41 protein-coding genes, 1 tRNA gene, 1 other RNA gene and 1 pseudogene (1 of these 44 running past the window's edge) are annotated in these 57,671 nt (G+C 72.7%); 35 read left to right on the top strand and 9 right to left on the bottom strand.

Annotated elements, in window-relative coordinates:
• The 3 genes from ACFY2L_RS06915 to ACFY2L_RS06905 form a co-directional block, all read right to left on the bottom strand.
• Positions 1–1,114, bottom strand: the 5' portion of a protein-coding gene (locus tag ACFY2L_RS06915; protein WP_390821666.1) for a carbohydrate ABC transporter permease. It extends 230 nt beyond the left edge of the window; only the first 1,114 of its 1,344 coding nucleotides appear in the window; its start codon is at positions 1,112–1,114; its stop codon lies beyond the left edge, outside the window.
• Between the two features lie 7 nt (positions 1,115–1,121).
• Entirely contained in the window at positions 1,122–2,504 is a 1,383-nt protein-coding gene (locus tag ACFY2L_RS06910) for an ABC transporter substrate-binding protein (protein WP_390821665.1), read from the bottom strand.
• Positions 2,505–2,715: 211 nt separating this feature from the next.
• Positions 2,716–6,366 carry an FHA domain-containing protein gene (locus ACFY2L_RS06905; RefSeq protein WP_390821713.1) on the bottom strand — a complete coding sequence of 1,217 codons (3,651 nt, stop codon included), beginning with the start codon at positions 6,364–6,366 and terminating at the stop codon, positions 2,716–2,718.
• A gap of 399 nt (positions 6,367–6,765) precedes the next feature.
• On the opposite strand from ACFY2L_RS06905, the gene ACFY2L_RS06900 reads away from it, so the two are divergent.
• The 4 genes from ACFY2L_RS06900 (at position 6,766) to ACFY2L_RS06885 (ending at position 12,224) form a co-directional block, all read left to right on the top strand.
• Positions 6,766–8,454 (top strand): serine/threonine-protein kinase, encoded by a 1,689-nt coding sequence (locus tag ACFY2L_RS06900; RefSeq protein ID WP_390821664.1) that lies wholly within the window; start codon positions 6,766–6,768, stop codon positions 8,452–8,454.
• Between the two features lie 128 nt (positions 8,455–8,582).
• Positions 8,583–9,839 (top strand): serine/threonine-protein kinase, encoded by a 1,257-nt coding sequence (locus ACFY2L_RS06895; protein ID WP_390660236.1) that lies wholly within the window; start codon positions 8,583–8,585, stop codon positions 9,837–9,839.
• Between the two features lie 86 nt (positions 9,840–9,925).
• On the top strand, positions 9,926–11,032 hold the full coding sequence (gene prfB / locus ACFY2L_RS06890; protein ID WP_390660235.1) for a peptide chain release factor 2: 1,107 nt from the start codon (positions 9,926–9,928) through the stop codon (positions 11,030–11,032).
• A 304-nt stretch (positions 11,033–11,336) separates the two neighbouring features.
• A complete protein-coding gene (locus ACFY2L_RS06885; RefSeq protein WP_390821663.1) occupies positions 11,337–12,224 on the top strand; it encodes a hypothetical protein in 888 nt (295 codons plus the stop codon).
• 96 nt (positions 12,225–12,320) lie between these two features.
• Here ACFY2L_RS06885 and ACFY2L_RS06880 read toward each other — a convergent pair whose 3' ends face one another.
• Entirely contained in the window at positions 12,321–12,512 is a 192-nt protein-coding gene (locus ACFY2L_RS06880; RefSeq protein WP_055639109.1) for a hypothetical protein, read from the bottom strand.
• A 246-nt stretch (positions 12,513–12,758) separates the two neighbouring features.
• On the opposite strand from ACFY2L_RS06880, the gene ftsE reads away from it, so the two are divergent.
• From ftsE to ACFY2L_RS06845, 7 genes are all read left to right on the top strand, one after another.
• Positions 12,759–13,448 (top strand): cell division ATP-binding protein FtsE, encoded by a 690-nt coding sequence (ftsE, locus tag ACFY2L_RS06875; protein ID WP_030943440.1) that lies wholly within the window; start codon positions 12,759–12,761, stop codon positions 13,446–13,448.
• A gap of 40 nt (positions 13,449–13,488) precedes the next feature.
• On the top strand, positions 13,489–14,406 hold the full coding sequence (ftsX, locus tag ACFY2L_RS06870) for a permease-like cell division protein FtsX (protein ID WP_390660233.1): 918 nt from the start codon (positions 13,489–13,491) through the stop codon (positions 14,404–14,406).
• Between the two features lie 68 nt (positions 14,407–14,474).
• The gene (locus ACFY2L_RS06865; protein WP_390821662.1) at positions 14,475–15,641 is read left to right on the top strand and encodes a S41 family peptidase; all 1,167 of its coding nucleotides are present in this window, start codon (positions 14,475–14,477) and stop codon (positions 15,639–15,641) included.
• A 79-nt stretch (positions 15,642–15,720) separates the two neighbouring features.
• Entirely contained in the window at positions 15,721–16,263 is a 543-nt protein-coding gene (gene smpB, locus ACFY2L_RS06860) for an SsrA-binding protein SmpB (protein ID WP_390660287.1), read from the top strand.
• Between the two features lie 135 nt (positions 16,264–16,398).
• Positions 16,399–16,793, top strand: a transfer-messenger RNA (tmRNA) gene (gene ssrA / locus ACFY2L_RS06855).
• Positions 16,794–17,060: 267 nt separating this feature from the next.
• Complete coding sequence (locus tag ACFY2L_RS06850) at positions 17,061–22,055, top strand: ricin-type beta-trefoil lectin domain protein (RefSeq protein WP_390821661.1); 4,995 nt, start codon at positions 17,061–17,063, stop codon at positions 22,053–22,055.
• 21 nt (positions 22,056–22,076) lie between these two features.
• Positions 22,077–22,679, top strand: coding sequence for a hypothetical protein (locus ACFY2L_RS06845; RefSeq protein ID WP_390821660.1), 603 nt, complete (start codon positions 22,077–22,079; stop codon positions 22,677–22,679).
• A 155-nt stretch (positions 22,680–22,834) separates the two neighbouring features.
• Here ACFY2L_RS06845 and ACFY2L_RS06840 read toward each other — a convergent pair whose 3' ends face one another.
• Complete coding sequence (locus tag ACFY2L_RS06840) at positions 22,835–24,088, bottom strand: MFS transporter (RefSeq protein ID WP_390821659.1); 1,254 nt, start codon at positions 24,086–24,088, stop codon at positions 22,835–22,837.
• A gap of 83 nt (positions 24,089–24,171) precedes the next feature.
• Here ACFY2L_RS06840 and ACFY2L_RS06835 point away from each other — a divergent pair, with 83 nt between their 5' ends.
• From ACFY2L_RS06835 to ACFY2L_RS06795, 9 genes are all read left to right on the top strand, one after another.
• On the top strand, positions 24,172–25,143 hold the full coding sequence (locus tag ACFY2L_RS06835) for a LysR family transcriptional regulator (RefSeq protein WP_390821658.1): 972 nt from the start codon (positions 24,172–24,174) through the stop codon (positions 25,141–25,143).
• A gap of 573 nt (positions 25,144–25,716) precedes the next feature.
• On the top strand, positions 25,717–27,111 hold the full coding sequence (locus ACFY2L_RS06830) for a nitrate/nitrite transporter (protein WP_390660226.1): 1,395 nt from the start codon (positions 25,717–25,719) through the stop codon (positions 27,109–27,111).
• 100 nt (positions 27,112–27,211) lie between these two features.
• Complete coding sequence (locus ACFY2L_RS06825) at positions 27,212–28,387, top strand: uroporphyrinogen-III synthase (RefSeq protein ID WP_390821657.1); 1,176 nt, start codon at positions 27,212–27,214, stop codon at positions 28,385–28,387.
• A 123-nt stretch (positions 28,388–28,510) separates the two neighbouring features.
• Positions 28,511–29,131 (top strand): CGNR zinc finger domain-containing protein, encoded by a 621-nt coding sequence (locus ACFY2L_RS06820; RefSeq protein ID WP_390660224.1) that lies wholly within the window; start codon positions 28,511–28,513, stop codon positions 29,129–29,131.
• Positions 29,132–29,457: 326 nt separating this feature from the next.
• Positions 29,458–29,979 carry a sigma-70 family RNA polymerase sigma factor gene (locus ACFY2L_RS06815; protein WP_010039908.1) on the top strand — a complete coding sequence of 174 codons (522 nt, stop codon included), beginning with the start codon at positions 29,458–29,460 and terminating at the stop codon, positions 29,977–29,979.
• Positions 29,980–30,029: 50 nt separating this feature from the next.
• Complete coding sequence (locus ACFY2L_RS06810; protein WP_390821656.1) at positions 30,030–30,806, top strand: anti-sigma factor family protein; 777 nt, start codon at positions 30,030–30,032, stop codon at positions 30,804–30,806.
• Positions 30,807–30,922: 116 nt separating this feature from the next.
• Positions 30,923–33,352, top strand: coding sequence for a HelD family protein (locus tag ACFY2L_RS06805; RefSeq protein WP_390660222.1), 2,430 nt, complete (start codon positions 30,923–30,925; stop codon positions 33,350–33,352).
• A 311-nt stretch (positions 33,353–33,663) separates the two neighbouring features.
• On the top strand, positions 33,664–35,082 hold the full coding sequence (locus tag ACFY2L_RS06800) for an NAD-dependent malic enzyme (RefSeq protein WP_390660221.1): 1,419 nt from the start codon (positions 33,664–33,666) through the stop codon (positions 35,080–35,082).
• Positions 35,083–35,374: 292 nt separating this feature from the next.
• Positions 35,375–35,656: an HU family DNA-binding protein gene (locus ACFY2L_RS06795; RefSeq protein ID WP_004000874.1), complete on the top strand. Its 282-nt coding sequence runs from the start codon at positions 35,375–35,377 to the stop codon at positions 35,654–35,656.
• Between the two features lie 160 nt (positions 35,657–35,816).
• Here ACFY2L_RS06795 and murA read toward each other — a convergent pair whose 3' ends face one another.
• Complete coding sequence (murA, locus tag ACFY2L_RS06790; protein ID WP_390660220.1) at positions 35,817–37,163, bottom strand: UDP-N-acetylglucosamine 1-carboxyvinyltransferase; 1,347 nt, start codon at positions 37,161–37,163, stop codon at positions 35,817–35,819.
• Positions 37,164–37,450: 287 nt separating this feature from the next.
• Between murA and ACFY2L_RS06785 the strand changes: the two genes are divergently transcribed.
• The 9 genes and pseudogenes from ACFY2L_RS06785 (at position 37,451) to ACFY2L_RS06745 (ending at position 47,712) form a co-directional block, all read left to right on the top strand.
• On the top strand, positions 37,451–38,023 hold the full coding sequence (locus tag ACFY2L_RS06785; RefSeq protein WP_133914983.1) for a YqgE/AlgH family protein: 573 nt from the start codon (positions 37,451–37,453) through the stop codon (positions 38,021–38,023).
• Positions 38,024–38,052: 29 nt separating this feature from the next.
• Positions 38,053–38,340, top strand: a complete 288-nt coding sequence (locus ACFY2L_RS06780) for a DUF3039 domain-containing protein (protein ID WP_390821655.1) — start codon at positions 38,053–38,055, stop codon at positions 38,338–38,340.
• Between the two features lie 219 nt (positions 38,341–38,559).
• Positions 38,560–39,037, top strand: a pseudogene (locus ACFY2L_RS06775) (carbohydrate ABC transporter permease); the annotation flags it as partial.
• Between the two features lie 7 nt (positions 39,038–39,044).
• Positions 39,045–40,676, top strand: coding sequence for a beta-N-acetylhexosaminidase (locus tag ACFY2L_RS06770; protein WP_390821654.1), 1,632 nt, complete (start codon positions 39,045–39,047; stop codon positions 40,674–40,676).
• A gap of 289 nt (positions 40,677–40,965) precedes the next feature.
• Positions 40,966–41,859: an FAD binding domain-containing protein gene (locus ACFY2L_RS06765; RefSeq protein WP_390660217.1), complete on the top strand. Its 894-nt coding sequence runs from the start codon at positions 40,966–40,968 to the stop codon at positions 41,857–41,859.
• Positions 41,856–43,808, top strand: a complete 1,953-nt coding sequence (locus tag ACFY2L_RS06760) for a 2Fe-2S iron-sulfur cluster-binding protein (RefSeq protein ID WP_390821653.1) — start codon at positions 41,856–41,858, stop codon at positions 43,806–43,808. The genes ACFY2L_RS06765 and ACFY2L_RS06760 overlap by 4 nt, the downstream gene beginning before the upstream one ends.
• Entirely contained in the window at positions 43,805–46,114 is a 2,310-nt protein-coding gene (locus ACFY2L_RS06755; protein WP_390660215.1) for a xanthine dehydrogenase family protein molybdopterin-binding subunit, read from the top strand. Before ACFY2L_RS06760 ends, ACFY2L_RS06755 begins: the two co-directional genes overlap by 4 nt.
• Before the next feature lie 34 nt (positions 46,115–46,148).
• A complete protein-coding gene (locus ACFY2L_RS06750) occupies positions 46,149–46,334 on the top strand; it encodes a hypothetical protein (protein ID WP_390821652.1) in 186 nt (61 codons plus the stop codon).
• A gap of 148 nt (positions 46,335–46,482) precedes the next feature.
• On the top strand, positions 46,483–47,712 hold the full coding sequence (locus ACFY2L_RS06745; protein ID WP_390821651.1) for an SUKH-4 family immunity protein: 1,230 nt from the start codon (positions 46,483–46,485) through the stop codon (positions 47,710–47,712).
• Positions 47,713–47,797: 85 nt separating this feature from the next.
• Here the strand turns inward: ACFY2L_RS06745 and ACFY2L_RS06740 are convergent, their stop codons facing one another.
• Entirely contained in the window at positions 47,798–50,179 is a 2,382-nt protein-coding gene (locus ACFY2L_RS06740; RefSeq protein ID WP_390821712.1) for an endonuclease/exonuclease/phosphatase family protein, read from the bottom strand.
• 281 nt (positions 50,180–50,460) lie between these two features.
• A tRNA-OTHER gene (locus tag ACFY2L_RS06735) sits at positions 50,461–50,561 on the bottom strand.
• Between the two features lie 229 nt (positions 50,562–50,790).
• Here ACFY2L_RS06735 and ACFY2L_RS06730 point away from each other — a divergent pair.
• From ACFY2L_RS06730 to ACFY2L_RS06705, 6 genes are all read left to right on the top strand, one after another.
• Positions 50,791–52,266, top strand: coding sequence for an MFS transporter (locus tag ACFY2L_RS06730; RefSeq protein ID WP_390660212.1), 1,476 nt, complete (start codon positions 50,791–50,793; stop codon positions 52,264–52,266).
• 40 nt (positions 52,267–52,306) lie between these two features.
• Positions 52,307–52,507: a CopG family transcriptional regulator gene (locus ACFY2L_RS06725; RefSeq protein ID WP_390660211.1), complete on the top strand. Its 201-nt coding sequence runs from the start codon at positions 52,307–52,309 to the stop codon at positions 52,505–52,507.
• A complete protein-coding gene (locus ACFY2L_RS06720; protein WP_390821650.1) occupies positions 52,504–52,893 on the top strand; it encodes a type II toxin-antitoxin system death-on-curing family toxin in 390 nt (129 codons plus the stop codon). Before ACFY2L_RS06725 ends, ACFY2L_RS06720 begins: the two co-directional genes overlap by 4 nt.
• A 122-nt stretch (positions 52,894–53,015) precedes the next feature.
• Positions 53,016–54,821 (top strand): DEAD/DEAH box helicase, encoded by a 1,806-nt coding sequence (locus ACFY2L_RS06715; RefSeq protein ID WP_390660209.1) that lies wholly within the window; start codon positions 53,016–53,018, stop codon positions 54,819–54,821.
• Positions 54,822–55,118: 297 nt separating this feature from the next.
• Complete coding sequence (locus ACFY2L_RS06710; protein ID WP_390660208.1) at positions 55,119–55,760, top strand: IclR family transcriptional regulator; 642 nt, start codon at positions 55,119–55,121, stop codon at positions 55,758–55,760.
• Positions 55,761–55,858: 98 nt separating this feature from the next.
• Complete coding sequence (locus ACFY2L_RS06705; protein WP_390821649.1) at positions 55,859–56,650, top strand: S16 family serine protease; 792 nt, start codon at positions 55,859–55,861, stop codon at positions 56,648–56,650.
• A gap of 157 nt (positions 56,651–56,807) precedes the next feature.
• Here the strand turns inward: ACFY2L_RS06705 and ACFY2L_RS06700 are convergent, their stop codons facing one another.
• Positions 56,808–57,629 carry an ABC transporter permease subunit gene (locus ACFY2L_RS06700; protein WP_390660206.1) on the bottom strand — a complete coding sequence of 274 codons (822 nt, stop codon included), beginning with the start codon at positions 57,627–57,629 and terminating at the stop codon, positions 56,808–56,810.
• Positions 57,630–57,671 lie beyond the last annotated feature (42 nt).

The following is a 57,671-nucleotide window of genomic DNA, read 5'->3' as shown; positions in this document are numbered from 1 at the left end:
CGACCGCGAGGACCGGTGCGAGCAGCGGGACGGTGACCCTGCGGAACACCTGCCACTCGTTCGCCCCGTCGACCCGGGCGGCCTCCAGGAGTTCCCGGGGGACCCCCGCCAGGCCGGCCGCGATCAGCACCATCGCGAAGCCCGCCCACATCCAGATGTACGACCCGATGATCGCCGGGGTGACCAGGGACGGGCCCAGCCAGTCCAGGCCGTTGTACGGCTCCTTGAAGTTGCTCGCGGGCAGCCGGAGCCGGGCGCCGTCGGCCTCGGCGGGAAGGGTGAAGGTGCCGTCGTCGGCGGCCTTCGTGGACGCCACCACCGTGCCGTCCTTCACCGCCTCGATCCTCATGCCGGCGTAGCCCGGTTCGGTGGGGTCCGGGGCGCCGAGGGTGCCGACGCCCTTGCCCCGGGTGAAGTCCTGCCAGGTGGTCCCGGTGATCTTCCCCGGCTCGGCCTTCGGTGCCACGGCCTTCTTCGCGCCGTCGGGCATCCGGTCGGGGGCCACGCCCACCAGGGGCAGGGTGACGGTGCCGCCGGTGTGGACGGTGGCCTTGGTGACGAAGCCGCCGCCCTGGGCCACGAGCGGCGACTCCCGGCCCGGGTGGGCCTTCGGGAACGCGGACGCCTGGGCGAACGTGTCGTGCACGCCCACCCAGACCGCGTTCGCGACGCCCTTGTCCGGGTCCTGGTCGTAGACCAGCCGGAAGATGATGCCGGCGGCGAGCATCGAGATCGCCATCGGCATGAAGACGACCAGCTTGAACGCCGTGCCCCAGCGCACCCGTTCGGTCAGCACCGCGAAGATCAGTCCGAGCGCGGTCGCGACCGTCGGCGCGAACACCACCCAGATCACGTTGTTCTTCAGGGCCGCGCGGATGCCGTCGTCCGTGAAGAGGGCCTTGTAGTTGTCGACGCCGGCGAACCCGTCGCCGGACTGGTCGTAGAAACTGCGCACGACCGAGTACCCGATGGGGTAGACCACGAGCGCCCCGAGCAGCAGCAGGGCGGGCAGCAGGAACAGTGCCGCCACGGTTGCGCGGGTGCCGGTGACGCTCTTGCGCGGGCGAGGAGGGGCGGGGGCTCCGGGAGCCCCCGCCACCGCTGCCGACTTCATCGCCGGGTCAGTTCCCGTACGCCGCCGCCGCGTCCGACTCCAGCTTCTTCTGGATGCCGGCCACGTCCGACGGGTTCTTCAGGAAGTCCTGCAGGTCCTTCCACTCGCCCTTGCCGGGCGTGCCGCCGAAGGCCTGCGGGGCCTGGTCGGACATGTCGAAGCGGAAGTCGTCGCCCGCCGCGATCAGCGCCTTGGCGATCCTCTGCTGGACCTCGTTCGGGTACGCGGAGATGTCCACGTTCTTGTTCGGCGAGAGGTAGCCGCCGAGCTCGGCCTGGATCTCCGCCGCGTCCGGCGAGGCCAGGAAGGTCGCCAGCGCCTGCGCGCCCTCGGAGTCCTTCAGGATGACGGCCGCGTCACCGCCGGAGACCACCGGCGCGGTGTCGCCGGCCTTCGGGAACGGGAACACCTTGGCGTCCGTGCCGACCTTCGCCTTGGTGTCCGCGATGTTGACCTGGACGAAGTCGCCCTCGTAGACCATGCCCGCCTTCGGCTGGTCGCCGCCGGTGAAGGTCTGTGTGACCGATGCCGGGAACTCCGTCTGCAGGGCGCCGTTCGCGCCCCCCGCGATCCAGTCCGTCTTGCCCCAGATCCGGGCGAGCGTGGTCAGCGCCTCCTTGACCGAGGGGTCCGTCCACTTGATCTTGTGCTGGGCGAGCTGGTCGTACTTCTCCGGCCCCGCCTGGGACAGATAGACGTTCTCGAACCAGTCGGTGAGCGTCCAGCCGTCGGCGCCGCCGATCGAGAACGGCGTGACGCCGGAGTCGGACACCGTCTGCGCGGTGTCCAGCAGTTCGTCCCACGTCGTGGGCTCACTCGCGCCCGCGTTCTCGAAGACCTGCGCGTTGTACCAGATCAGCGACTTGTTGGCGGCCTTGTAGTAGACGCCGTACTGCTTGCCGTCCACCTTGCCGATGTCCTGCCAGCCCTGCGCGTAGTTCTTCCGGAGCTCGTCGGTGGCGTCCGCGCCCAGCGGCTTCGCCCAGCCCTTGTCCACGGCCTGCTTGATCGCGCCGGGCTGGGGGAGCATCGCCACGTCCGGCGGTGCGCCGCCCGCGATCTTCGAGCCCAGGAAGTTGATGATGGGGTCCTGCGCGGGCACGAACGTGATCTTCGCACCGGTGCGCTTCTCGAACTCCGCCAGGACCTTCTTGAAGTTGGCCTGCTCGGTGCCGGTCCACACGGCGGCGACCTCGAGTGTGGTGCCGTTCAGCTTGGGGAGGGTGACGGTGCTTCGGGAGTCCTCTGTTCCGGTCGCGCTCCCGTTGCCGCTGCTCTTGTCGTCGTCGCCGCCGCACGCGGTGAGCGAGAGCGCCAGGGCTCCCGCCAGCAGCGTGGCGGCGGCTTTCACGGTCCTGCGTGTACGGATGGTGCTGCTCGTCCTGCGCATCACTGCCCCGTTCTTCGTTCCTCGTCGAACGTTCGAGCGCTGTCCCGTGGCACTGGTCTACGCCGGGTGCCAGAGGTCGGCAAGAGCGCGAAGCGTGTCAAGTGGGGGATCGTGACCGCGTCGTGACTGCGGGGGTGCGGGTTTCCCCGCGCGGGCGCGGTCCGGGGACTGCCGCCCCCGGACCCCTTCGGGCCGGAACGAGCGCCGCTCCTCAGGCGCCGGACGGGCTGGGCTGCCCCGACCGGGGCCTGCCGGTGGCCGCCGCGCGTTCCAACGCGCTGGCCAGCAGGGCCAAGTCGGTGGGGCCGTTGCCCAGTTCGCGGACCGGCCTGCGCGTGGGCGGGTCGCCCATGCGCTGCCACTCCAGGGGTACCACCGTGGGGCGCAGGGTCGCCGTCCGGGGGATACGGCCCGTCACGCGGCCGCCCTGGAACGGGGTGAGGCGGCCGTCCGCGCCCTTGAGGCGTCCCCGGCCGGGCGCTGGTTCGTCGGCGCCCGAACCCGGCGCGTCGAGACCGATCCGAACGGTCGAACGGCGGGCCGGTTCCGACTCCGCCGTACGGTCGCAGGGCCCGGTGGCCGCCACCAGGTGCACACCGAGCCGGTCACCCTCCCGGGCCACCGCCTCCAGCGCGCGCATGACGGACCCCGCGGCGGGCCGGCCGGGGGAGCCGAGGGCGGGGGAGACGAGCGCGTCGAGGTCGTCGACGACCACCACGAGACGGGGCAGCGGAGACGGCACCTCGGTCTCCCGGCGGGCGGCGGCCGAGGGCCGCAGCCGGAGGGTGGAGCTGGGCGGGGTGTCGAGGTCGGCGGCGCCGGCCCCCGGGGACGGCGGGACCTTCGGGGTCCGCTGCGGGACGATCCGGCCGGAGACCGCGCGGTGCGTGTGCCACTCGGCGAAGTCGGAGAGGCCCAGCAGTTCGGCCCGCCGCTTCAGCTCGGCGCTCAGCGACTGGGCGAACTCCCGCATACGGACCGGGTCGTTGGCGGTCAGATGGCCGGTGACATGCGGGACGTCCGTACAGACGCGCAGACCGTCGCCGTGGCCGCCGGTGCCCTTGCCGACGGTGTCGCGGCCGTCCAGCAGGAGCACGCTCAGCCGGTCCGGCCGCTCGGCGGCGGCCAGCGAGGCGACGACCGCCCGCAGCAGCTCCGTACGGCCGCTGCCGGGCGGGCCCTCGATCAGCAGATGGGGGCCCTCGGCGGCGAGGTCCACGGCGACCGGGCCGCGCGGTCCGGCGCCCAGCACGGCCCACGCCCGGCCGCCGAGCGCCTCGGGGTCGTCGGCCGCGTCCGCCCAGCGGGCCATCAGGGACGCGGGCGTGGCACGGGCGAGGCCCAGCTCGTCGAGGAGACGGGCCGACGGGGGCAGCGGCGCCGACACCCGCGTGTGCCGCTCGCCGCCGCCGTCGGGGCGCAGCGGCGCCAGGGCGCGCGCGAAGCGCTCGGCCCAGGCGAGCGAGACCGCGTCCACGGCGGCGAGCGTGCCCGGTCCCACCGGACCGGACCTGCCGTCGCCCTCCGGCGCGACCCGGAACAGCCGCAGCGCCGTCGCCACGTCCCCGCTGAGCAGCGCGACCGCCCCGCACGCGCGGAACGCGGGCGCCGAGGCGCAGGCCGCCTCGTACGTGTCGGTCACCGGCGAGGCCGGGGACGCGGCGGGCGTCTCGGCCAGGCACAGCACATGGATGCCGGCCCGCGGCCCCGCCACCGCCAGCCGGGTGACCGCCTCCCGCAGATCGGCGCCGCCCGGATCGCCGTCCACGACGACCACCGTGAAGGGACCCGGGAAGCCGTCACCCGCGTCGTCGGCCCGGGCCCAGGACGGGCGGTGGGCCGTGCGGGGCGCCGGGCCGCCGGCCGGCGGGTGGTCCTCCAGGCGGCGCAGCAGCTCGTCGGTGCGGGCGGCGGCCTGGTCGTGGTCGTAGGCGAGCAGCAGGCGGCAGTCCTGGCCGTGGCCCGGGCGCAGATGGGGCAGCCAGCCGAGCCAGGACCACTCGGCGGCCCGCTCCTGCTCCCCGCGCGCGCGGTCCGTGCTGATCAGGACGATCTCCAGGGCCTCCGGGGAGTGCAGCGCGGCCAGCTGGGCCAGCACGGCGCGGGCCAGCCCGGACAGGCGCGGGCGCGGACCGGCCAGGCCCAGCGCCCCCGCCTCGCGCAGGCCCGCGGTCACCGGTACGGCGGGCAGCAGGCCCGAGCCGTCCGGCGCGGCCCGGTCCGCCGTGCCGAGCCGGACCGTGAGCGCCTCCGGGTGACCCGGGCCGCGCTCCCAGAGCCGGGGGCCGGGTGCCAGGGCCGTCAGCAGCAGTGCCGCGGGGTCCGGCCAGGTCTCCGGCGCGGGCGCAGGCAGCGCCGAGGGCTGCGTCTGCGCTCCGGGCAGGTCGTCGTCGTAGGCCTCGCCGCCGGGGTCGTCCTGCGCGCTGCCACGCCCGCCGGCCAGCCGCCGCGCCCACGCGGAGAGACCGCCGCGCCGGCGCACCCCGGGCGGGACGTCGGTGCCGCGCAGCGGGGTGCCCTTGCGGCGGGAGGCGGCGGGGGACACCGCGTCGGGGCCGGCGGCCGGGGTGTGCGGGCCCCGGACGTCGTCGTACGGCCCGTCGGCGTACGGCGGCGCGAAGGGACCCAGGGCGGCGTGGGTGTCGTGCGGGTCGTGGGAGGGGCCGGTGCCCGGTGCGGAGGTGCCGGCCGAGGGGACCGGCGGCGGGGTGCGGCGGTCCGCCGGGGCACGCGTCCCGCCGGTGTCCCGGTGGCTCTCGATGCGCGGTGCGCCCGCCTGGCCGGGGACCAGGGGGCCCTCGCCGGAGGTGTGGGCGCGCTCGGACCGGGCGGCCGTGGAGCCGCTCCAGTCCGCGGTGCCGTAGGCGTGGCCGGTCGGGCCGTGGGGCGGGGCGGGATCGCCGGTGCCGCTCCCGTCGCCGCTCCCCCGCGCGTCGGCGGCGCGGGCGCCCGGCACGCGGGCGGGGCCCCGGCCGCGCGCGCCGTCGGCGCCCGTGTCCGGGCCGGTGCCGGTCACGCGCGGGTGGACGGCGTCCCGCGTGTCCGTCCCGCCGGTGTTCGTGCCCGGCCGCGCGTCCGCCTGGTGCGCGGCGGACGCGCCCGCCGTGCCCGTCCCCCTGAGGCCGGGACCCGCTCCGCGCGTGTGCCGGCCGCCCGCGGCGCCGGGGCCCGGATGCACCGCGCCCTCCGTCGCCGTACCGCCGCACGGCACCCGTACGTGCCCCTCGCCGTCCGGGGTCGTCGCCACCCGCGCCCCCGGGCCGCCGGGGGGAGCGAGCCGCAGGGCCGACTCGCCGATCCGCAGCAGCGCGCCCGGGACGAGGCGGACGGGGCGGGTCTGGACGCGGACGCCGTCCAGGGTGGTGCCGTTGGTGGAGCCGAGATCGGTGACCGTGGCGCGGCCGTCGGGCGAGAGCGTCACCGCGCAGTGGAGGCGGGAGACGTCAGGGTCGTCGAGCGGGACCTCGGCGTCGGCGGAGCGGCCCACGCGGACCTGGCCGCCGTGCAGCAGATGGACCCCGCCCGCGTCCGGGCCCGCGACCACGTGCAGCCGGGCCGGGGCGTCGTCGACCTCGGGATGCGGCTCGGGATCGGCCGGGGCGCCCACGGACAGCAGGGCGCCGTCGATCAGCGGGGGCTCACCCAGCGTGCAGCGCTGGGTGTCGAGCCGCTCCGCGCCCGCGTACAGGGCGACGGACGCGCCGCCGGCGCCCTCGCCGGAGACCGCCGCGGCCAGGGCGGACGCCACCGCGGCCAGGGCCGTGCCGGCGGGCGCCGTGACCAGTACGTCGCAGCTCGCGGCGCGGCCGCGTGCGTCGGCATGCGGGCCCAGCGGGTCTACGACGGTCAGCCGGATCTGCATCGCCGTCAGCGGTCCCTTCTGCGCGGGTGCGGACAACCCCCCACCCCACACGAGCACATCGGCCAGTACTGCAGGCATCCTCGCACCTGTCACTGACAATCCGCCCACCACCCGAGGACAAGTGATCTTGATTGGTCGGCTCTGCCCGCAAAAGTGCCTGACCATGGCACCGTCGCCGATCATCCGACGATCAGTTGAGATCGGTCACGCCCGGCTTCCGCAACCCGCGGACCGGGGTGCGCGTCTTTCCTTCGAACAGGCGGGGGAGAGGGCACGTGACCGTACGCAAGGCCCATAGGAAGAGGACAGCCCGGTACGGGGAGCACGGCACTACAGTGGGTCGGAACACAGCCAGAACAGGCAAGCAAGCAGCCAAGCAAGCAGCAGGGAGCGCGTGACGTGCGGCCAGTCGGCAGCAAGTACCTGCTCGAGGAGCCGCTCGGACGCGGCGCCACGGGCACCGTCTGGCGAGCCCGCCAGCGCGAGACAGCGGGCGCCGAGGCAGCCGTGCCCGGCCAGCCCGGGGAGACCGTCGCGATCAAGGTCCTCAAGGAGGAGCTCGCGAGCGACCCCGACGTCGTGATGCGGTTCCTGCGCGAGCGGTCCGTGCTGCTGCGCCTGACCCACCCCAACATCGTCCGGGTCCGCGACCTGGTCGTCGAGGGCGATCTGCTGGCCCTCGTGATGGACCTCGTCGACGGCCCCGACCTGCACCGCTACCTGCGCGAGAACGGGCCCCTGACGCCCGTCGCCGCCGCCCTGCTCACCGCCCAGGTCGCCGACGCGCTCGCCGCGAGCCACGCCGACGGCGTGGTGCACCGCGACCTCAAGCCGGCCAACGTCCTGCTCAAGCAGGAGGGCGGCCAGATGCACCCGATGCTCACCGACTTCGGCATCGCCCGACTGGCCGACTCCCCGGGTCTGACCCGGACCAGCGAGTTCGTCGGCACGCCCGCGTACGTGGCGCCGGAGTCCGCCGAGGGCCGCCCGCAGACCTCCGCCGTCGACATCTATGGCGCCGGCATCCTGCTGTACGAGCTGGTCACCGGCCGTCCGCCGTTCTCCGGCGGCTCCGCCCTGGAAGTGCTCCACCAGCACCTCAGCGCCGAGCCGCGCCGCCCCTCCACCGTCCCCGACCCGCTGTGGACGGTCATCGAGCGCTGCCTGAGCAAGAACCCCGAGCACCGGCCCGGCGCCGAGAACCTCGCGCGCGGTCTGCGGATCGTCGCCGAGGGCATCGGCGTGCACGCCAACTCGATGCAGATCGCCGCCGCCGAGGGCGTCGTCCACCTGCTCGCCCCGGACCCGGCGCCCGCGCAGGTGCCGGGCGCCGGATCGGGGGCGCCCGCGGGGGCGTACGACCCGAACGCGGCGACCAGCGTGCTTCCGCACACCGGCGCACCCGCGGGCGCGGCCGACCCCACCGCGGTCCTGCCGCACACCGGTGGCCCGGCGGGCGCGGCCGACCCGACGGCCGTGATGCCGCCCGTGCCGCCGCACCAGCCCGGGCAGCAGCAGCCCGAGCAGCCGCATCCCTGGCAGACCCAGCTGCGGGCGGCCCGCGACCGCAACGAGCAGACGCAGGTCCAGCAGTACCTCGACCCCGGGGAGGACCCGCTGCGCCGCCGCCCCCAGCGGCAGGTCGCCCGGCCGCAGCAGCCGCAGCAGCGCCCGCAGCAGGGCGGATACGGCTATCAGCAGCAGCCCCAGCAGCAGTACGCGCCCCCGCAGCAGCAGCCCCAGCAGTACGCCCCGCCGCAGCCCCAGCGGCAGCAGCCCCAGCGCCACCAGCCCCAGCCGCAGCGGCCCGCGCCGGAGCCGCGGCAGCCCCGGGAGCCGCGCGAGCCGAGGCAGCGCAGCGCCAACCCGATGAAGATCCCCGGGCTCGGCTGCCTCAAGGGCTGTCTGTTCACGATCGTCATCTTCTTCGTGGCCGGCTGGCTGATCTGGGAGTTCAGCCCGCTGCAGAGCTGGATCGGCACGGGTCGCAGCTGGTGGGGCGAGCTCAGCCACTGGTTCCGCGAGTTCACGAGCTGGGTGGACGACCTGGCCAGTGCCGTGGACGGATCGGGCGGCAGCGGCTCCTGACCGCCGCCGGTCCCCGGCCGTGAGTCTGTGGACTTGTCGACTTCTGGCGGGTGATTTCCGTCTCCGCGGTGAAGGTTGGCTCTTCGGACGCGTACTTTTGTCGGCAACACGCGTCGGTAGGAGCAGTCTTGGCACGGAAGATCGGCAGCCGGTACACCGCCCACCAGATCCTGGGACGGGGCAGCGCCGGCACGGTGTGGCTGGGCGAGGGACCGGACGGGCCGGTCGCCATCAAGCTGCTGCGCGAGGACCTCGCCTCCGACGAGGAGCTCGTGGGCCGCTTCGTGCAGGAGCGCACCGCCCTGCTCGGGCTGGAACACCCCCACGTGGTCTCGGTACGGGACCTGGTGGTCGACGGCAACGACCTGGCACTGGTCATGGACCTGGTCAGGGGCACCGACCTGCGCACCCGGCTCGACCGGGACCGCAGGCTCGCGCCCGAGGCCGCGGTGGCGATCGTCGCCGACGTCGCGGAGGGGCTGGCCGCGGCGCACGCGGCCGGGGTCGTCCACCGGGACGTCAAGCCGGAGAACGTGCTGCTGGACATGCAGGGACCGCTCGGCCCCGGCGGCTCGCACCGGGCGCTGCTGACCGACTTCGGGGTCGCGAAACTCATCGACACCCCCAAGCGGACCCGTGCCACGAAGATCATCGGAACCCCGGACTACCTCGCCCCGGAGATCGTGGAGGGGCTGCCGCCGCGGGCCTCGGTCGACATCTACGCGCTGGCGACCGTGCTGTACGAGCTGCTGGCCGGCTTCACCCCGTTCGGCGGTGGTCACCCCGGCGCGGTGCTGCGCCGGCACGTCACGGAGACGGTCGCCCCGCTGCCCGGCATCCCCGACGAGCTGTGGCAGCTGATCGTGCAGTGCCTGGCGAAGGGCCCGGCGTCGCGGCTGCGGGCGTCCGAGCTGGCGTCGCGGCTGCGGGAGCAGTTGCCGACGCTGGCCGGGATGCCGCCGCTGGACGTGGACGAGCCGGACACGGAGACGGTGCAGGAGGGGGGCGCGGAGACCGCGGAGACGGGATCGGCGGCGACCCCTCCCGCGCCCTCCGGGGGGCGGGTACGGCGGGGCGCGGTGCCCCTGGTCCCCGGGGCGAAGCCGGACTCCAACCGGGACACGCACACCTCGATGCGGGTGCCGGCGCCGGACGAGCTGGCGGGCGGCGCGCACGGAACGGCGCGGGTGCCGCGGGCGGCGGGCGCGCCCCGTCCGGGCTCCGCACGCAACCGGGCCGCCACCCGGCGCCGGCGGATCACGCTGGGCGCGGCCGCGGTGGTGCTGGCCGCCGCGGTCGGGGTCGGGACCTGGGCGGCGACCTCGGGAGACGACGCGGGAGCTTCCCCCCGCGACACCGAGACCTCGTCCCCGACGGCCCCCTAGGAAACGGTGCGGGGGCGGAGGCCCGGGGTGCCGCCGGGGGCGGTCGCCCTGCACTGGCCGGTTGGCGGAGCCGTTACGCTGGAGGCGTGGCAGTCGTCGATGTATCCGAAGAGCTCAAGTCCCTCTCCTCGACCATGGAGTCGATCGAGGCCGTTCTGGACCTCGACAAGCTGAGGGCAGATATCGCCGTGCTCGAGGAGCAGGCGGCCGCGCCGTCCCTGTGGGACAACCCGGACGAGGCGCAGAAGATCACCAGCAAGCTCTCCCACCTCCAGGCCGAGGTCAGGAAGGCCGACGTGCTGCGCGGCCGGATCGACGACCTCGCGGTGCTGTTCGAGATGGCCGAGGAGGAGGACGACCCGGACACCCGCGCCGAGGCCGAGGCCGAGCTCGCCGCCGTCAAGAAGGCGCTGGACGAGATGGAGGTCCGCACGCTCCTCAGCGGGGAGTACGACTCCCGGGAAGCGCTCGTGAACATCCGCGCGGAGGCCGGTGGCGTCGACGCCGCCGACTTCGCCGAGAAGCTCCAGCGCATGTACCTGCGCTGGGCCGAGCAGCACGGCTACAAGACGGAGATCTACGAGACGTCGTACGCCGAAGAAGCCGGCATCAAGTCCACCACCTTCGCCGTCCAGGTGCCCTACGCCTACGGCACCCTCTCCGTCGAGCAGGGCACGCACCGCCTCGTGCGCATCTCGCCCTTCGACAACCAGGGACGCCGCCAGACCTCCTTCGCGGGTGTGGAGGTCCTCCCCGTCGTCGAGCAGTCCGACCACGTCGAGATCGACGAGAGCGAGCTGCGGATCGACGTGTACCGGTCCTCCGGCCCCGGCGGTCAGGGCGTGAACACGACCGACTCCGCCGTGCGCATCACCCACCTGCCCACCGGCATCGTCGTCTCCTGCCAGAACGAGCGCTCGCAGATCCAGAACAAGGCGACCGCGATGAACGTCCTCCAGGCGAAGCTCCTCGAGCGCCGCCGGCAGGAGGAGCAGGCCAAGATGGACGCGCTGAAGGGCGACGGCGGCAACTCCTGGGGCAACCAGATGCGGTCCTACGTCCTGCACCCGTACCAGATGGTCAAGGACCTCCGTACGGAGTTCGAGGTCGGCAACCCCGAGGCCGTGTTCAACGGTGAGCTCGACGGATTCCTGGAAGCCGGAATTCGCTGGCGCAAGCAGCAAGAGAAGTAGGTTTGTCGATAAGGCAACCGCCCCTGCGCCAGGGGTGGTTGCCTTTTTGCGTGGCCCAACTCCCCCCGATGCCTGGGTTTTACATCACACTCACAGCTCTGACATCACGCAAAGCGCCCTGACTTGGACATTGCGTGCGCAACGGCCTTGACGTTGCTTTGAAAAATCGGGAGGGTGCAGTGTGGCATGCGTATCTCTGGGACGCATGTGAACCGGGGGGCTTCAGCTACATCTTTGCTACCCCCGTCGATCACTGTCCCGAGCGCGGCCTCATCGACGATCAGCTACTGGGGGTAGCAACCATATGACCAAGAAGACGCGGATCCGGGTCGCGCGCATCGCCGCCGGCGCCGTGATCGCCGCGGGTGCCTCGCTGACGGTCGCCGGCGTCGCTTCGGCCGCCGGTGACGAGGGTGGCCTCAGCGGGCTCGTCTCGACGTCCGGCGACGTCGAAGTCACCACGCAGGACGGCGACGACCCGTGCCCGATCGCTGTCTGCCCCGGCGACAACGGTGGCACGGGCGACAACGGTGGCACGGGCGACAACGGTGGCTCCGGTGACAACGGCGGTTCCGGTGACAACGGTGGCTCGGGCGACAACGGTGGCTCGGGCGACAACGGTGGCTCGGGCGACAACGGTGGCACGGGCGACAACGGCGGTTCCGGCGACAACGGTGGCTCCGGCGACAACGGTGGCTCCGGTGACAACGGTGGCTCCGGCGACAACGGTGGCTCCGGCGACAACGGTGGCTCGGGCGACAACGGTGGCTCGGGCGACAACGGCGGTTCCGGTGACAACGGTGGCTCGGGCGACAACGGTGGCTCCGGTGACAACGGCGGTTCCGGTGACAACGGTGGCTCGGGCGACAACGGTGGCTCCGGCGACAACGGCGGTTCCGGTGACAACGGTGGCTCCGGCGACAACGGCGGCAGCTCCACCACGGGTGGTTCCGCCACCGGTGGCACCGACACCGACGGCACCTCCACTCAGGAGGAGGGCAGCTCCGCGCTGACCGACACCTCGGACACCGCCACCGACACCACCGCCCAGGGCGGCGGCGGGGAGCTCGCCGAGACGGGTGCCGGCGAGACCACGATCCTCATCATCGGCGCTGCCACGATGATCGCCGGCGGTGTCGGCTTCCGTGTGCTGCCGCGTCTCGTCGCGGGCCGCGGCGGGGCCGCTGCCTGACGGTGGCCGCTCCCGTGCGGGACGTCACATGACGTGAACGCGAAGGGGCCCGGAGCTCATCGGCTCCGGGCCCCTTCGGCGTCGTAGGCCCGCGGTCTACGCGGTCTGGTGGGCCAGCAGCGCCACCGCCGCCACCAGGACCGCCAGCAGCGCGATCAGCGCCATCGGGTTCAGCCCCGCGAAGAAGTTCTCCTGCTGCAGCCGCTCGCGGTTCGCACGGCACACAGGGCACCGGCCCTCGCTCACGGGCGCCGCGCAGTTAGCGCACACCAGCCGGTCGTACGTCATGCGCTCGCCCTCCTTGCGCCGGTTCCACGTACACAACGCTCACGAAACCGAGAACGTTCCCCCTCCACTCTGCCAGGTTCGCGGCAAGCCCGCGCGGCCCGTTCGAAGAGGGGCCCGCACAAACTCCCGTACAAAGTCCCGTACAAAAAGGCACAAGCCTCCCGCAACGGCTCCCGGCGCCTGCGCTCGCACACCCGGTTCGCGTATGGTCACGCTCATCTACCCCCGGCGACCCGTGGTGCACCCGTGATCCGATTCGACAACGTCTCCAAGGTCTACCCCAAGCAGACCCGCCCCGCACTCAGGGATGTCTCCCTCGAGGTGGAGAAGGGCGAGTTCGTGTTCCTCGTGGGGTCCTCCGGCTCCGGCAAGTCCACCTTCCTGCGGCTGATCCTCCGCGAGGAGCGGTGCAGCCACGGTCAGGTGCACGTGCTGGGCAAGGACCTCGCGCGCCTCTCCAACTGGAAGGTGCCGCAGATGCGCCGCCAGCTGGGGACGGTCTTCCAGGACTTCCGGCTGCTGCCGAACAAGACGGTGGCGGAGAACGTCGCCTTCGCGCAGGAGGTCATCGGCAAGTCGAAGGGCGAGATCCGCAAGTCCGTGCCGCAGGTGCTCGACCTCGTCGGGCTGGGCGGCAAGGAGGACCGGATGCCGGGCGAGCTGTCCGGTGGTGAGCAGCAGCGCGTCGCGATCGCGCGCGCCTTCGTCAACCGGCCGAAGCTGCTCATCGCCGACGAGCCCACCGGCAACCTCGACCCGCAGACCTCCGTCGGCATCATGAAGCTGCTCGACCGGATCAACCGGACCGGCACGACCGTCGTGATGGCCACGCACGACCAGAACATCGTGGACCAGATGCGCAAGCGCGTCATCGAGCTGGAGAAGGGCCGCCTCGTCCGCGACCAGGCGCGCGGCGTCTACGGCTACCAGCACTGACCGCCCGCAGACGTTCCCGGAAAGGCCTCAAGTACACGCCATGCGTGCCCAGTTCGTACTCTCCGAGATCGGTGTCGGTCTCCGCCGCAACCTGACGATGACCTTCGCCGTCATCGTCTCCGTCGCCCTGTCGCTGGCGCTCTTCGGTGGCTCGCTCCTGATGAGCGACCAGGTCAGCACCATGAAGGGCTACTGGTACGACAAGGTCAACGTCTCGATCTTCCTCTGCAACAAGAGCGACGCCGAGTCGGACCCCAACTGCGCCAAGGGTGCGGTCACCGACGACCAGAAGAAGCAGATCAAGTCCGACCTCGGCAAGATGTCGGTGGTCCAGACGGTGACGTACGAGTCGCAGGACGACGCGTACAAGCACTACAAGGAGCAGTTCGGCGACTCGCCGCTGGCCGCCTCGCTCACCCCGGACCAGATGCAGGAGTCGTACCGGATCAAGCTGAAGGACCCGGAGAAGTACCAGGTCATCGCGACCGCCTTCGACGGGCGGGACGGCGTGCAGTCGGTGCAGGACCAGAAGGGCATTCTGGACAACCTGTTCGGGCTGCTCAACGGCATGAACTGGGCGGCGCGGGCGGTGATGGCGCTGATGCTCGTCGTCGCGCTGATGCTGATCGTCAACACCGTGCGCGTCTCGGCGTTCAGCCGTCGGCGTGAGACCGGGATCATGCGGCTGGTCGGCGCCTCCGGCTTCTACATCCAGGCGCCGTTCATCGCGGAGGCCGCCGTCGCCGGTCTCATCGGCGGCACGGTCGCCTGCGGCTTCCTGGTGCTCGCCCGCTACTTCATCATCGACAACGGCCTGGCGCTCTCCGAGAAGCTCAACCTGATCAACTTCATCGGCTGGGACGCGGTCCTGACGAAGCTTCCGCTGATCCTCGCCACGAGCCTGCTGATGCCGGCCCTGGCGGCGTTCTTCGCGCTGCGCAAGTACCTCAAGGTGTGACGCACACCCCCCGGGCCGTACGGTCGAGCGACCGTGCGGCCCCTCCCCGTTCCCCTAGACTCACCGCCATGTCAGGCCGTGACCTGTTCTGTCAGCCCCGCCGTTTCGGCCGCGGGGCCGCCCTGACCTTGGTGTTCGCGAGTGTGCTCGTGGCCGGTGCGGCGACCGGCTCGCTGCCGGTGGACGGCCGCCGCGCCGCCTCCGGTGAGACGCGGGAGGGGCCCGCCGGGCGCTCCTCGGACGTGACACGGGCGGCCGAGGAGGCCGCCGCGGTCGGCAAGTCCCCCCTGGACGCGGCGGAGCGCGCGGTGAGCCGCAGCGGGGACCGCTGGGCCGCCGTCTACTCCGCCGGTGAGTACGAGGAGTTCGAGGACTCCCTCGACGGCCGTTACACCGGCGTGGGCCTGTGGGCGCGGCGCGAGCGGGACGGGCGCATCGAGGTGACCGAGGTGCGGCCCGGTTCGCCCGCGGCGGGGGCCGGGATCCGCGCCGGCGACCGGCTGCGCAGCGTCGACGGGCACCGGGTCGACGGCCGTCCCGTCACCGAGGTCGTCTCCTTACTGCGCGGTGACGCCCTGGAGGCGCCCGCGGGGACGACCGTCACCCTCGGCCTGGAGCGCGGCACCCGCGCGTGGACCGAGACCCTGCGCCGGGCCCTGCTGTCCACGGACTCCGTCACCGTCCGCAGGCTCTCCGACGGCGCGAGCGTCATCAAGATCTCCGCGTTCACCAAGGGGGTCGGCAACGCCGTCCGCACCGCCGTGCGGCGGGCCCCCGCCGGTACCGGGATCGTCCTGGACCTGCGCGGCAACTCCGGCGGCCTGGTCTCCGAGGCCACCGCCACCGCCTCCGCCTTCCTCGACGGCGGCCTGGTCGCCACGTACGACGTGGACGGCGACCAGCGCGCCCTGCACGCCGCGCCCGGCGGCGACACCGACCGCCCCCTCGTCGCGCTCGTCGACGGCGGCACCATGAGCGCGGCCGAGCTGCTCACCGGTGCCCTCCAGGACCGGGGCCGGGCGGTCGTCGTGGGCTCGCGCACCTTCGGCAAGGGCTCGGTGCAGATGCCGAGCAGACTCCCCGACGGCTCGGTCGCCGAGCTCACCGTCGGCCACTACCGCACTCCCTCCGGCCGTGCCGTCGACGGTACGGGCATCACGCCCGACCTGGACGTGACGGACGGGGCGCTGGAGCGGGCCGAGACCGTGCTCGGCGGTCTCGGGGACCCGTCCTGAGTCCGTCCCGGGTCTCGCGTAATCGGCTTTCCCTCCGACCCCCTCAGGGTGCGAAAATGGCGGCACTATGAGCAAGGGAATGTACGTACCGAAGGAGTCCCAGCCCAAGCAGGGCGGGGCGGCCGGCAAGTCCAAGGACGGCGAGAAGGGCGGCAAGCGCAAGATCGTCGCCCAGAACAAGAAGGCCCGGCACGACTACGCGATCATCGACACCTACGAGGCCGGGCTCGTGCTCACGGGCACCGAGGTGAAGTCGCTGCGACAGGGCCGGACCTCCCTGACCGACGGCTTCGTCCAGATCGACGACGGCGAGGCGTGGCTGTTCAACGCCCACATCCCCGAGTACAGCCAGGGCAGCTGGACGAACCACTCCGCGCGCCGCAAGCGCAAGCTGCTGCTGCACCGCGAGGAGATCGACAAGCTGGCGGTCAAGTCGGAGGAGACGGGTCACACGATCGTGCCCCTCGCCCTCTACTTCAAGGACGGCCGGGCGAAGGCCGAGATCGCGCTGGCGCGAGGCAAGAAGGAGTACGACAAGCGGCAGACCCTGCGGGAGAAGCAGGACCGCCGGGAGACGGACCGGGCGATCGCGGCGGCGAAGCGGCAGCAGCGGGCCGGGTAGCCGCCGCCGGCCGTCGCCCCGCGGCCCGCCTCCGCCCGTCGCACGGCCGGCGGGAATACGGTGGCATCCGCGTGTGTTGGTCACGTACGATGGGATCGCACCCCACCGAGGGTGCAGCGATTGAAAAATCAACATGGGGATGATCGGTTTCGACAGCGGCTGTCGAAGCAGGGGAAGCGTGTCGAGAAAGCGGCCATGATCTCGTAAACCACAGGCCGAAAAAAATAATCGCCAATTCCAAGAGCGATTCTCCCGAGCTCTACGCTCTCGCTGCCTGATCAGGTAGTGATCGTTTAGCTCCTTCATGGGAGTGTCAGCCCGGGCTCGTTCCCGACCCGGATCCTGGCATCAGCTAGGGGACTAAACCTTGATCCCGGTCACGGGGTGAAGAGGGAAATCAAACAGTGACTGGGCCCGTCGGCGACTTGTTCGCGTGATCGCCGGGGCCGAGAAAATCACAGCGAACTGCACACGGAGAAGCCCTGGTTCCGCACCGTTGGACGCGGGTTCGATTCCCGCCATCTCCACGACATCCCATGTGGGCGAAGGCCCCGTCGCATACAGCGGCGGGGCCTTCGTGCTGCTCGCGCGCCACCCGGACACCGTTCCCTCATCACGTTTTCCGCACATCTCACCGAACCCTCTTGTCCGGAACCCGTCACATCTGCCTATGGTGATCGCCGCGCCCGGCGGAGCCGACCACTCCGTCATCGTGCGCGACGACAGGCGACCGGGGGGACACCGTCGCCACGGGGAGAGACAGACCGTTCGTCATGCCGCGAGCCGGCTCTTCACGCATGCCCTGCCGCACGGGCGACCCCCGGTCGCCCACATGCGATGAAAGGGATGCTTCCTTGCGCCCCAGACGAGGGTTCATCAGGCCCGGATCAGCACGGTCCGGACCACTCGCCTCCGCCCTGACGACGGCCGTGACCTCGGCCGTGGCCGTGGCCCTGATCGGCGGCCTCGCCGTCCAGCCCGACCTGCTGGGCCGGTACGCCGCCGACGACATGGCCACCGTCGCCGACGGCGGAGACAGCTACGACGGCTTCGACGCCAAGGCCGCCGAGCAGCTGCGCCAGGACCAGTGCCTCATGACCGAGGTGCTGCGGATGGGCGGCCCGGCCATGTACGCGATCGCCCAGGACGGGCTGAACCAGACGCCGGACAAGCTGCACACCGCGGCGGACCGGCAGTACTGGAACTCCACTCCGCTGAGCGGCGCGTTCCAGAAGGACCGCGACGACATCGACAAGATCGACCTCTACGGACGCCTCCAGGAATGGAAGAAGCCCCTGTCCGGGCTCTCCACCCCCGGCGGCTTCAAGAGCGTCGCCGACTTCGCCGATCCGCCGGGCCTGCCCGGAGGCGGCAAGGACTACTTCGAGCAGGTCGGCATCACTCCCTGGCTCGGAGCCCGGTGGTGGAAGAGCGAGAGCGACTACTACGAGGACCCGACGCCCAAGGCGGACGAGGCGACGGCCAAGGCGGTCACCGACCTCGGCACCCCGCTCTACGGCAAGGACCCGGACCCGAGCCTGCCGCGTGACGAGTGGAACCGGGCGCTGGCCGAGCAGCGGGCGTGGGAAGACCGCGTCTTCATGCACAAGCAGTGGGCCGACGACGCCCGTATCTTCCTCTCCTCCGGCGGCTTCCCGCGTACCGCGCCCGAACCGGGCAGCGTGGAGTACCGCGTCGCGGTGGAGGACCTGAAGACCCGGTTCGCGTCCTGCGACTGGCACAGCCCGGCCGACCCGAACAAGGTCCTCGGCAAGGAGGTCTCGGCCGCGTCCGCCGAGTGGCAGCAGGAGATCGCCGCCCAGGCGACCCAGCGCAACCAGATACTCGACGCGAGCCGTGACGCCACCAAGTCCCTGGCCGCCGGCGCCTCCGCGCTCGGCGAGATGCTCGGCCAGTCCTGGATCGCCGACCATCTGACGCGCTGGCAGGACTACTGGTCCGCGGGAGGTCCCGGCTGGATCGGCGACAGCCCGTTCGTGGTGCACGCCCACGGCGCGACCGACAAGTGCCTGGACGTGGCGGGCGGCAAGAAGGACAACGGCACGCCCGTGCAGATCTACACCTGCAACGGCAGTGCCGGGCAGAAGTGGCAGATCTCCGGCGACCACCTGGTCAACCCCAACTCGGGCAAGTGCCTGACCGTCAAGGGCGGCGCGAACGCCAACGGCACGGCCGTGCAGATCTCCACCTGCGGCAGCAGCACGTCCCAGAACTGGGAGTACGGCACGCACGGGACCACCCGGCTGTACCACCCGGCCACCGGCAACTGCCTCGACCTGGCGGACTACACCAACAGCCGGGACGGCCGGATGTGGGACTGCACCGGCAAGGACCCGCAGAAGTTCGACGTCGTCCCCTCCGGTCACAACGGCACCGACGACCTCGACTACCCGACGAAGGCCCAGTTCGACAAGGCGAAGAAGGGCGTCACGGACGCCCAGGCCGCCTCGAAGAAGCAGCTCGACCTGGTCAAGGCCCAGGCCGCCGTGGCGAAGAAGGCCGCGGCCGACACGGACGCCGCGACCCAGGCCGCCTACGCCACGGCCGACAAGGCGGGCGCTCCGCGCGGCCGCGGCCTGCTCGTCGGACAGCAGAAGGCGCAGGTCACCAAGGCGTCGTCCGCCGCGCTGGAGGCGCTGGCCAAGGCCGGTGACACGGCGTACGCCGCGACCAAGGCCGCCGCCGGTGACAGTGAGACCATCGCCGCCCGCGCCCTGGCGCAGGCCGCCCAGTCGAAGGCGGCGTTCCGCACGGCCGCCGCCAACGAGGCCCGCGCCCAGGCGAAGGCCGCCGCCGACGCCGCCGCCGTCCAGGCGCAGAACGCCAAGGCCGCCCGCGACCTGGCGAAGTCCAAGCTCCTCGAGACGCAGAAGGCGGAGGCCGACGCGAAGGCCGCGGCCGCCACCGCGCACGCCAAGCGGCTCGCGGCGGAGGCCGAGGAGGCCACCGCGAAGGCGGAGAAGGAGACCGCCGCCGCCAAGCAGGCCGAGGCAGCCCAGCACAAGAAGAACGCCCAGGGCTACGCGACGACCGCCACCGAGGCCAAGGGCCGGGCGGAGACCGCCGAGTCCACCGCCCGTGCCAAGCGGCAGGACGCCGAGGCCGCCCGGGACCGGGCCAAGGGCAAGCGCGACGACGCCTGGGACGCGGAGAGCAAGGCGAACGCGGCCCGCGCCAAGGCCGACGCCAAGGACGCCTACGCCGAGGCCCATGACTCGGATGCCGACGCCAAGGAGTCCCGGGCCGCGGCCGACGCCGCCGACTCGGCGGCCGACGACGCGGAGTCCGCGGCGACCTCGGCCCGCGCCGAGGCGAACGCCGCGACCCAGGCAGCCGCCGACGCGGACGCCGCCGCCACCCGCGCGGAGGCCGCCGCGAAGCGGGCCCGGTCCGCCGCGGACGAGGCGCAGGCCGCGAAGCTGAAGGCCGACGCCGCCGTCCGTACGGCGACCAGTGCCGCCGCCGACGCCATCAAGGCCTCGGAGACCGCCGCGTCCGCCGCCCGTACGGCCGTGAAGCTGGCCGACGAGGCGGACAAGCACGCGGCCGACGCGAAGGCCCAGGCCGACGCGGCGAAGGCCGAGTCCGTCAAGGCGGTCGCCTCGGCGGCCGACGCGGCCGGTCACGCCTACACCACCGCACAGGCCGCCGCGGACGCCGGCGCCTCGGCGCAGCAGGTCGCCGCGCCGGCCAACGACGCCGTCCAGCTCGGTTCCCCGTACGTCGACACCGACGCCACCGCGGGGCTGGTGGTCCTGACGGGCCAGTCGTCGAAGACGATCGCCGAGCAGCAGCAGGCGGTCGCCGAGGCGCACGCCGCCAACGCGCGCAAGAACGCCGACCAGGCGGCGAGCCTCGCCGCGGCGGCGACGGGCGACGCGAAGGCGGCGTACACCCTGGCGGCCGAGGCCGCCGGGTTCGCCGCGACGGCCCGCAAGTCGGCGAAGGAGGCACTGGGGTACGCGGCCGAGGCCGCCACGTACGCCGCCGACGCGCAGGCCTCACTGGCCCGCACCATCGAGTACGGCCAGCAGGCCACCGCCGACGCGGCCGCGGCCGACAAGGCCGCCGGACGCGCCGAGGGCTACGCGGCCGACGCCCGCGCCTCGGCCGACCAGGCCGCCCTGGACGCGGAGGCCGCCCGCAGCGCCGCCTCCCAGGCCGAGCAGGCCGCCAAGGACGCCCGTGCGGCGGCCGACCGCGCCGACGCCGAGGCCACCCTGGCCGAGCAGGCCGCCAAGGACGCCCAGAAGTACGCCGACTCCGCCCAGCAGGCAGCCGACTCGGCCGAGCGCAAGGAGGCCAACGGACAGGTGCAGGCGGGCGCCGGCACTGGCGTCGACGGGGTCTTCTACGTCATCGAGAAGATGACCGACGCGGCCCCGGCCAAGCAGCTCAACAAGTGCGACTACACGCTGCAGGGCTGCACGGTGACGTACGAACTGCACCTCGACCTCACGGTCAGCTACTACCTCTGCACCAACCCCGACGTCCCCGCCACGGAGTCGGGCTGCCCGGCCGAGGACACACTCTTCCTCAAGACGGTGGTCCTCAGGGACCAGAAGCAGGAGTGGACGCACCACTTCACCGCAGGTGACATCACGCGCCTGGGCTGGCAGGCCCTCTTCGGGGACACCCTCGGCGCGGTCCTCTACGAGGTCGTGCTGGGCGACGCCGTCCGCTGCTACCACGGCGACGCCGCCGGCTGCGCCTGGTTCGCGTCCAACTTCATCCCGGGCAAGGCCTTCACGAAGGTCGCGGAGGGGCTCCGCGCCCTGGACGCCGCCATGAAGACCGGGGTCGGGGTCACCGACGCGTTCAAGGCGCTGAAGGCGCTGGACAACGTGGACCCGCAGACGCTGGCCCAGATCGAGCGCAGTGTGAAGGCGTACGAGGACGCGCGCACGGCGTGCAAGCTCAACAGCTTCCCCGGCGCCACCGAGGTGGTCCTGGCCGACGGCAGCCGCAAGGCGATCCGTGACGTGCGGCTGGGCGACCTCGTCCTGGCCACCGACCCGCTCACCGGCCGGACGCAGGCCGAGCCGGTCACCCGCACGTTCTCGCACCCGACCGAGGACCTGCTGGACATCACCCTGGCGGACGGCGGGCGTCTGACGAGCACGCCGGGCCACCGCTTCTACGTCACCGGCCGGGACTGGACCTTCGCGTCCGACCTGCGCGCCGGCGACAGTGTGCGCACCTCCGACGGAACGGTCCGTACGGTGGCGGCGGTGCTCGACCGCGACGACCGGGCGCCCCGGACGGTGTACGACCTGACGGTGTCCGGCCTGCACACGTTCTACGCGGTGGCGGGCAGCACTCCGGTGCTGGTCCACAACTGCAACGACATCGTGTTCGACGGTGCCAAGTTCCCCGGCCTGGCCCACACGATCACGGAGCACGTGCGGCCCAACAGGGCCGAGGCCGAGGCCCTGGCCGCCCGGAAGACCGACAAGTACGACAAGGACACGCCGAACAGCGTCTGGGCGGACCAGGACACGGCCCAGAAGGTCGTCGACGCCGCCCTGGCCGACAAGGCGAGCATGATCAGCAACTGGCTCAGGGGCAACAAGAACGATCTGGACTGGTCAGGGTTCTTCGGGCCGAAGGACCAGTCCCTCGGCACGGTGTACTACGACAACAGGACCGTGGCGAGGGCCCCCAAGGCCGCGGGCAACGGCTACTACATCAAGCTGGTGAGGGCACCGAAGGGGCCGGGGATACCGAAACACCCCCGCGGCTACTACGTGCAGACCTGCTACCCGAAGTAGAAGGCGAGGAGGAGACACGCGGTGCGGCGATTCACCGAGTTCGGTTTCGGAGTCCCGTGGGTGATGGGGTTCTTCCACCAGGACTGGATCCACGACGGGCCCACGGCCGCCGACGTCGTGGCGAAACACCTGGCGGAGGAGAGCGACGAGGAGGTCCTGGCGGTACGCCGGGACGCCCTGGCGCTCGCCGACGGTCTGCCCTCGGAGACGCTCGGGGTGTTGTGGACCGCCGGAGCCCAGTACATGCCGGGCTTCGTGCGGACCGCGGGAGCCGAGTGGACCCGGACGGTCGTCGGCCTGTGCGACGCCGTGCTGTCCGCGCGGGCGGACGTGCGTCCCCTCGCCGGCGCGGACACGGAGGACGGCCGGTCCCACCGGGACGCGGTCGTCGCCGAGATCGAGCGGGCGCGGTTCCTCACGGCCGAGGTGCGTGAGGCGCTCGTCGACTGCGCCCGCGACTGCACCCCGGATCTGGCGTTCCGCGTGCTGCTGAACGCCATCGAGTACGCCCCCGGCGCGACGCTGTCCCCCGAGCAGTACCGAGGGATGGAGAGCATCGGGGCGGCCCTCCATTACGGCGAGTTCGTGGTGGACCGCGTCCGGTACCTGGTGGAGACGCCCTGACCGCAACACCGGGGCCCGCACTCACCCGAGTGCGGGCCCCTTTTTTTTACGCGGTCACGCGGTCGTCCGCGGTGCCGTGCTCGCCCGTGGGGTCAGGGTCGGCCGGACCAGCGTCGCCTCCGGTACCAGGCCGCCCGCCAGGTCGCGTGAGCGCGTCAATGGGGCGTGCGGGAAACGGCGGACGCGAGCAGCGCGGTCGCCGCGGCCGCCAGAGGCACCGCGAAACCGGTCGCGGGGGAGGCGTGTTCGACCACCCAGCCGCCCGTCGCGCTGCCGCACGCGACGCCGCCGAGCAGGCCCGTCACCGCCAGGGTCATGCCCTCGTTGAGGCGGGCCACGGGGATGCGCTGCTGGACCAGGGCCATGGTGGTGACCATCGTCGGGGCGGTCGCGGTCCCGGCGACGAGCAGGGCCGCGGCCAGCAGCGGGAGCGAGTCGAGGGCCGTCGCCGCGAGGAGCGGGAGGGTGAGGAGCGCGGTCATCACGGCCACGCACCAGGGGTGCCGCCGGGAGGCCGGGCCGGACGGTCGTATCGCCCCGTACACGAGACCGGCCGCGCAGGAGCCGGCCGCCTGGAGGGCGAGCACGATCCCCGCCGCCGTACGGTGTCCGCGTTCGTCGGCGAACGCGATCGTCACGACCTCCGTCGCGCCGAACACCGTGCCCAGGGCGAGACAGACGGCGAGCAGGGGCGGCAGGCCGGGGGTGCGCAGGGGTGACCCGGCCGTCGGCCGGGGGTGCGGCGGCGGTTCCGTCGCGCGCTGGGCGGCGAACGTCAGCATGCCCGTCACCAGGAGCACCGCGCCGACCAGGGTGCCCGCCTCGGGGAAGAACGTGCCGCACAGGAAGGCGGCGCACACCGGGCCCAGCATGAAGCACAGCTCGTCGGCGGCCTGTTCGAAGGAGTTCGCGGTGTGCAGGGCGGCGGGGTCGCCGTCGAGGAGGTGGTTCCAGCGGGCGCGGGACATGCCGCCGATGTTGGGGGTGGTGGCGGTGGCGGCGTACGCGGCGAACAGGGTCCAGTCCGGGGCGCCGTACCGGACGCAGAGCAGCAGCGTGAGGCTGCCGAGCGCGGCGAGGAGCGTGGCCGGTACGGCGACCCGGGCCTGCCCGTACCGGTCGACGAGCCGGGCGATCCAGGGGGCGACGAGGGCGGTCGCGGCGAGGCCGGTCGCGGTGACGGCGCCGGCGAGGGCGTACGAGCCGCGCGTGCCGGCGATCATCACGACCGCGCTCACGCTGAACATGCCCATGGGCAGGCGCGCGAGGAGGTTCCCGGCGGTGAAGGCGCGGCAGCCGGGTGTGGCGAGGAGCCGGCGGTAGGGGCCGGGGGGACGGTGGCGGGAGTGGGGGACGAGGCGGGAGTGGCGGGTGGGGTCCGCGGCCATGAGGGGGTCGGGCTGGGGCATGGCTCCACCGTCGCCCGTCGGTGATCAAGGGGTCCAACACTTTCCCGGTGCGGATTCACGCACGCGCGTTGTAGGTTCGCCGGATGCCCGGACCTGGTCGGACCCATGTCGATCCCCGTCTCCTGCGCGCCTTCCTGGCGGTCGCCGAGGAGCTGCACTTCACCCGGGCCGCCGCGCGGCTCTACGTCGCCCAGCAGGCGCTCAGCCGGGATGTGCGGCGGCTGGAGCGTGAGTTGGGGGTCGAGCTGTTCGTGCGGACCACCCGGCAGGTGACGCTGACATCCGACGGGGAGCGGCTGGTGCCGTTCGCGCGCGGGGTGCTGCGGGCGCAGGACGACCTGCTCACCGCGTTCGCGCGGGCCCGTCCGCTGCTGGTCGACCTGAACTCGCCGGGCCTGGTCACCGGGCGGCGCGTGCTGTACCGGGCCCGTGAGCTCGCCCCCGAGCAGGAGCTGATGGCCCGCTACGAGAGCGGGCTCACCGGTGCGGCGGTCGAGATCGTCGCGGGGCGGCTGGACGTGTCGTTCGGGCGGTACGCCGGGCTGGAGCCGGTGTTGCGCGGCCAGCTGGACCAGCAGCTCGTGCGGTACGAGCCGATGGCGGTCGTGCTGCCCGAGGGGCACCGGCTGGCGTCGCTGCCGGAGGTGCCGCTGGCCGCGCTGGCGGGGGAGAGCGTCTACGCCGGGGCGGGCAACCCGAGGACGCCGGAGTGGACCGACCTCGCCCACCGGCTGTTCGAGGGGCGCGGCATCCGGGTCGCGTCGCCGGCTCCCCTCGCGGTCGGGGACGAGGAGTTCCAGCGGATCATGGCGAAGGAGGGCAATCCGGTCCTCGCGGTGATGGGCTTTCCGGCCATGCCCGGGACGGTGTCGCGCCCCTTGACCGACCCGGTCCCGCTGTCTCCCGTGTCGCTGGTGTGGCGAAAGGGGCTGGTCCATCCGGGCCTCGATGCGCTTCGACGGGCCGCGGCCGAGATCGCGGGGGCGGAGGGGTGGCTTCGGCGCCCCGCGGGGGGATGGATCCCAGCCATGGACATGAACATGGTCTCCCGCTAGCGACCCCCCGTACGGCGAGAACCTGCCCGGTGTGCACGGGCTGATCGCCGACGGCTGGGCGGTCGACATGGGCGTACCCCTCTGGTACCTGCGCACCTACTTCTGGTTCGTCCTGCTCTCCCCGCTGCTGCTGCGCGCCCTGCGGGCCGCGCCCCGGCCGACGGTCCTGGCGCCGATCGCGCTGTCCGCCGCCCTGGAGGCCGGCGCGGTGTCGGTGCCTGGCTGCTGGAGAGCCCCCGGCCGCAACTGCCGGGCGTCTGGCTCCTCACCGCGCTGTGCGTCCTGTGTTTCGGCTGGGCGGAGGACCTGGCCGCCGGGCGCCGGCCCCGGCTGTGGCCGGACGGACGGACCGGCGGCCACCGGGCCGGAACGCCCCGGCCGGACCCCTCGGGCCGGCCGGACGGCCCGCACGCCCCTGGCCAAAACCTCTCACCCGGCCTCCGCCGGAGGTGAGAGCAACGTTCCCTTCCGGTCACCGACAGCCACAGGACCGGAAACGCGTCCTCCCTACCTTCGGGACTCATCACCGCTCATCACCCCGAACCACCCGAGCCCGGAGCACGTGGAGGCGTCATGACAGCCCCGAGTACAGCCCCCGCACCCCCGTCCCCCGCGAAGAAGGGGAGCCGCTGGATCGAGGAGTGGGACCCGGAGAACGAGACGTTCTGGAACGAGAAGGGCGAGAAGATCGCCCGCCGGAACCTCATCTTCTCCGTCCTCTCCGAGCACATCGGCTTCTCGATCTGGACGATGTGGTCCGTGCTGGTGCTCTTCATGGGCCCGGAGTACGGCCTCACCCCGGCCGACAAGTTCCTGCTGACGTCCATGGTGACGCTGGTCGGCGCGGTCGTCCGGGTGCCGTACACCTTCGCCGTCGCGATCTTCGGCGGCCGGAACTGGACGATCGTCTCCGCCGGCCTGCTGCTGATCCCCACGGTCGCCGCGTTCATGGTGATGGAGCCGGGGACCTCCTTCGGCACCTTCCTGCTGGTCGGCCTGATCGCGGGCATCGGCGGCGGCAACTTCGCCTCCTCCATGACCAACATCAACGCCTTCTTCCCGCTGCGCAAGAAGGGGTGGGCGCTCGGTCTGAACGCGGGCGGCGGCAACATCGGTGTGCCGGTCCTGCAGCTGGTCGGCCTCGCCGTCATCGGCGCGAGCGGCGGCCCGCGCGTCCTGCTCGGGATCTACATCCCGCTGATCGTCATCGCCGCGACCCTCGCCGCCCTGTACATGGACAACCTGTCGTCCGTGAAGAACGACACCGGCGCCGCGATCGACTCCGCGAAGGACGCCCACACCTGGATCATGTCCTTCCTCTACGTCGGCACCTTCGGCTCGTTCATCGGCTACAGCTTCGCCTTCGGCCAGGTGCTGACGAACCAGTTCGGCCGTACGCCCCTGCAGGCGGCCTACCTCACCTTCATCGGCCCGCTGCTCGGCTCGCTGATCCGTCCGCTGGGCGGCTGGCTGGCCGACAAGTACGGCGGCGCGCGGATCACCCTCTACAACTACGTGGGCATGGCCGCCGCCACCGCCGTCCTGGTCTTCGCCAGCATGCAGAAGTCGCTGCCGCTCTTCGTCGCCGTCTTCGTGGTGCTGTTCGTGCTCAGCGGCCTCGGCAACGGCTCCACCTACAAGATGATCCCCGGCATCTTCCAGGCCAAGGCCGTCGCGAAGGGCCTTCAGGGCGAGGAGGCCGCCGCCTACGGCCGCCGCCTGTCCGGTGCCTCCATGGGACTCATCGGCGCGGTCGGCGCGCTCGGCGGCGTCGGCATCAACCTGGCCTTCCGTCAGTCCTTCCTCTCCTACGGCTCCGGCACCGGCGCGTTCGTCGCCTTCCTCGCCTTCTACGCGGCCTGCTTCGCGGTCACCTGGGCCGTATACCTTCGCCGCCCGGCGGGCCGGGTCACCGCATCCAGCCCGTCCTCCGAGGCGAAGCAGCAGCTCAGCTACGCCGAGGTGTGACGTAACACTGGCGACATGAAGCCGAACCGAGCCTGTCACGCACCGTTGACAGGCTCGGCGGCATGTAAGAGCAGGGCGACTCGAGTGCGGGACGAGAGTTATGTACGAGGAACAGCAGCGACCGGACGCCACCAGCCGGGGATCCGTGGAACACGGGCCCCTGGCGGGCTTCACCGTGGGCGTGACGGCCGCGCGCCGGGCCGAGGAGCTCGGCGCGCTGCTCCAGCGGCGCGGCGCGACGGTGCTGCACGCGCCCGCCCTGCGGATCGTGCCGCTCGCCGACGACGGCGAACTGCTCGCCGCGACCAAGGACCTCATCGACCAGGCCCCGGACGTGGTCGTCGCGACGACCGCGATCGGTTTCCGGGGCTGGGTCGAGGCCGCCGAGGGGTGGGGGCTCGGCGAGACGCTGCTCGCCCGGCTCGGTGAGGTGGAACTGCTCGCCCGCGGCCCCAAGGTCAAGGGCTCCATCCGTGCCGCCGGTCTGACGGAGGAGTGGTCGCCGTCGTCCGAGTCCATGGCCGAGGTGCTCGACCGGCTCCTGGAGGAGGGCGTCGACGGGCGCCGGATCGCCGTCCAGCTGCACGGTGAGCCGCTGCCCGGGTTCGTGGAGGCGCTGCGGGCCGCGGGGGCGGAGGTCGTGGGCGTGCCGGTGTACCGGTGGATGGCGCCCGAGGACATCGCACCGCTCGACCGGCTCCTCGACGCGGCCGTCTCCCGCGGCCTCGACGCGATCACCTTCACCAGCGCGCCGGCCGCCGCGTCGCTGTTCTCCCGCGCGGAGGAGCGGGGCCTGCTGCCCGAGTTGCTCGCCGCGCTCCACCACGACGTGCTGCCGGCCTGTGTCGGCCCGGTCACCGCGCTGCCCCTGCAGGCGCGGGGTGTGGACACCGTGCAGCCGGAGCGCTTCCGGCTCGGGCCGCTGGTGCAGTTGCTGTGCCAGGAGCTGCCGGGGCGGGCGCGGGCGCTGCCGATCGCGGGGCACCGGGTGGAGATCCGGGGGCACGCGGTGCTGGTGGACGGGTGTCTGAAGCCGGTTCCGCCGGCGGGGATGTCGCTGCTGCGGGCGCTGTCACGGCGGCCGGGCTGGGTCGTCCCCCGCGCCGACCTGCTGCGCGCGCTTCCCGGTTCGGGCCGCGACGAGCACGCCGTCGAGACGGCGGTGGCCCGTCTGCGCACCGCCCTGGGCGCCCCGAAGCTGATCCAGACGGTGGTCAAGCGCGGCTACCGGCTGGCGCTGGACCCCGCCGCCGACACCAAGTACGCGGACGCGTGAGCCGGGCCGGGGCCGTCTGACGGCGGTGCCGCCCGACGAAGGAGGGGTTCCGGTCGGGGCGGCTCCCGGGGCACTGTGAGAGCGACGGTTTCCTCAGGAACGCTCCGACGCAGGCGGTGGCGCATGGCACTGGGCACGGCCACGGACCCCTACGAGCTGCGGTTCGACGCCGGACGCAGTTGTCTCGACCTCCTAGCGACCAGTCATCCCCACGAACACCTCGTCGGAGTCGCGCCGTTGTGCGCGTGGATCCGCGGCGCCGGACTCGTCCCGCCGGGCACCGCGCTGGCCCACGCCGACCCCTCGTGGCCGGCCGCCTTCCGCGAACTGCGGTCCGTGGTGGACCGGTTGGTGCGGGACTGGCTGGGCCGCACCCACCCCGGTCCGTACGACGTCGACCTCACCCGGCTCAACGAGGCCGCGCGCCCCGCGCCGCCCGTCCCCCGCGCCGCACGAGACGAGGACGGCACCCTCGTACGGGAGTTGGACGCTCCGCCGGAGTGCGCCGCGCTGCTGGCCGTCGTCGCGCGGGACGCCGTCGAGCTGCTCACGGATCCCGAGGCGCGGGCGGGGCTGCGCCAGTGCGAGGGGGACAACTGCCCGATCGTGTACGTCGACACCTCCCGTGGCCGGCGCAGGCGTTGGTGTTCGAGCGAGGTCTGCGGGAACCGGGAACGGGTCGCACGGCACCGCCGGCGCGCCGCGCTCGCCCGGGCCCAACTGCCCGGTATACGTCTTCTCTGATGAGCTGACAGGAATTGCACAGCGGCCCGCCGGAAAATCGTCGAAGTGATTTCGACAACATCGTGTTTGCCCATGCCTGAGCAAGGGCAGCCCGCGTCTTCTTGTCAGTGTGGCGAAAATGTGAAGAAGAAGCGGTGGGAATGTGCCGCCATGTCCCCCTCGTCATGACACCCCGAAGAAAACTGTCTCCCCGGTTTGAACACGCAACACCCGTGCTCCGTACCCCTCGGCGAGCGACCGACTGGGGGAACCCCCGGACACCGGAGGTGGGCGTGCGCAAGGATGCGGCCGTGGCCAATGAACGTGGATCGAGGGCCCGACATCGCATGTCCCAGCCCTCGGAACCTGACGAGGAGCTGATGCGTGCTCTGTATCGGGAGCATGCCGGACCCCTGCTTGCGTATGTCCTGCGCCTGGTTGCCGGAGACCGGCAGCGTGCCGAGGACGTAGTGCAGGAGACACTCATCCGTGCCTGGAAGAACGCCGGCCAGCTCAATCGAGCGACCGGTTCGGTACGCCCCTGGCTGGTGACGGTCGCGCGCCGCATCGTCATCGACGGCCACCGCAGCCGGCAGGCCCGGCCGCAGGAGGTCGACCCGTCGCCGCTGGAGGTCATCCCCGCGGAGGACGAGATCGACAAGGCGCTGTGGCTGATGACGCTGTCCGATGCGCTCGACGACCTGACCCCGGCCCACCGGGAGGTGCTCGTCGAGACGTACTTCAAGGGGCGTACCGTCAATGAGGCGGCCGAGACGCTGGGTATACCCAGCGGCACCGTCCGCTCACGGGTCTTCTATGCCCTGCGGTCGATGAAGCTGGCTCTGGAGGAGCGGGGGGTGACGGCGTGATGAGCATTTACGGGGGGTTCGGAGCAGGTGGGCCGGGTATGTCTGGCCCCATGCAGGGATCTGTGGGATCTCCGAGCCCGAGCGAACACGAGACCGTCGGCGCCTACGCCCTCGGCATCCTCGACGACGCCGAGGCGACCGCCTTCGAGGCACACCTCGCCGGGTGCGAGTGGTGTGCCCAGCAACTCGACGAACTCGCCGGGATGGAGCCGATGCTGGCCGCGCTCGCGGACCTGCCGGGCTCCGGGACCCCCGCGATCGGCGACTCCCTCTCCGCCCGTCCCAGCCCGCGCCTCGTGGAACGGCTGGTCGACGAGGTGTCCGAGCGCCGCGCCCAGAAGCGCCGCCGCTCCTTCTACCTCGTGGCGGCCGCGGCGGCGCTGATCATCGGCGGCCCGGTGGGCGTCATGGCCGCGACCGGCGGCGACGACGGCGGCAAGGCGCCGGTGGCGATCAGCACCACCAACCCCGCCAAGAGCACCTTCGAGACGCTCTCCGACAGGGTCTCCGCCACCGACTCCTCCAGCAAGGTCACCGCGACCGTCGCCATGGGCGAGAAGGCGTGGGGCACCGAGGTCGGCGTCGAGCTGAAGAACGTGGCCGGTCCGGAGAAGTGCTCGCTCATCGCCGTCGGCAAGGACGGCAAGCGCGAGACGGTCTCCTCCTGGTCCGTCCCGGAGTGGGGCTACGGCCTCCCCGACGCCAAGACCGAACAGGCCAAGAACCCCCTCTACGTGGTGGGCGGCGCGGCCTTCAAGCCGAACGAGATCGACCACTTCGAGGTCATGACCTTCGACGGCAAGAAGCTCGTCCAGGTCGACGCGTAGGCACCCTCCCGCGCACTCGCTCAGGGCCTGCCCGGCCAGTCCGGGCAGGCCCCTCGCTTCCCGGGGCCCCCTTCGCGTACGGTTGACGGCTGCCCAGCACGTCAGAAGGGGGCCCGGTGGCCGCTCAGGCTCAGCAGGAATCCGCGGTCAGCGCCGCATCGGACTCGGTCCGGGACCGCGAGATCAGCGTCGAACAGGAACACCTCGACCGGGTCTACCGGCGCCTCGAGGAGAAGATCCACGAGGCGGAGTTCCTCATGAACGACGCTGCCAAGCGGGGCCAGGTCGGCACCCCCGGCGCCCTCGCCGAGCGGGACGCCCAGGTCTTCCGGGCCGGCGTCCACCTCAACCGGCTCAACAACGAGTTCGAGGACTTCCTGTTCGGCCGGATCGACCTGCTGCTCGGCAAGGACGGCAAGAAGGGCCCCGACGGCGCCTACACCGCCGTCGAGCCCGCCGAGGGCGCCGTGCGGGGGGACGGCACGGCCGACATCGCCGAGACCCTCCACATCGGCCGGATCGGAGTGCTGGACTCCGACTACGCGCCGCTGGTCATCGACTGGCGGGCGCCCGCCGCCGCGCCGTTCTACCGCTCGACCCCCGTCGACCCCGGCCGGGTCGTCCGGCGCCGGGTCATCCGCTCCAAGGGGCGGCGCGTCCTCGGCGTCGAGGACGACCTGATGCGTCCCGAGCTGAAGGCGTACCTGGACGGCGAGGAGCTGCCCGTCATCGGCGACGGCGCCCTGATGGCCGCGCTCGGGCAGGCCCGCAGCCACACCATGCGGGACATCGTCGCCTCCATCCAGGCCGAGCAGGACCTGGTCATCCGCGCCCCCGCCGCCTCCGTGACCTACGTCGAGGGCGGCCCCGGCACCGGCAAGACCGCCGTCGCCCTGCACCGGGCCGCCTACCTCCTCTACCAGGACCGGCGGCGCTACGCGGGCGGCATCCTCATCGTCTCGCCCACCCCGCTGCTGGTCGCGTACACCGAGGGCGTGCTGCCCTCCCTCGGCGAGGAGGGCCAGGTCGCCATCCGCGCCATCGGCTCCCTCGTCGACGGCGTCGAGGCCACCCTCTACGACTCCCCGTCGGTGGCCCGCGCCAAGGGGTCGCACCGGATGCTGAAGGTGCTGCGGAAGGCCGCCCGCGGGGCCCTGGAACTGGGACCGGGCGGCGCGGCCGGGGACACCGCCGGCCCGCGCCGCCCCGCCCCGGCCGGACAGCTCACCCTCGACGCCCCGCAGGACACCGACACCGCGGAGACCGCCCCCGCCGGACCGCCCGGCCGGCTGCGGGTCGTCGCCTTCGGGCGGCGGCTGGAGCTGGAGTCCCCGGACCTGGAGCGGATCCGCCAGAGCGCCCTCGGCGGCACCGCCCCCGTCAACCTGCTGCGCCCCCGCGCCCGCAAGCTGCTGCTGGACGCCCTGTGGGAGCGCTCCGGAGCCGCCGGCCGGCACACCGACCCCGAGCTCGCCGCCGAACTGCGTTCCTCCTTCGACGAGGACGTCACCGGCGAGGACAGCTTCATCGCGTTCCTCGACGCCTGGTGGCCCGAGCTGACACCGCGGGCCGTCCTCGCGGCGATGGCCGACGAGCGGCGGCTCGGCCGCTGGGCCCGCCGGATCCTGAACCCCGGCGAGGTCCGCAAGGTCGCCCGCTCGCTGAAGCGGGACGGCCACTCGGTGCACGACATCGCCCTGCTCGACGAGCTCCAGGCGATCCTCGGCACCCCCGCCCGCCCGCGGAAGAAGCGCGAACTCGACCCGCTGGACCAGCTCACCGGCCTGGAGGAGCTGATGCCGGTGCGCGAGGAGTCGCAGCGCGAGCGCGCCGAGCGGCTGGCCGCCGAGCGTGTCGAGTACGCGCACGTCATCGTCGACGAGGCCCAGGACCTCACGCCGATGCAGTGGCGCATGGTCGGCCGCCGTGGCCGGCACGCCACCTGGACGGTCGTCGGCGACCCGGCCCAGTCCTCCTGGTCCGACCCCGACGAGGCGGCCGAGGCCCGCGACGAGGCCCTCGGCACCCGCCCGCGCCGCCGCTTCCAGCTCACCGTGAACTACCGCAACCCGGCCGAGATCGCCGAGCTGGCGGCCAGGGTGCTGGCCCTCGCCATGCCCGGCGCCGAGTCCCCTTCGGCGGTCCGCTCCACCGGTGTCGTACCGAGATTCGTGGCGGCGGACACCAGACGCGGCGCGGCCGCGGAGGACGGCCTGGCCGCCACCGTCCGCGCCGAGGCCGACCGCCTCCTGGAGCGGGTCGACGGCACCGTCGGCGTCGTCGTCGCGATGCAGCGACGCGAGGAGGCCCGCCGCTGGCTCGCCGGGCTCGGCGACCGTGTCGTCGCGCTCGGCAGCCTGGAGGCCAAGGGCCTGGAGTACGACGCCACGGTCGTCGTCTCGCCCGCGGAGATCGCCGACGAGTCCCCGGCCGGTCTGCGCGTGCTGTACGTGGCCCTGACCCGGGCCACGCAGCAGCTCACGGTGGTCTCGGGGGACCGGGACGAGCCGGACGCGAACGGGGTGCCGGACCTGCTGAGGGACTGATTCCTGTGAACTGTCCCGGACGGGAATGGTCTTCGGGCTTCCGTTTGTTAGCCTGGGTGTGACACCGGCTCGATCCAAGCCCCCGGGCCCAACCTTCGTCGCTACGAGCGACCACTTGCCGCGAGGCGAGCATGGCGGGCCGGTGTCATGAACGTACGAAGAGGCCCACGTCCGTTGTGACGTGGGTCTCTTCGCGTTCGCGGTCCTGGAGAACAAAACGATCGCAATCCGGTGCGGCTTTCACGTACTCGGCGGTAGGTGCGACGATCGGACGGCAAACCCGCGACCCAGCAGTGCAGAGGAAGTCGGCCATGGCAACGGCGCCCAGCGTCTCCTACTCGATGACGGTCCGGCTGGAGGTGCCCGCGAGCGGAACCGCGGTCTCCCAGCTCACCGGAGCCGTCGAGTCCCACGGAGGCTCGGTGACCGGCCTCGACGTCACCGCCTCCGGCCATGAGAAGCTCCGCATCGACGTCACCATCGCGGCCACCTCGACCGCGCACGCCGACGAGATCGTCGAGCAGCTCCGCCAGATCGAGGGCGTCACGCTCGGCAAGGTCTCCGACCGTACGTTCCTGATGCACCTCGGCGGCAAGATCGAGATGCAGTCCAAGCACCCCATCCGCAACCGTGACGACCTCTCCATGGTCTACACGCCCGGCGTGGCCCGGGTCTGCATGGCCATCGCCGAGAACCCCGAGGACGCCCGCCGCCTCACCATCAAGCGCAACTCCGTTGCGGTCGTGACGGACGGCTCCGCCGTGCTGGGCCTCGGCAACATCGGCCCCAAGGCCGCCCTGCCGGTCATGGAGGGCAAGGCGGCCCTCTTCAAGCGGTTCGCCGGCATCGACGCCTGGCCGATCTGCCTGGACACCCAGGACACCGACGCGATCGTCGAGATCGTCAAGGCCATCGCGCCGGGCTTCGCCGGCATCAACCTCGAGGACATCTCCGCCCCGCGCTGCTTCGAGATCGAGGCGCGGCTGCGCGAGGCCCTCGACATCCCCGTCTTCCACGACGACCAGCACGGCACCGCCATCGTGGTGCTGGCCTCCCTGACCAACGCGCTGCGCGTCGTCGGCAAGGGCATGGAGAACGTCCGCGTGGTCATGTCCGGCGCCGGCGCGGCCGGTACGGCCATCCTCAAGCTGCTCCTCGCGGCGGGCGTGAAGAACGCCGTCGTCGCCGACATCCACGGCGTCGTGCACGCCGGCCGCGAGGACCTGGTCGACGCCGCTCCCGACTCCGCGCTGCGCTGGATCGCCGACAACACCAACCCCGAGGGCCTCACCGGCACCCTCAAGGAGGCCGTGCGCGGCGCCGACGTCTTCATCGGCGTCTCCGCCCCCAACGTCCTCGACGGCGACGACGTGGCCGCCATGGCCGAGGGCGCGATCGTGTTCGCGCTCGCGAACCCGGACCCCGAGGTGGACCCGGCGGTCGCCCGCCAGACGGCCGCCGTCGTGGCCACCGGCCGCTCCGACTTCCCGAACCAGATCAACAACGTGCTGGTCTTCCCGGGCGTCTTCCGCGGCCTGCTCGACGCCCAGTCCCGCACGGTCAACACCGACATGATGCTCGCGGCCGCGAAGGCGCTGGCGGACGTCGTGAGCGAGGACGAGCTGAACGCGAACTACATCATCCCGAGCGTCTTCAACGACAAGGTCGCCGGCGCCGTGGCGGGCGCGGTGCGCGACGCGGCGAAGGCGGCCGGCGCGTCGGCGTCGTAACCTGTGAGGCGCACCGTGCGGGGACTGTGAGAACCGCCACGGTTCCCGTATCGGCGCGTCGCGAAACCCGCTGTCAGTGGTGCGTCCTATCGTGTCCGCCGGGCTCAGGCTCTCTTCGTGTGACTCCCAAGGGTGTTCTCACGACTCCTGCGGGTGCCGGATTGGCTTTCCCGCCGCAGGTGGGGGCAGGATGCGTCTCTGGGCGCGTGCACATCGACTTTTTCGCTGTGCCGAACATGCGGCTCCGCCGCGTGGCACGCCGCAACGGCAAGAAGAACACGGGAGTAACAACATGAACCGCAGTGAGCTGGTGGCCGCGCTGGCCGACCGCGCCGAGGTGACTCGCAAGGACGCCGACGCCGTGCTGGCCGCGTTCGCCGAGGTCGTCGGCGACATCGTCTCCAAGGGCGACGAGAAGGTCACCATCCCCGGCTTCCTGACCTTCGAGCGCACCCACCGTGCCGCTCGTACCGCGCGCAACCCGCAGACCGGCGACCCGATCCAGATCCCGGCCGGCTACAGCGTGAAGGTCTCCGCGGGCTCGAAGCTCAAGGAAGCGGCCAAGGGCAAGTGACCCTGCCGTCCACACCTCGTGCGAGGGTGTAGGGCGCTCGGGCAGTGCGAAGGGGGCGGCACCCGGTCTTTCCGGGTGCCGCCCCCTCGTGGTCGCGGGGCGTGAACGGCCTCGCCCGCCGGCCGGGCCGGTGCTCGCCGGCCCGGCGGAGCGGCGCGTCCTAGCCGAGCGCCTTGCCCGGCAGCTCGACCTTCGCGCCCAGCTCCATCAGCTTCTCCATGAAGTTCTCGTAGCCGCGGTTGATCAGGTCGATGCCGTGGACCCGGGACGTGCCCTGGGCCGCGAGAGCCGCGATCAGGTACGAGAAGCCGCCGCGCAGGTCGGGGATGACCAGGTCGGCGCCCTGGAGCTTGGTGGGGCCGGAGACGACCGCGGAGTGCAGGAAGTTGCGCTGGCCGAAGCGGCAGTCGGAGCCGCCCAGGCACTCGCGGTAGAGCTGGATGTGGGCGCCCATCTGGTTCAGCGCGGAGGTGAAGCCCAGCCGGGACTCGTACACCGTCTCGTGGACGATGGACAGGCCGGTGGCCTGCGTCAGCGCCACGACCAGCGGCTGCTGCCAGTCGGTCTGGAAGCCGGGGTGCACGTCCGTCTCCAGGGCGATGGACTTCAGCTGGCCGCCGGGGTGCCAGAAACGTATGCCCTCGTCGTCGATCTCGAAGGCACCGCCCACCTTCCGGTAGGTGTTCAGGAACGTCATCATCGACCGCTGCTGGGCGCCGTGGACGTAGATGTTGCCCTCGGTCGCCAGCGCCGCGGACGCCCAGGAGGCTGCCTCCAGGCGGTCCGCCAGGGCGCGGTGGGTGTAGCCGCCGAGCTTGTCCACACCGGTGATCCGGATGGTGCGGTCGGTGTCCATGGCGATGATCGCGCCCATCTTCTGCAGAACGCAGATGAGGTCCTCGATCTCCGGCTCGACGGCCGCGTTGGACAGCTCGGTGACGCCCTCGGCGAGGACGGCCGTCAGCAGCACCTGCTCGGTCGCGCCGACCGACGGGTACGGCAGCCGGATCTTGGTGCCGCGCAGCCGCTGCGGCGCCTCCAGGTACTGGCCGTCCGCCCGCTTCTCGATCTTCGCGCCGAACTGCCGCAGCACGTCGAAGTGGAAGTCGATCGGCCGGCCGCCGATGTCGCAGCCGCCCAGGCCCGGGATGAACGCGTGCCCGAGCCGGTGCAGCAGCGGACCGCAGAACAGGATCGGGATACGGCTGGAGCCCGCGTGGGCGTCGATGTCGGCGACGTTCGCGCTTTCGACGTAGGTCGGGTCGAGCACCAGCTCGCCCGGCTCCTCACCCGGACGGACCGTCACCCCGTGCAGTTGCAGCAGACCGCGTACGACCCGCACGTCACGGATGTCCGGAACGTTGCGCAGCCGGCTCGGCTCACTGCCCAGCAGGGCGGCGACCATGGCCTTCGGTACGAGGTTCTTCGCGCCGCGGACACGGATCTCGCCCTCGAGCGGGGTTCCGCCGTGGACAAGCAGTACGTCGTCAGAGCCGTTGACGGTCATGTATCTCGCGTTCCATGGGTGGTGGACTGGGGCAGGGCCTCAATCGGTGCAAGGGCCAGGGGAGACAGGGTAATCGCCACCAGGGCCCCTCCCGTAAGCCCGAGGGCCGCCCAGGAAGGTCATAGCTGTGTCACAACACGAACGGTTCCCCGGCGGGCACATGGGGTCACCGTGCGGCGGCTTCCTCGTTCGTGCGCCCGGACCGCATCCGTGCGCCCGACCTGCCCCTCGCCCGCGTGCCCCCATTGCCTCCCCACTTCACGGGAAGATGCGGGATCATGTCTGGCATGACCGAGGTGTCCTCGCTCACAGGGCGGCTGCTCGTGGCCACTCCCGCCCTGGCGGACCCGAACTTCGACCGCGCGGTGGTGCTCCTTCTCGACCACGACGAGGAGGGTTCCCTCGGTGTCGTCCTCAACCGTCCGACGCCCGTCGGCGTGGGCGACATCCTGGAGGGCTGGGCCGACCTCACCGGGGAACCGGGGGTGGTCTTCCAGGGCGGCCCCGTGTCCCTCGACTCCGCGCTGGGCGTCGCGGTGATCCCCGGCGACTCCTCCGGCGACCGCGGCCCGCTCGGCTGGCGCCGGGTGCACGGCGCGATCGGCCTGGTGGACCTGGAGGCGCCGCCGGAACTGCTGGCCTCGGCCCTCGGCTCGCTGCGCATCTTCGCCGGATACGCAGGCTGGGGCCCCGGCCAGCTGGAGGACGAACTGGTGGAGGGCGCCTGGTACGTCGTGGAGTCCGAACCCGGTGACGTGTCGTCCCCGTCCCCGGAAAGACTCTGGCGCGAGGTGCTGCGCCGCCAGCGCAACGAGCTCGCGATGGTGGCGACGTACCCGGACGACCCTTCGCTCAACTGATCCGTGGGCGTTTCAGTACCCTTGTGCGCATGAGCACTCTTGAGCCCGAGCGCGGCACCGGTACGGGGACCCTCGTAGAGCCGACACCGCAGGTGTCGCACGGCGACGGCGACCACGAGCGCTTCGCGCACTACGTCCAGAAGGACAAGATCATGGCGAGCGCCCTCGACGGCACGCCCGTCGTGGCGCTGTGCGGCAAGGTGTGGGTGCCCGGCCGCGACCCGAAGAAGTATCCCGTGTGCCCGATGTGCAAGGAGATCTTCGAGTCGATGGGCGTGGGCGGCGGAGACGACAAGGGCGGCAAGGGCGGCAAGTAGCCCGCAGGCCCGCTGAGGCCCCCGGCGCGCGGTGCGACGCGCCCCGGGGGCCTTTGCCGTGTTCCGGCGTCGCCCGGAGCGCGTCCCGGGGGCACGAAGTGGTGGAGACCTCTTGTGGCCGTGTTCATGAAGTCCCTAGCCTCCTCCCAGTGTTGTGCACAGCGAAATCGTCATTGCGCATGATGCAACGCGCATGAGCGGAGGCTCGCCCGTGAAGCTCCCCGTCCGGCGGTACGGCCTCGGTGCGGCGACCGGCGACGGCGCGTGTTCGAGCGGCAGGAATTCGGCCGTCACTTCCCCGAGGGCCCTGTTGCCGCGGGCGCGGTCGTGATCACCTCAGGGCTGATCGCGTTTCCCGCCGCGACCGCCCTTGACCCGATTCCGGTTCCGCTTCCGGACCCCCTTGCCGATCATGTTCCTGGCGGCCCGGACGGTGCCCGTGGAGGCGCCGACGATCCCTTCGGGAAAAGGCGTCCCGGAGGCCTTGGACGTCCTTTTCCCGCTCGTCCCGCCGGGCCCCGTGGCCACGAGCGTCCATTTCCTCGATCTCCGCCCGGAACGGTTTCCTGTTCGCCGAGTCGTTCATCATCGGCGACACCTCGCCGGCCCCACGGTGACGACGATTCCGGTGCTCGTGTTCTTCGTACTCGTACAGCGACGACTTGACTCCGTCGGCCCCGGCGGAGCGGTGAAGGACGGACGTGATGGATCTCATCCCGGCGCCATGGCGCATCGGCGGGGACGAAGGCGGCCGTGTCCGCCTGGACGACCGGACCCGGCTGGAGGCGGGGCCCGGCACCGAGGGCGTCGCGCGCTGGCTGCGCACCACCGTCGGCGCGGCGACCGGCCTCCCCTTCCCGGAGCACGGCGACAGCGAGGGGCCCCTCCGGCTGGCCGTCGACCCCCGCCTGCCGCCGGAGGGCTACCGCCTGTCCCTCCACGGTCCCGGCCGCCTGATCCAGGGTGGCAGCGCGGCCGGCGTCTTCTGGGGCGCCCAGACCTTCCGGCAACTGCTCGGCCCGGACGCCTTCCGGCGCGCCCCGCTGCGCCCCGGCCGCATCTGGGACCTCCCGGAGATCACCGTCGAGGACCGCCCCCGGTTCCGCTGGCGCGGCCTCATGCTCGACGTCGCCCGGCACTTCACGCCCAAGGACGGGGTCCTGCGCCTCCTGGACCTCATGGCCGCGCACAAACTGAACGTCTTCCACTTTCATCTGACGGACGACCAGGGCTGGCGGATCGAGATCAAGAGGTACCCCCGGCTGACCGAGGTCGGCTCCTGGCGGGCCCGCACGAAATTCGGCCATCGCGCCTCACCGCTGTGGGACGAGAAGCCGCACGGTGGCTTCTACACCCAGGACGACATCCGGGAGATCGTGGCGTACGCCGCCGAGCGGCATATCGGCGTCGTCCCCGAAATCGACGTACCGGGCCACTCGCAGGCCGCGATCGCCGCGTATCCGGAACTCGGCAACACCGACGTCATCGACACCACCCGCCTCTCCGTCTGGGACACCTGGGGCGTCAACCCGAACGTACTCGCCCCCACCGACAACACCCTGCGCTTCTACGAGGGGGTGTTCGAGGAAGTCCTCGGCCTGTTCCCCGCGGACGCCGCTCAGTTCTCGGCGTTCATTCACGTCGGCGGTGACGAATGTCCCAAGGACCAGTGGCGGCGCTCGCCCGCCGCGCAGGCCCGGATCGGGGAACTCGGGCTCGCGGACGAGGACGCCCTGCAGTCCTGGTTCGTCCGGCACTTCGACACCTGGCTCTCCGCGCGCGGGCGCCGGCTGATCGGCTGGGACGAGATCCTGGAGGGCGGGCTCGCCGAGGGCGCGGCCGTGTCGTCCTGGCGCGGTTACGCGGGCGGGATCGCCGCCGCGCGCGCGGGGCACGACGTCGTCATGTGCCCCGAGCAGCAGGTGTACCTCGACCACCGGCAGCACGACGGCCCCGACGAGCCGGTGCCCATCGGCTACGTGCGCACCCTGGAGGACGTCTACCGGTTCGAGCCCGTTCCGGCGGAGTTCACGCCCGGGGAGACGGCGCACGTGCTCGGCACGCAGGCCAACCTGTGGACCGAGGTGACGGAGGACCAGGCGCGCGTCGACTACCAGGCGTTCCCCCGGCTCGCCGCCTTCGCGGAGGTCGCCTGGAGCGCCCTGCCCGTCCCCGCGGAGCGGGACTTCGCCGGCTTCGAGCGGCGGATGGAGGCCCACTACGGGCGGCTCGACGCCCTGGGTGTCGGCTACCGCCCGCCGGGGGGACCCCGTCCGTGGCAGCGGCGGCCCGGTGTCCTCGGGCGCCCGGTCGACGGCCCGCCCCAGAGCCGGTAGGCGCCCCGGCGCGGCGTGCCGCGCGGCGCGTCACGGGTGTCGCGGGTCACGGCCGCGGCACGTCAGGAAAAACCCCGGCAGCGTCACCGAAGAGTGGCAATTCGCACGCACAGGTGATGCCGTACGAAAACGGACCATCTCTTCGGTGAGGTGGGCGAATGCCTCCTGGCGGACCCCCGTCTTCGGGTGCGGCGAACATGTGCCAGAGTTGCCACGTCCGCCCTGTCAGCACGTACCGTACGGCAACACAGGTGGGACCAGGTGGGGCAGCGGGAAGGGGCAGCCGGTTTTGAGCACGCACGCACCGCAGGCGGCGCAGGCCGTCACGCTGCCCACGACGCTGGACGAGGCGGTGGCGGCCCTGGCGGCCATGCCCGCCGCCGTGCCCGTGGCCGGCGGCACCGATCTGATGGCCGCCGTCAACTCGGGACAGCTGCGGCCCGCCGGACTGGTCGGCCTCGGCCGGATCAGTGAGATCCGCGGCTGGCAGTACCAGGACGGTCACGCCCTGCTCGGCGCCGGGCTCACGCACGCGCGCATGGGCCGCCCCGACTTCGCCGCCCTGATCCCGGCGCTCGCCGCCGCCGCGCGCGCCGCCGGCCCGCCGCACATCCGCAACGCGGGCACCCTGGGCGGCAACATCGCCACGGCGGCCCCCACCGGTGACGCGCTGCCCGTGCTGGCCGCGCTGGAGGCGACCCTGATCGTCGCGGGCCCGGGCGGAGCCCGCCGCGAGGTCCCGGTGTCGCACCTGCTGGCGGGCATGGAGATGCTGCGCGGCGGTGAACTCATCGGGTACGTGCGCGTGCCGCTGCTGCACGCCCCGCAGGTCTTCCTGAAGGCGACCGGACGCACCGGGCCCGGCCGCGCCGTCGCCTCGGTCGCGCTGGTCCTGGACCCGGCCCGGCGCGGGGTCCGGTGCGCCGTCGGCGCCATAGCGCCGATGCCGCTGCGGCCCCTCGACGCCGAGCAGTGGGTCGCGCGGCTCATCGACTGGGACAACAACCGTACGATCGTCCCCGAGGCGCTGAACGCGTTCGGCGAGTACGTCGCCGCGGCCTGCATCCCGGACCCGACGCCGGGCGTGGACGGTTCCGTACCCGAGCTTCCGCCCGCCGTACTGCACCTGCGGCGCACCGTCGCCGCGCTGGCCCGACGAGCACTGGGGAGGGCGCTGTCGTGACCGACGACCAGCACGGAGAGGGCACGCCGCCCCAGAGCGGCGGCCGCTGGGACCCGCTGCCCCAGGGCGACTACGACGACGGCGCCACCGCCTTCGTCAAGCTCCCCGAGGGCGGCATCGACGCCCTCCTGGCCGGTGACACCCCGCTCGCCGCGCCGGGCCACGGCTACGTGCCGCCGCAGATAACGGCGGTGCCCCCCGCGGCGGACGGCACCGGCACCTGGGCGGCTCCGGCGGGCGGCACCGAGTGGCCCGCCCCGCAGCTGCCGCCGGAGACCTCCGGCGGGGACCGGTTCACGTACGACCCGGGCTCGACCGGCCAGTGGGCCTTCACCGACAACGCGGACAGGGCGGTCCATCCGGCCGGCCCGTCCGCCCCCGCCCCGGGCCACGACGTGACCGGCCAGTGGTCGATCCCGGTCGCCGGTGGCGACCTGCCCGACGAGTCCGGGGAGTTCACCACGTCGGCCCTGGTCGAGCAGTGGGGCGGCACCCCGCCGGCCACCCTGCCCGGCGGCGCGCCCGCGCCCTGGGCGCCCGGCGCCACGAACGGCGCGGGCCGGCCCTGGGCGCAGGAGGCGGAGCAGTCCGGCGCGGCCGAGGCCGCGCACGCCGGTGTCCAGGAGACCGGTCACCCGGCGGCCCCCGCACCCACGGCCGGACGGCCGGCGCCGGAGGAGCCCGCGTTCGGGCACCGGCCGGAGCCCGGCGCGGCGCACGACACGGCGCACGAGACCGCGTACGAGACCTCGTACGGGATGGCGAACGAGACCGCGCACGGCGTCGGGCACACACCCCCGCACGGCGTCGACCACACGCCCCCGGACGGGGTCGATCACGCTTCGGCGCACGGCGTCGACCACACGCCCCCGTACGGTGACGATCACACGCCCCCGTACGGCGTCGATCACACCTCGGCGCACGGCACCGGCCACGCGCCCGCGCACGCGCCCGAGGGGGCGCCTGCCGAGACCCGCCCCGGGAACCTGCACGACCCGTCGGACCACTCCGGCCACTCCGACAGCTCCGGCCACTCCGACCGCTCAGGCCCGCCGCCCGGAGCGCCGGACGCCCCGGAGGCCGTGGGAGACGCCTCTGAGGCCGTGCGGGCCGTCGAGGCCCTCGGGGACGCCGGGGACGCCCACGAGCCCGCTGAGGCCGCCCAGGGGCCCGCCGAGCCCCCTGCTGGACACGAGCCGGACCCCGCGCAAGCGGATGCCGACGACCCGGCGGCCGTGCGCGCGGAGGCCGAGACGGCCACCGAGCACACCGCGCAGACCCCCGAGGAGATCCCCCCGCCCCCCGCGGAGGAACACCCCCTCGCCTCCTACGTGCTGCGCGTCAACGGCTCCGACCGGCCCGTCACCGACGCCTGGATCGGCGAGTCGCTGCTCTACGTCCTGCGCGAGCGCCTCGGTCTCGCCGGCGCCAAGGACGGCTGCTCGCAGGGCGAGTGCGGGGCCTGCAACGTCCAGGTCGACGGGCGGCTCGTCGCCTCCTGCCTGGTCCCGTCCGTCACCACCGCCGGCAGCGAGATCCGCACCGTCGAGGGCCTGGCCGTCGACGGACAGCCCTCGGACGTGCAGCGGGCGCTCGCCCGGTGCGGCGCGGTGCAGTGCGGCTTCTGCGTGCCCGGCATGGCGATGACCCTGCACGACCTGCTGGAGGGCAACCCCGCGCCCACCGAGCTGGAGGCCCGTCAGGCCCTGTGCGGCAACCTGTGCCGCTGCTCCGGCTACCGGGGCGTCCTGCGGGCCGTCAAGGACGTCGTGGCCGAACGCGAGGCCCAGGCCGCCGCCGAGGCCGAGACGGACGGGGACGAAGCACGTATCCCGCACCAGGCGGGCCCGGGCGCCGGCGGCGTCCACTCGTCGGCGTTCGAGAACCCGGCACAGCCCCACCCGCACGACCCGGTGTACGGACAGGGCCAGGACGGAGGCCAGGCGTGACCAACGAAGCAGCCACCGCGACGACCACCGCGGAGGCCGCCCCGGCCCCCGAGCCGATCCCGCACGGCCTCGGCGCCTCGCTGCAGCCCGCCGACGCCCGCGCGAAGACCGAGGGCACGTTCCCGTACGCGGCCGACCTGTGGGCCGAGGGCCTGCTGTGGGCGGCCGTGCTGCGCTCACCGCACCCGCACGCGCGCATCGTGTCGATCGACACGTCCCACGCGCGCGACATGCCCGGCGTCCGCGCCGTCGTCACCCACGAGGACGTCCCCGGCAGCCCGGTGCACGGCCGCGGCAAGGCCGACCGACCCGTCTTCGCCTCCGAGGTGGTCCGCCACCACGGCGAGCCCATCGCGGCCGTCGCCGCCGACCACCCCGACACCGCGCGGATGGCCGCCGCCGCGGTCATCGTCGAGTACGAGGTGCTCGACCCGGTGATCGACCCCGAGCAGGCGTTCGAGGCGAACGCCCTGCACCCCGACGGCAACCTGATCCGGCACATCCCGCTGCACCACGGCGACCCGTCCGCCGCCGGCGAGATCGTCGTCGAGGGCCAGTACCGCATCGGCCGCGCCGACCCGGCCCCCATCGGCGCCGAGGCCGGGCTCGCCGTGCCCCGGCCCGACGGCGGCGTGGAGCTCTACCTGGCCTCCACCGACCCGCACACCGACCGCGACACGGCCGCCGCCGTCTACGGCCTGTCCCCCGATCGGGTGAAGATCGTCGTCACCGGTGTGCCCGGCGCGACGGCCGACCGCGAGGACCAGGGCTTCCAGCTCCCGCTCGGCCTGCTCGCCCTGAGGACCGGCTGCCCGGTGAAGCTCACGGCGACCCGCGAGGAGTCCTTCCTCGGCCACGCCCACCGGCACCCGACCCTGCTGCGCTACCGCCACCACGCCGACGCCGAGGGCCGGCTGGTCAAGGTCGAGGCCCAGATCCTGCTGGACGCGGGCGCGTACGCCGACACCTCCTCCGAGGCCCTCGCCGCCGCCGTCTCCTTCGCCTGCGGCCCCTACGTCGTCCCCAACGCCTTCATCGAGGGCTGGGCCGTACGCACCAACAACCCCCCGTCCGGCCATGTGCGCGGCGAGGGCGCCATGCAGGTCTGCGCCGCCTACGAGGCGCAGATGGACAAGCTCGCGAAGAAGCTCGGCCTGGACCCGGCCGAGCTGCGCATGCGCAACGTCATGGCCACCGGCGACGTCCTGCCCACCGGCCAGAGCGTGACCTGCCCGGCGCCGGTCGCCGAACTCCTCCAGGCCGTCCAGGAGTTCCCGCTGCCCCCGCTGCCCAAGGACACCCCCGAGGAGGAGTGGCTCCTCCCCGGCGGACCCGAGGGCGCCGGCGAACCGGGCGCGGTGCGCCGGGGCGTCGGCTACGGCCTCGGCATGGTGCACATGCTCGGCGCGGAGGGCGCCGACGAGGTCTCCACGGCGACCGTGAAGGTCCAGGACGGCGTCGCGACCGTCCTGTGCGCGGCGGTGGAGACCGGCCAGGGCTTCACCACGCTGGCCCGTCAGATCGTCCAGGAGACCCTGGGCGTCGACGAGGTGCACGTGGCCCCCGTGGACACCGACCAGCCCCCGGCCGGCGCGGGCTGCCGGGGCCGGCACACCTGGGTCTCGGGCGGCGCGGTGGAACGCGCGGCGAAGATGGTCCGCACCCAGCTGCTGCAGCCCCTCGCACACAAGTTCGGCATGTCCACCGAACTGCTCCAGATCACCGACGGCAAGATCACCTCGTACGACGGCGTCCTGTCGACCACGGTCACCGAGGAGCTGCACGGCAAGGAGCTGTGGGCGACGGCCCAGTGCCGCCCGCACCCCACCGAACCGCTGGACGGCTCCGGCCAGGGCGACGCGTTCGTCGGTCTCGCCTTCTGCGCGGTCCGCGCGGTCGTGGACGTCGACATCGAGATCGGTTCGGTGCGGGTCGTGGAACTGGCGGTCGCCCAGGACGTCGGCCGCGTCCTCAACCCGGCGCAGCTCGCCGCCCGTATCGAGGCGGGCGTGACACAGGGCGTGGGCATCGCGCTCACCGAGAACCTGCGCACCCCGCGCGGCCTGATCCGCCACCCCGACCTCACCGGCTACGCCCTCCCCACGGCCCTCGACGCCCCGGACATCCGGATCGTCAAACTGGTCGAGGAACGCGACGTGGTCGCCCCGTTCGGGGCGAAGGCGGCCAGCGCGGTCCCGGTGGTGACGTCCCCGGCGGCCATCGCCTCCGCCGTACGCGCCGCCACGGGCCGCCCCGTCAACCGCCTCCCGATCCGCCCCCAGGCGGCGGTGGTGACCGGCCAGTGAGCCGTCCGCGGCGCTACGAGCCCCCGCCGAGGCCGTGACGGCGCGTGAGGCGGGCCGGGAGAAGACCGGTTACGGCGCCGTCTGGACGGTCGCGGGACTGGACGACGCACTGCGCACGCGCACTCCGCGCATCGGACTGTGGCTGGACACCACGCGGTTGACGGTGGGGGAGACGGTCGAGGCGATTCCGGCGGGAAGGGAACGCGCGAGGGTGGTGTGACGTCTACTCAGTGTGGGCCGGTGTCGGTGGTGCGGGGCGCTGTCGGAGTCGCTGCGGCGTCGTCGCTGGTCAGGGGCCGTTGTCAGTGGCTCCGCGTAGGGTGCGGAGCAGTGGGACGGCGCACGCACTTATCCGCACGGGGGACCCGATGAGCACGACCAGGACCACCACCGCCACGAACATCGCACACCTCACCGGCACGACGACGATCACCCTCACCGAGGACGAACTGGACCCGTACGTCACCCACGCGCCGACGCGCCGCTGGCTGACCGGCCCCGGACTGCCCGGCGACGGCGGCCTGCTGACGTTCGAGGCGCTGCGCGCGGACGGGCTGCGCACGGTCGGCGACTCCACCGGCGACCCCGACGGCCGCCTGGCGGCGGAGCTGCGCGACCGGCTGGTCATCGGCGGCATCCTGGGCGCGGACGGCCGGGAGCGGGAGTCCGTCCTGCTGGACGGCACGACGGGCGAGATCTCGACGACGTACTTCCTGCACGACCGGCCCGACCTGATGGACCTGCGCCCCCTCGCGCCCAGCCTGGAGAGGCTGGTGCGCTGCGCGACGGCGGTGGACGAACTCGCGGCCCTGCGCGGCCAGTTCGCCTCCTACGCGGGCCGGCTGGGCCCGCAGGCGGTGGCGGAGGCCACCCGGCAGCTGCTGGCGGTGTTCGAGGCGGGGGGCACGGGCGGCGAGCCGGAGCTCTTCTGGAAGCTGGCCGCGGTGGTCCGCCCGCTGGCCCTGGTGGCCGGTCCCGGCACCGCCTCCGGCCTCACCCTGGACCTGCCGGCCCGTCTGCTGGACGAGGAGTTCGGCGCCTCCGGGATCGTCCGCTTCGAGGACGTCGACTTCCCCAAGGCGCTCACGCACGCGCCGACCCGTCGCTTCCTGCGCGAGGTGGGCCTGCCGGAAGAGGTCGTCTGGTTCTTCCTGGACACGGACATGCCGCTGCAGACGCTCGCCGAGTACTGCGCCGACGCCCCCGAGGGGGTCTGCGCCGAGGAGCGGCTCCCGGCGCACGCGGACCGGCTGATCCGCCTCGGCCATCTGCTCGAGGACACCAGCCTCGTCGTGGACGGCGCCACGGGAGCGGTGCTGAGCTGGAGCGAGCCGGACCTCGCCCTGCGCCCGCTCAACGCCGACGTCTCCACCCTGGCGTTCACCCTCTGGCTGATACGGCGTGAGCGGGCCCTGGACGCGGTGCACGAACTGACCGAGGCCTACGACCAGCTGGCCGAGGCGATGTCCTGGACCCTGGCCGGGGTCGACCCCGTCGCCTGCGACCCGACCCCGGCCACCCCCGCCGACGACGGCTGGCGCTACTGGCCGGGGATGTTCGAGGACGAGCCGGGCGGCGGCCTGTGCGCCGAGGTCTAGCGCCTGTCGTTCGGATCACACCGCAGACGCGGGGTCTGGCCGGCCGGACCGCACCGCTGCCTTCCTGCGGCCTGGTCCACAGGCCCTAGCGTCGGCACCTGCTGACGTCGATCCGCACGATCTGCGGGTCGTGGTCGCTGGCCTGGTCGGCGAACTCGGCGTTGAGGTGGACCACGTCGTAGTCGAAGCGGGTCACCGCCGGGCTCGTGAGGATGTGGTCCAGGGTCTGCGAGTTGCCGTCGTACACATAGGTGTAGCGTTCGGCGGCCGGCAGGGTGGTGATCAGCGGGGTGAGGACACCGCCGTCGGTGAGCGTGGTGACCGTGCGGGAGAACTCGTAGTCGTTGAGGTCGCCGAGGACGACGGCCTTCGCGTTCCTGTCCGCCGAGAGAAGCGACTTGACGAAGGTGTTCACCTCGGCGGCCTGCGCCTGACGCTGGGTCTCGGAGCTGCGGGCCGGAGGCTGGTAGCGGCCGTGCAGGGGCTGGTCGCCGCCCTTGGAGTTGAAGTGGTTGGCGATCACGAAGACGGTCTCGCCGTGGAAGACGAACTCGCCGACCAGCGGCTTGCGGCTGCTGTCCCAGGCGTCGTTCGCCGGGTCGATCCGGCCGGGGGAGTAGGTGAGGCGGACACCCTTGCGCGTCTTCACCACGCTCGTGGCCGTGCCGGCGTCACCGCCCGCCCGGTCGGTGAAGGAGACCCGCTTGGGGTTGAAGAGGAAGACCTGACGGATGTTGCCGCCGGGCTCGCCGCCGTCCCGTCCGTCGGCGGGAGCGATGTAGCGCCACTGGTAGCGGGGCCCGCCGGCGGCGCGGATCGCGTCGGTGAAGCGGGTGAGGGTGGCCTCGGAGGTGACCGTGCCGTCGTTGGCGGCGCCGTTGTCGTCCTGGATCTCCTCCAGGGCGACGATGTCGGGCGAGTTGAGGTTGACTGCCACGCCCTGGGCGAGCCGGTCGAACTTCTGCTGGTCGTCCAGCGCGTCCAGGTTCTCCACGTTGTAGGTGGCGACGGCCAGCTCGTCGCCCTTCTGCCGGCGGGTCACCTCCTGCTTCAGCCCGTGATCGGCCAGGGCGCCGAGCTGGGTGGCCTGGACGTCGTAGCCGCCGTAGGTGGAGTAGTCGAGCGGCCCGGTGGTGGTGCCGGACAGCTCGTCGCCGACGTTCGCGGCGGGGAAGGAGGCGGTGGTGTCCAGCGACATCACCTTCAGCCGGCCGGTGTTGGGCTGGTCGTAGGAGGAGTAGAGGGCGCCGCCGCGCACGGTGGCGTTCTCGTCCGGCTTCACCGTCACCCACAGCTCGCCGTAGGCGTCGCTCGCGCCGACGACCCGCGCGTCGGAGAAGCTGACGCGCATGCCCTCGGTCGACTCGTAGAAGTCCTGGGCGTACACGGTGGGTTCGAGGGGCAGCGACTCGATGCTGCCGCCGCCGGCGGTGGGGATGTAGGCGGACGGCACGCTCGCGGCGTCCAGGGTGACGGCGGAGGGGAGCGCGGTGCCGCTGGAGAGCACGGTCGCGGTGGGCCCGGTGAGCTCGGTGACGGACTGGCTGGTGCTGCTCGGGTAGTACTCGCTGACCTTGCCGCTGACCAGCACCGAGTCCCCGACCGCGACGGTGGGCGCGGCGGACCCGGTGTACACGAAGACGCCTTCGCTGGTGCGCGGGTCGGAGTCCGCTGCCGGATCCTGGATCCAGTACCCCTTCGACCCGGACGTCCGCACACCGGTGACGACGCCCGGGACACGGGTGACCGTCTGCCCGGCGAGCGGGGAGAGCCGGGTGGTGCCCTGGATGTCATGGACGCGGACGGTGCCGGGCAGGGTGGGGTCGTCCCCGCCGCCGTCTCCGCCCCCGTCGCCCGAACCGGGCGTCTGACCGGCCGAGTTGACCGGGGAGGGCGTGCCGGAGGCGAGATCGGCGGCGTTGTCGTCGGTGTCGGCGAGCAGGGTGCCGCGGGCGACGGACGCGGTGTTGGAGGCGCCGGTGACCGGCCCGCTTCCCTCCCGGACGACGGCGCTGCCGTATCCCACCAGGTCGACGATCCGGCTGTCGGCCGCGCAGTCGGCGGCGGTCTTGCAGGTCAGGGCGGCGGTTCCGGAGACGAGCGCGACCGTGCCGCTCGTGCCGCTCATGGCGATGGAGCCGGTGGCGTCGGGCGTGGGCAGGGCGGTCGTCCCGCCGGAACCCGCCGCCTCGGCGACGAGGAACCGTCCGCCCGGCGCGAGCGACCCGCTGAGCGCGGTCACCTGCCACGCCGAGGACGAGGACGGCGAGCCGGGCAGGTACTGGACGCTGAAGCCGGCCAGGTCGTAGGCCGCCGACCCGGCGTTGCCGAGCTCGACGAAGTCCCGGGTCAGGGTCGCCCCCGAGTTCCCGCCACCGCCGTACACCTCGGAGATCACCGCCGTGGCGGACGGCGTCGCGTACGCGGCGGGAAGGGAGACGATGGCGAACGCGCCCGCCACGCCCACGGATATGAGCGCGCGGGCCGAGCGACGGCTGCTGCGGACGCCCGGGGTTCCGGTGGATCTGGGGACTCTGCTGCCTGCGGGACTGGACACGCTGCCGATCTCCTCGTACGTCGTCGTGCACGGCCGGGTGCTGGGGGGAGGTCGGCTCAAGTTACGCGCGTAGAGACAGCGTCGCCAAGGGGTCGTAGGTTAAATCCGGGGAACAGCAAGGAGACTGGCACCACGTCAGCCACGACCCGGGCGCGGCCCGACGTCCCACACTGCCGGAAGCCGCGCCCTGATGGAGGCCGTGGCGGGAATCGAACCCACGTGACTCCCCGCGAGCGGAGCTCGCTGATGAACGCAGTGCAGGCGAGCCCCTGAACCACTCGGGCACACGGCCGTTCACCAAGCGTCCGTCCGTGCATACGGCCGGGTGGAACCTGTTCTGTTCCGGCTTGGTGGAATGGCCGTACGGGCGGGGTGGAAGGGGGTTCAAGGGGGACCGGGGGGCTGCAACGGGACTGCCATGTGCCGTTCGTGAACGGGGCCGGGTGTACGACCAAGGTCGGAGGCCGGGGTCCGTCTCCTGACAGGGGTCAATGTCAGTCGTGGACCTTACGCTGGCGGGCATGGCTGTCCTGGAACCCCGCGACGCTGATGTCGCCGACGCATGTGAGAGTCCGAGCACGGGCCCGGGTGAGTCCGTTCTGGGGCGGGCGTACCGGGCGCTCAGTGTCGGGATCGTCTCCGTGGTGCTGCTCATCGCCTTCGAGGCGACGGCGGTGGGGACCGCCATGCCGGTGGCCGCCCGGGAGCTGGGCGGTGTGTCGCTGTACGCGTTCGCGTTCTCCGGGTACTTCACCACCAGCCTGTTCGGGATGGTGCTCGCCGGACAGTGGTCGGACCGGCGCGGGCCGCTCGGGGCGTTGAGCACGGGCATCGGGGCCTTCGCGGCGGGGCTCGTGGTGGCCGGGACCGCCCAGGCGATGTGGGCGTTCATCCTCGGGCGGGCCGTGCAGGGGCTGGGGGGCGGGCTCGTCATCGTCGCCCTGTACGTCGTCGTGGGCCGGGCCTATCCCGAGCGGCTCCGGCCGGCCATCATGGCCGCCTTCGCCGCCGCCTGGGTCGTGCCGTCCGTGGTCGGCCCGCTGGCCGCGGGGACGGTGACCGAGCATCTCGGATGGCGCTGGGTGTTCCTCGGGATGCCCGCCCTGGTCCTGCTCCCGCTCGCCCTTGCCCTGCCCCAGATACGGCGGCGGGCCGGCGGGGCCGTTCGCGGCGCCTCGGGTGACGCCTCGTCCTCTTCCGCCGGCTCGTCGTCCTTCGACCGGCGGCGGATCCGGCTCGCCCTCGGGATCTCGTGCGGCGCCGGCCTGCTGCAGTACGGCGCCCAGGACCTGCGGCCCGTCTCCGCCGTGCCCGTCGTGGCCGGGCTCGCGCTGCTCCTGCCCGCCGCGCGCGGACTGCTCCCGGCCGGGATCTGGCGTGCGGCCCGCGGGCTGCCGTCCGTGGTGCTGCTGCGCGGGCTGGCCGCCGGTGCCTTCGTCTCCGCGGAGTCCTTCGTGCCGCTGATGCTCGTCACCGAGCGCGGCCTGAGCCCCACCCTCGCCGGGTTCTCGCTCGCGGCCGGCGGGGGGACCTGGGCGCTGGGTTCCTGGCTGCAGGCGCGGGCGCGGGTGGAGCCGTACCGGGAGCGGCTGATGACGGCGGGGATGGTGCTGGTGGCCGCGGCCATCGCCGCCGCGCCCGCTGTGCTGATCCACTCCGTGCCGGCCTGGACCGTCGCCGTCGCCTGGGGCTTCGGCTGTTTCGGGATGGGGCTCGTCATCTCCTCCACCAGCGTGCTGCTGCTGCAGTTGTCCGCCCCGGAGGAGGCCGGGGCCAACTCGGCCGCGCTGCAGATCTCCGACGGGCTGTCGAACGTGCTGCTGCTGGCCGGCGGGGGCGCGGCCTTCGCGGCGCTCGGCGGGGGGAGCGTGGCGCACGCGGCCGCAGCCGACGGCTCCTCGCATCCGGCGGCCTTCGCCGCGGTCTTCCTGCCGATGGCGGGGGTGGCGTTGGCGGGGGCGTGGGTGACGACGCGGCTGCGGACCGCGTCCCTCTGAGTGGTACCAATATGACCCCAGTGTTTGGTACCGTTCTGGTATGGCCATGAACCTGCGTCTTCGCGACGACCAGACGGAAGCTCTGAAGCTGCGCGCCGAGGAGGAGGGCACCAGCATGCACGCGATACTGCTGCGGGCGGTGGACGACTATCTGGCCAGGACGGCTCACGAGACGCTGGTCCGCAAGGCCGCCAGGGAGCAGACCGCCAAGTGGGCCGAGCTGTTGGAGCGGCTCAAGTGACGTACGTCTACCTGTCGGCCGAGGACGTCCTGGCCATCGCGGAGCTTGCCGTCGATGACCAGGCCGTCGTCGTGCGGGACGTCGGCCTCCTGGAGTCGGCCGTGCACCGTCCTTCTGCCTCGATGTTCGGGCAGGAGGCGTACACCGACCTGTTCGGCAAGGCGGCGGCACTCCTGCAGTCCCTGGCGATCAATCACCCCTTCCTCGACGGGAACAAGCGCACGGCCTGGACTTCCTGCGTCGTCTTCCTTGCGCTGAACGACGTGCAGTTGCGTCCGGACATCGACGCCGCCGAGCGCCTGGTCGTCGCCGTGGCCGAGGGCGGCATGGACGAGATCAAGGCCATCGCCGACGTACTGCGAGGCCTGGCCGAACAGCCCATGTGACGTGGGTCCCACCTCCCGGTGCCCCGGCCTCGTTCGCGTGATGACGCGGACGCCCCGCCGGTAGGGTGGCCCGGTTGTCATACCCAGCCGAGAACCGCGCCGCCCGACCCCCCACGGAGACCGTGACTACCGCCGCCACCACCTCCTCGCACTCCCACTCCCACCACCTCTCGCCCGCCTTCCCCGGCCGCGCCCCCTGGGGTACCGCCAGCAAGCTGCGGGCCTGGCAGCAGGGGGCGATGGAGAAGTACATCCAGGAGCAGCCGCGCGACTTCCTCGCCGTCGCCACGCCCGGCGCCGGCAAGACGACCTTCGCGCTGACCCTCGCCTCCTGGCTGCTGCACCACCACGTCGTGCAGCAGGTGACCGTGGTCGCGCCGACCGAGCACCTCAAGAAGCAGTGGGCGGAGGCGGCGGCGCGGATAGGCATCCGGCTGGACCCCGAGTACAGCGCGGGCCCGCTCAGCAAGGACTACCACGGCGTCGCGGTGACGTACGCGGGCGTCGGCGTACGGCCGATGCTGCACCGCAACCGCAGCGAGCAGCGCAAGACCCTCGTCATCCTCGACGAGATCCACCACGCCGGTGACTCCAAGTCGTGGGGTGAGGCGTGCCTGGAGGCCTTCGAGCCCGCCACGCGGCGGCTGTGCCTGACCGGCACCCCCTTCCGTTCCGACACCAACCCCATCCCCTTCGTGACCTACGAGGAGGGTGCGGACGGGATCCGGCGGTCCGCCGCCGACTACACCTACGGCTACGGGTCCGCCCTCGCCGACCATGTCGTCCGGCCCGTCATCTTCCTCTCCTACAGCGGCAACATGCGCTGGCGCACCAAGGCCGGTGACGAGATCGCCGCCCGGCTCGGCGAGCCGATGACCAAGGACGCGATCAGCCAGGCCTGGCGTACGGCGCTCGATCCGCGCGGCGAGTGGATGCCGAGCGTGCTGCGCGCCGCCGACCAGCGGCTGACGGAGGTGAGGAAGGCCATCCCGGACGCGGGCGCCCTCGTCATCGCCTCCGACCAGGACTCGGCGCGTGCGTACGCCAAGCTGATCCGCGAGATCACCGGGACCAAGGCGACCCTGGTGCTCTCCGACGACGCCGGGGCCTCCGACCGGATCGACGAGTTCAGCCACGGCGACGACCGGTGGATGGTCGCGGTCCGGATGGTGTCCGAGGGTGTCGACGTGCCCCGGCTGGCGGTGGGGGTGTACGCCACCACCATCTCCACGCCGCTCTTCTTCGCGCAGGCCGTGGGGCGCTTCGTACGGTCCCGGCGGCGCGGCGAGACCGCGTCCGTGTTCCTGCCGACCGTGCCCGATCTGCTCGGCTTCGCCAACGAGATGGAACGCGAGCGCGACCACGTCCTCGACAAGCCCAGGAAAGAGGGCGAGGAGGACCCGTACGCCGAGGAGGAGAAGCTCCTCCAGGAGGCGGAGAAGCAGCAGGACGAGGACACCGGCGAGCAGGACATGCTGCCCTTCGAGGCCCTGGAGTCCGACGCCGTCTTCGACCGGGTCATGTACAACGGCGCCGAGTTCGGCATGCAGGCCCACCCGGGGAGCGAGGAGGAACAGGACTACCTCGGCATCCCGGGGCTGCTGGAGCCCGAGCAGGTGCAACTGCTGCTGCAGAAGCGGCAGGCCAAGCAGATCGCGCACAGCAAGAAGCGGCCCGACAGCGAGGCCGACCTGCTGGAGCTGCCCGCCGAGCGGCGGCCCGTCGTCTCGCACAAGGAGCTGATGGAGCTGCGCCGGCAGCTCAACACGATGGTCGGGGCCTACGTCCATCAGAGCGGCAAGCCGCACGGGGTCATCCACACCGAGCTGCGGCGGGTGTGCGGGGGACCGGCGAGCGCGGAGGCGACGGCCGGGCAGCTGCGCCAGCGCATCGCCAAGGTGCAGGAGTGGGCGACCCGCATGAAGTGAGGCACGCCGCGCGGGCGACGTACCAGGGCAAAAGCGAGGCAAACACTAGCAGTCCTTACCGGCCACTGACCGGATTCTGGACGTTCTCTTCCGCTCAGCGAACCTGCTTCGCTACTGTCCCGCTACGCACACGCCCCGTGGCAGCGCCGCCGCGGAGCGCAGCCGTGAAGCGACTGGGCCCGGACACGCCTGGCCCACCTGCCGATCGGCGGCCTCTGACGCGCGTCACTGACGGGACTCGGTGACGCATCCGCCGTGACGGGGGCTGCCGACCTCACCACTGAAGGAGTGGGCGTCGTGACCGCGGAGACTTCCCAGACGCTCGACCGGGGCCTGAAGGTCCTCAAGCTGCTGGCCGACACCGACCACGGGCTGACCGTCACCGAGCTGTCCCAGAAACTGGGCGTGAACCGGACGGTCGTGTACCGGCTGCTCGCCACGCTGGAGCAGCACGCACTCGTACGACGTGACCTGGGCGGCCGAGCCCGGGTCGGCCTCGGGGTGCTGAGGCTGGGCCGTCAGGTGCATCCGCTGGTGCGCGAGGCGGCGTTGCCCGCTCTGCGGTCGCTGGCCGAGGACATAGGGGCGACCGCCCATCTGACGCTGGTGGACGGCGCGGAGGCGCTCGCGGTCGCGGTCGTCGAGCCGTCCTGGACGGACTACCACGTGGCGTACCGGGCCGGCTTCCGGCATCCGCTGGACCGCGGGGCGGCCGGCCGGGCGATCCTCGCCGCGCGCCAGAGGCTGCCGGGCGAGCCCGGCTACACCCTGACGCACGGGGAACTGGAGGCGGGGGCGAGCGGTGCCGCGGCGCCGCTGCTCGGGGTGACGGGCGTCGAGGGCAGTGTGGGTGTGGTGATGCTGGCCGACGCGGTGCCGGAGCGGGTGGGGCCGAGGGTGATGGACGCGGCCCGTGAGGTGGCGGAGGCGCTGCGCTGAGTGCCGTACCGGCCGCGGGACCTCCCGGGGCCGCCGACGGCCGGGCAGCGCGCGCACCTCGCGGTGGTCCGCGCACCCGCGCCGGTTACATTGACCCCGTGCTCTCTCGCCTCACACGCCTCCAGGCCCTCGCCGTCTGCGCCGTGCCCTTCGTGGGTCTCCTCGCCACGGCGGTGGTCGCGCCCCTGCCGTTCACGGTGGCGCAGCCCGGCATGACGGCGAACGTCCTCGGCGAGAACGAGGGCACCCCCGTCATCACGATCTCCGGCGCGTCCACCCGGAACACGTCCGGGCAGTTGCGGATGACGACGATCGAGGCGACCGGCCCGGACGCCGACGTCAGGCTCGGCGATGTGATCGACGGCTGGTTCCGCAGCGACCAGGCGATCATGCCGCGCGACTCCGTCTACCCCAGCGGGCAGACCACCAAGGAGATCGAGCGGCACAACACCGAGCAGATGGAGCAGTCCCAGGACGCCGCGACCGAGGCCGCCCTGAAGTACCTCGACCGCACCGACGACGGCATCAAGGTCACGCTGAAGCTGGCCGACGTGGGCGGTCCCAGCGCCGGACTGCTGTTCTCGCTCGGCATCGTCGACAAGCTCGACGGCAACGGCGAGGGCGGCGACCTCACCGGCGGCCGCACCATCGCCGGTACGGGCATCATCGAGACGGACGGCACCGTGGGCGCGGTCGGCGGCGTCGCCCTGAAGACCCAGGCCGCCCGCCGCGACGGGGCGACCGTCTTCCTCGTCCCGAAGGACGAGTGCGGCGACGCCAAGTCCGAACTGCCCAAGGGCCTCCGCCTGATCCCGGTCACCACACTCGAGGGAGCGGTGAACGCGCTCACGGCCCTGCAGAGCGGAAAGGGCTCCGTGCCCCGCTGCTGAGGGCTGAGGGCTGAGGGCCTGGTGCCAAAGCGCCTGCCGCGCGACGCCCGGCACACCGGGAACACGCCCCCGGCGCTCGGCTTCGCCCGCGCGGGGTCGCGGCCGGCGACCACGTCGCCACGCGCCACGTCGCCACGTGCCACGTCGGCAACCGGCCCTACGCCGAGACCTCCTGCTCCTCGACGCCCCTCACCCCCACCCCCCTCGGCGGCTCCGGCAGCAGCTCCGCCAGCGAGGCCAGCCAGTCCAGCAGCAGGGCGAGGGCGAGGGTCAGGATCGCGCCCAGGACGAGGACCGGGGTGCGGTGGGCGGTGAGGCCCGCGCGGATCAGGACGCCCAGGCCGCCGGCTCCGGCGAAGGCCGCCGCTGTCGCCGTGGCGGCGTTCAGGACGAACGCCGTGCGGACGGCCGCGAGGATCAGCGGGGCGGCGAGGGGCAGTGCTACGCGGGTCAGGGCTCGCGTGGGTGCCGGCCCGGCTCCGGGTGCCGCCTCCGTCGGCGCCGGGTCGCGGGCCCGTACGCCGGCGAGGGTGCGGGAGAGGACCGGCAGGATCGCGCAGGCGACCATGCCGGCGAGGGCCGCCCGTACGCCGGTGCCCAGCCAGATCAGCGGCAGGGCGAGCAAACCGATCGCCGTGGCCGCCCCGCCCCTGGCGGAGAGGAACTGGACGACCGGGCGGGCCCGGGGGAACACCGGCCGGGTCAGCAGGACACCCAGCGGGATCGCGATGACGAGCACGAAGAAGGTGGCGAGCAGCGTGAGTTCCACGTGCCGCCACAGGGCCTGCGGCACCCGGCCGCCCGACAGCGCCTTCGCCGACACCGGGTCGAGCCCGGCCTGCCCGAACCAGAGCCAGGTGCCGAGCAGCAGGGCGACGAGGAAGCCCGGCCGGACGGTCAGCCTGCGCCAGGTGACGCGTCGGGCCGGCCCGGCGGACGGTGACGCCTCGCGCTCCTCCTCCAGTTCAGGCGCCGACACGCCCCCTCCTGTTCCGGGTGCGGACCCAGGCCGTCGTGGGGC

The sequence above is a fragment of the Streptomyces sp. NPDC001381 genome (assembly GCF_042895685.1).
In the GTDB taxonomy this organism is placed as follows: Bacteria; Actinomycetota; Actinomycetes; order Streptomycetales; family Streptomycetaceae; genus Streptomyces.
Note: the sequence above shows the minus strand (reverse complement) of the source record. Positions and strands in the feature narration are given on the sequence as shown.

Excerpts from the sequence above, each read along its gene's own strand:
- ACFY2L_RS06800 (WP_390660221.1), top strand. The coding sequence starts at position 33,664 with ATGGCAACGGCGCCCAGCGTCTCCTACTCGATGACGGTCCGGCTGGAG.
- ACFY2L_RS06830 (WP_390660226.1), top strand. The coding sequence starts at position 25,717 with ATGACAGCCCCGAGTACAGCCCCCGCACCCCCGTCCCCCGCGAAGAAG.
- murA (WP_390660220.1), bottom strand. The coding sequence starts at position 37,163 with ATGACCGTCAACGGCTCTGACGACGTACTGCTTGTCCACGGCGGAACC.
- ACFY2L_RS06865 (WP_390821662.1), top strand. The coding sequence starts at position 14,475 with ATGTCAGGCCGTGACCTGTTCTGTCAGCCCCGCCGTTTCGGCCGCGGG.
- ACFY2L_RS06835 (WP_390821658.1), top strand. The coding sequence starts at position 24,172 with ATGCCCGGACCTGGTCGGACCCATGTCGATCCCCGTCTCCTGCGCGCC.
- smpB (WP_390660287.1), top strand. The coding sequence starts at position 15,721 with ATGTACGTACCGAAGGAGTCCCAGCCCAAGCAGGGCGGGGCGGCCGGC.
- ftsX (WP_390660233.1), top strand. The coding sequence starts at position 13,489 with ATGCGTGCCCAGTTCGTACTCTCCGAGATCGGTGTCGGTCTCCGCCGC.
- ACFY2L_RS06905 (WP_390821713.1), bottom strand. The coding sequence starts at position 6,366 with ATGCAGATCCGGCTGACCGTCGTAGACCCGCTGGGCCCGCATGCCGAC.
- ACFY2L_RS06885 (WP_390821663.1), top strand. The coding sequence starts at position 11,337 with ATGACCAAGAAGACGCGGATCCGGGTCGCGCGCATCGCCGCCGGCGCC.
- ACFY2L_RS06810 (WP_390821656.1), top strand. The coding sequence starts at position 30,030 with ATGCAGGGATCTGTGGGATCTCCGAGCCCGAGCGAACACGAGACCGTC.
- ACFY2L_RS06725 (WP_390660211.1), top strand. The coding sequence starts at position 52,307 with ATGGCCATGAACCTGCGTCTTCGCGACGACCAGACGGAAGCTCTGAAG.
- ACFY2L_RS06770 (WP_390821654.1), top strand. The coding sequence starts at position 39,045 with ATGGATCTCATCCCGGCGCCATGGCGCATCGGCGGGGACGAAGGCGGC.
- ACFY2L_RS06840 (WP_390821659.1), bottom strand. The coding sequence starts at position 24,088 with ATGCCCCAGCCCGACCCCCTCATGGCCGCGGACCCCACCCGCCACTCC.
- ACFY2L_RS06820 (WP_390660224.1), top strand. The coding sequence starts at position 28,511 with ATGGCACTGGGCACGGCCACGGACCCCTACGAGCTGCGGTTCGACGCC.
- ACFY2L_RS06795 (WP_004000874.1), top strand. The coding sequence starts at position 35,375 with ATGAACCGCAGTGAGCTGGTGGCCGCGCTGGCCGACCGCGCCGAGGTG.
- ACFY2L_RS06850 (WP_390821661.1), top strand. The coding sequence starts at position 17,061 with ATGCCCTGCCGCACGGGCGACCCCCGGTCGCCCACATGCGATGAAAGG.
- ACFY2L_RS06780 (WP_390821655.1), top strand. The coding sequence starts at position 38,053 with ATGAGCACTCTTGAGCCCGAGCGCGGCACCGGTACGGGGACCCTCGTA.
- ACFY2L_RS06825 (WP_390821657.1), top strand. The coding sequence starts at position 27,212 with ATGTACGAGGAACAGCAGCGACCGGACGCCACCAGCCGGGGATCCGTG.
- ACFY2L_RS06745 (WP_390821651.1), top strand. The coding sequence starts at position 46,483 with ATGAGCACGACCAGGACCACCACCGCCACGAACATCGCACACCTCACC.
- ACFY2L_RS06910 (WP_390821665.1), bottom strand. The coding sequence starts at position 2,504 with ATGCGCAGGACGAGCAGCACCATCCGTACACGCAGGACCGTGAAAGCC.
- ACFY2L_RS06815 (WP_010039908.1), top strand. The coding sequence starts at position 29,458 with ATGTCCCAGCCCTCGGAACCTGACGAGGAGCTGATGCGTGCTCTGTAT.
- ACFY2L_RS06785 (WP_133914983.1), top strand. The coding sequence starts at position 37,451 with ATGACCGAGGTGTCCTCGCTCACAGGGCGGCTGCTCGTGGCCACTCCC.
- ACFY2L_RS06730 (WP_390660212.1), top strand. The coding sequence starts at position 50,791 with ATGGCTGTCCTGGAACCCCGCGACGCTGATGTCGCCGACGCATGTGAG.
- ACFY2L_RS06880 (WP_055639109.1), bottom strand. The coding sequence starts at position 12,512 with ATGACGTACGACCGGCTGGTGTGCGCTAACTGCGCGGCGCCCGTGAGC.